Genomic DNA, 57,082 nt, shown 5'->3' on the forward strand with positions numbered 1-57,082 from the left:
CGAGCTTCGCAGTGGTGTCTGTGCCTCCCAGTCGGGCTGACATCCAGAAGATTACGTCGCCGCCAGAGGTGCCGTCAACTCGATGACACGTGACCGCGACCACACGACGACGCCGGCCCGTCCCCCTGAGGGAGACGGGCCGGCGTCGGGCGGGGCGGGGTCTGCGGGGTGGGGCTAGTGGGCGACCCGGACCACGGCGAGCGTCTTCTTGCCGCGGCGCAGCACGGCGAACCGGCCGTCGAGCAGCTCGTCCGCGGTCAGGACCGCGTCCTCCCCCGCGACCTTGACGTTGTTGACGTAGGCGCCCCCCTCGGCGACCGCACGACGGGCGGCGGCCTTGGAGGCCACCAACCCGCTGGCGACCATGAGGTCGACGATCGAGTCACCGATGCTGGCGTCCGCCGACGGCAGCTCAGCCACAGCTGCCTCGACCGTCTCCGGGTCGAGGTCCGTCAGCTCACCCCGCCCGAACAGCGCCGAGCTGGCCGCGATCGCCTGGGCGGTCGCGCGCTCCCCGTGCACCATCGTCGTGACGTCGCCGGCCAGCACCTTCTGCGCCAACCGGTCCTGGGGACGCTCAGCCATCGCCTGCTCGATCTCGGCGATCTCCTCCCGGGTACGGAAGGTGAAGGTCTTGAGCCAGCCGATGACGTCGGCGTCGGCCGCGTTGATCCAGTACTGGTAGAAGGCGTACGGGCTCATCATGTCCGGGGCCAACCACACCGCGCCGCCCTCGGTCTTGCCGAACTTCGTGCCGTCCGCCTTGGTGATGAGCGGGGTGGTCAAGGCGTGCACCGCGACCTTGTCCGACTTGCGGATGAGCTCGACCCCGGCCAGCAGGTTGCCCCACTGATCGTTCCCCCCGGTCTGCAGGGTGCAGCCGTGGCGGCGGTTGAGCTCGAGGAAGTCCATGCCCTGCAGGATCTGGTAGCTGAACTCGGTGAAGGACAGCCCTTCGTCGCTGGCCAGCCTGCGGGCCACGGTGTCCTTGGCGAGCATGGTCCCCAGGCGGAAGTGCTTGCCGATGTCCCGCAGGAAGTCGATGGCCGACAGCTCCCCGGTCCAGTCGAGGTTGTTGACGATGCGCGCGGCGTTGGCGCCCTCGAAGGACAGGAACGGCGAGATCTGCGCCTGCAGCCGCTCGACCCACTCCGCCACGGTGTCCTTGGAGTTGAGCACCCGCTCCCCCGACATCCGCGGGTCGCCGATCAGGCCCGTCGCCCCACCGACCAGCGCGATGGGGCGGTGCCCGGCGAGCTGGAGGTGACGCAGCAGGATGAGCTGGACGAGGTGGCCGTGGTGCAGGCTCGGCGCGGTCGGGTCGAAGCCGCAGTAATACGTGATCGGACCGCTCTCCAGAGCCTCACGCAAAGCCTCGACGTCGGTGGTCTGAGCGACCAGTCCGCGCCAGGTGAGTTCATCAAGAACGTTGCTCACTACTGCTCCTTCGGTTCGCGCGCCACGAACGACGCACCCCTAGTCTGCCGTGTCATGGACGTCAGCGAGAACGTGGGCCGGATCGTGAGCGCGGTAGCGGCGCCCGTCGGTAGGCCGAGACCGCCGGGTCGTCGGTGATCCACAGCCGCCACGGGAAGAGCATGCCGTCGCCGCCCGCGCCGGCCACACCCACCCGCGGGCCGCGGCTGACCGCGTCGTCAGGCACCGGTCCTGCGGTGGCTCGCTCGGTCCCCTGCGCACGGGGCAGCTCGATCGTCACCGTGGAGTCCGGGCTGAGCAGGTCCATCCCGTAGTCGGCCATGGTGACCCCGAGGGCGACCGTCAGCCGCGCCGGACCGCGCGCGAGGTCCACGGCCCGGGTCACCGACCCGGCGGCCGCCCGGCGGCCCCAGGCCACCGGTTCCCCGGCCACCACCTCTGCGGCGCGCAGCAGGACCGCCGACGCCTCCCCGTCCGCGCCGCAGACGACGTTCATGCACGTGTGCAGGCCGAGGTGGCGGTAGGTGTACAGGTGCCCGGCCTCACCGAACATCACCGCGTTGCGGCTCGTGCGGCCGCGGTAGGCGTGCGAGCCGGGATCCTGCTCCCCCTGGTACGCCTCGACCTCGGTGATGCGCACCGTCACGTCTCCCTCCGGGGCGCGGCGGGTGACCAGAGCGCCGAGGAGGTCCCGGGCGACCTCGAGGCCGGGCCGGGCGAACCACGCGCGGTCCGGGGTCCACCCGGGCGCATCGGCGGGGGCGGTAGGGGCACCAGCAGCCGCGGCGGCAGCAGTCTCAGACCCGGACACGATCAGTTCACCAGGCGGCCGACGCCGTCGATGCGCAGGTGCGCACGCTCACGGGTGCGGTGGGCCGCGTAGAGCTCGCGCTCGGTCGCCATCCACCGGGTCCACTGCTCGGCGGCGTCGGCTCCGTCACGCTCCAGGCCGCGGGCGAGCCGGACGTCGTCGTCGGCCTCGACCCAGATGATGACGGGGGCGAAGTCGTCGACCGAGAGCGCCGCGGAGTGGCAGCCCTCGACGATCAGCACGTCAGCGAGGGGCACTGTGTGCCGTTCGGCGTAGGTGCCCAGCGGCCAGTCGTAGCGCTGGTAGCGGCCGGGGACCCCGTGCGCGAGGGGGTCGAGCACCCAGTCGCGCAGCAGCGCAGCCCCCTGCTCCATGCCCGTCCACCCGGGGTAGAGGTCGTCCATGTGGACCACCTGGCAGTTGAGGGACCACGCGAGCTGGGCGGCCAGCGTCGTCTTGCCCGAGCCGGCCGGGCCGTCGACGCAGACCAGGCGGCAGCCGCCCAGGCCGGCCGGGGCGGCCTCGATCGCGGAGACGAGCTCGGTCAGGACGGGGTCGGAGACGGTCATGGGCACACTCCGTTCAGGGCGGGAGGGGTCGTGCTGGACGGGACGACGAAGGGGCCGGTCATGATGACTTCAGCCATGACCGCCCCCTCCGTCGTCTCGTGCGTGGTCGGCCTAGCCGTTGACCCAGAAGCGATACTCGGCCACCTGGACCTTGGCCTCCTCGAGCTGCTCAGCCACCCGCTCGGGGGCGGTGCCGCCCACCGCGTTGCGGGAGGCCAGCGAACCGTCGACCGTGAGGACCTCGCGGACCCCGGGGGTGAGGTGCTCGGAGATGGCGAGGAGGTCGGCGTCGGACAGGTCCCACAGCTCGATGCCGCGGTCCTCGCAGACCTTGACGCAGGCGCCTGCCACCTCGTGGGCGACCCGGAACGGGACGCCCTGGCGGACCAGCCACTCAGCGATGTCGGTGGCCAGCGAGAAGCCCTGCGGGGCGAGCTCGGCCATCCGCTCGGTGTTGAACGTCATCGTGGAGACCATGCCGGCGAAGGCCGGCAGCAGGACGGTGAGCGTGTCCACCTGGTCGAAGACCGGCTCCTTGTCCTCCTGCAGGTCGCGGTTGTACGCGAGCGGCAGGCCCTTGAGCGTGGCCAGCAGGCCGGTGAGGTCGCCGATGAGCCGCCCGGCCTTGCCGCGCGCGAGCTCGGCGATGTCCGGGTTCTTCTTCTGCGGCATGATCGAGGAGCCCGTGGAGAAGGCGTCGTCCAGGCGGACGAAGCCGAACTCCTTGGTGTTCCAGATGATGATCTCTTCGGCGAAGCGCGACAGGTCGATCCCGAGCATCGCCGAGACGAAGGCGAACTCGGCCACCGAGTCACGGCTGGCCGTGCCGTCGATCGAGTTCTCCACCGCACGGTCGAAGCCGAGCTCGGCTGCGACGGCCTCGGGGTCGAGACCCAGGGAGGACCCGGCCAGGGCACCGGAGCCGTAGGGCGAGCGCGCCGCCCGCATGTCCCAGTCGATGTAGCGGTCGACGTCGCGCAGCAGCGGCCACACGTGAGCAAGCAGGTGGTGGGCGAGCAGGACCGGCTGCGCGTGCTGCAGGTGCGTCCGTCCAGGCATAGCCGCCCCAGGGTGCGCCTCCGCCTGGGCGATGAGCGCGTCCGCGACGTCCAGCACCAGTCCGGCGATGACCTTGGCCTCGTCGCGCAGGTACATCCGCACGAGCGTGGCGATCTGGTCGTTGCGCGAGCGCCCGGCCCGCAGCTTGCCGCCGACCTCGGGCCCAGCCCGCTCGATGAGGCCGCGCTCGAGGGCGGTGTGCACGTCCTCGTCGGCGAGCAACGGCAGGAACGCACCGGTCCGCACGTCCTCGGAGAGCGCGTCGAGCCCGGCGAGCATCTGCGCCAGCTCGTCGTCGGTCAGCAGACCGGCGGTGTGCAGCACCCGGGCATGGGCTCGGGAGCCGGTGATGTCCTGCTGGGCCAGGCGCCAGTCGAAGTGCGTCGACTGCGACAGCGCCTGGAGCGCCTCGGACGGTCCGCCGGCGAACCGGCCACCCCACAGGCTCACAGGAGCCTGCGCACCGACAGCCGCCGAGCCGGACGTCGTGACGTCCGGCCCGGTCGGCTGCTCCCCCGCGGGGGTCGTGGCGTCAGACATCTCAGGCCTGGCTGGCCGGCAAGGTGGACCCGGACAGGTCCACGCCGTTGCCGAACTTCACGTCGCGGGCCGCGGAGAGCTTGGCGGTGAGGCCGAAGATCTCGATGAAGCCGCGGGCCTGGCTCTGGTCGAAAGTGTCGCCCTCGTCGTAGGTGGCGAGGTTGAAGTCGTAGAGGCTCGCCTCGGAGCGGCGACCGGTCACCGTCGCGCGGCCACCGTGCAGCACCATGCGGATCTCACCGGAGACGTAACGCTGGGTGTCGTCGATGAAGGTCTCGAGGGACTTCTTCAGCGGCGAGAACCACATGCCGTCGTAGACCAGCTCGGTCCAGCGCTGCTCGACCGTGCGCTTGAAGCGGGCCTGCTCGCGCTCGACCGTGACGTTCTCGAGCTCCTGGTGCGCGGCGATGAGGGCCATGGCGCCCGGCGCCTCGTAGATCTCGCGGGACTTGATGCCCACCAGACGGTCCTCGACGATGTCGATGCGGCCCACGCCCTGGGCACCGGCGCGACGGTTCATCTCCTGGATGGCCTGCAGCGGGGTGACCGGAACGCCGTCCAGGGCGACGGGGATGCCCTGGTCGAAGGTGATGATGACCTCGTCCGCGACGGGCGGGAACGTGGGGTCGTCGGTGTAGTTGTAGACGTCCTTGGTCGGTGCGTTCCAGATGTCCTCGAGGAACCCGGTCTCCACCGCGCGGCCCCACACGTTCTGGTCGATCGAGAAGGGGTTGTGCTTCGTCGTGGCGATCGGCAGGTTGTGCTTCTCGGCGTAGGCGATGGCCTTCTCACGCGTCAGCGCGAGGTCACGGACCGGTGCGAGGCACTTGAGGTCCGGGGCGAGGGAGGTGATGCCCACCTCGAAGCGGACCTGGTCGTTGCCCTTGCCGGTGCAGCCGTGCGCGACGGTCTGCGCGTCGAACTGGCGAGCGGCGCGCACGAGGTGCTTGACGATGATCGGGCGCGAGATGGCCGAGACGAGGGGGTACCGGTCGAGGTAGAGAGCGTTGGCGCGCAGCGCCGGCATGCAGTACTCCTCGGCGAACTCGTCGCGGGCGTCGGCCACATAGGCCTCCACCGCGCCGCAGTCGAGGGCGCGCTGACGGATGACCTCGAGGTCCTCACCACCCTGGCCGACGTCGACCGCCACGGCGATCACCTCGGCGCCGGTGCGCTCAGCGATCCATCCGATGGCAACAGAGGTGTCCAGGCCGCCGGAATAGGCGAGCACGACGCGTTCAGTCATTGCACTTCTCTTTCTCACGTGGTGAATAGGTCAAGTCTGTCATCCCCGGCGCGGCGGTCGTGACCGCCGGTCGTCGAGGACAGGTCTGGAAGGCCTGCAGACCCGTGGGTCACAGGTTGTCGCTCGCCAGGGCGACGAACCGGGCGGCGAGCTCGTCGCCGCCGTCGGCGTCCCGGGCGATCACCAGGACGGTGTCGTCACCGGCGATCGTGCCGAGCACCCCGGGCAGGACCGAGTGGTCGATCGCCGAGGCGAGGTACTGCGCGGCTCCCGGCGGCGTGCGCAGCACGACGAGGTTGGCCGAGCTCTCCGCCGAGACGAGCAGCTCGCCGCACAGCCGTGCCAGGCGCGCTGCCAGGTACTCCGCGTCCCGGGTGGCCTGCACGCTGCGGTCCCCGCCCTCACCGGGCACCGCGTAGACGAGCACCCCCGAGGCGGTGCGCACCTTCTCTGCGCGCAGCTCGATGAGGTCACGCGACAAGGTCGCCTGGGTCACGTGCAGACCGTCCCGGGCGAGGGCCCGGGCGAGCTCTGCCTGGGAGTGGATCTGCTCGCGGACCAGCAGCTGGACGATCCGGGCGTGCCGGGCCGCCTTGGTCGCCGGCACGCTCGCGGTCGGCCCGGCGCTGATGGTCACGGGTGCTCCAGCAACCAGGTCAGCAGCGCCTTCTGGGCGTGCAGGCGGTTCTCGGCCTCGTCCCACACGACCGACTGCGGGCCGTCGATCACCTCAGCGGTGATCTCCTTGCCGCGGTAGGCCGGCAGGCAGTGCAGCACGACGGCGTCGGGGGCGGCGTGGGTGAGCAGCTCCGAGTTCACCTGGAAGGGCCGGAAGGGCTCGGCGCGCTCAGCGGCGGTGTCCTCGTCCCCCATCGACACCCAGGTGTCGGTCGCGACGGCGTCGGCTCCCCGGACGGCCTCGGCTGCGTCTGCGGTCACCACGACCGATCCGCCGGTCTGGGCGGCGACGGCAGCCGCGTCGGCAAGGATCTGCGGGTCTGGCTGGTACCCGGCCGGGGTGCCGATGCGCACGTGCATGCCGGCGGTCGCCCCGCCCAGCAGGTACGAGTGCGACATGTTGTTGGCTCCGTCACCGACGTAGGCGAGGGTCTTGCCGCGCAGCGACTCGACCCCTCCCCAGTGCTTCGCGAGGGTCGTCAGGTCCGCAAGGATCTGGCACGGGTGGAAGTCGTCGGTGAGGGCGTTGACCACCGGGACCCCCCCGACCTGCGCCATCTCCTCGATGCGAGCCTGGGCATGGGTGCGCCAGACGATCATCGAGACCTGCCGGCCGAGCACCTTGGCTGTGTCGGAGATGGACTCCCGCGTACCGATCTGGGCGAGCTTGCCGTCCACGACGAGCGGGAAACCACCGAGCTCGGCGATGCCGGTGCTGAACGACACCTGCGTGCGCAGGGTGGGCTTGTCGAAGATGACGGCGACAGCCCGCGGGCCGGCCAGCGGGGTGCGCGCCTGTCGGTCGTCCTGGAAGGCGAGGGCAAGCTCGAGCACCTCGGACTGCTCGGCGGGCGTGAGGTCGTCGTCGCGCAGGAAGTGGCGGGTCATCTAGGCCTCCGGGGTGAGGTCGGCAGCGGTCGTGGGCAAGGCTGCGAGGAAGGCGACGAAGTCGTCGACCTGGTCGCGGGTGAGGATGAGCGGGGGCGCCAGCCGCAGGGCGGTCGGGGTCACCGGGTTGACGATGAAGCCGGCGTCCAGTGCTCGCGCCGCCACCACGGGGGCGACCGGAGCGCTGAGCTCGATCGCCACGAGGAGACCTTCACCGCGGGCGGCGGTCACCAGGGGGTGGCCGAGGGAGCCGACCTGCTCACGCAGGTAGCTGCCGACCTCCCGGACGTGGGCGAGCAGGCCGTCCCGCTCGATCACGCCGATGGTGGCCAGCGCGGCCGCGGCGGCCACCGGGTTCCCGCCGAAGGTCGTGCCGTGCTGGCCGCGGCCGAGCAGCGTCGCGGCACGGTCGCCGTAGGCGACGACCGCGCCGATCGGGAAGCCGCCGCCCAGGCCCTTGGCCAGGGTGACGACGTCGGGCACGACGGAGCCGCCCACCTGCGCGAGGTGGTGGGCCATCCAGGTGCCGGTGCGGCCCATGCCGGTCTGCACCTCGTCCAGGACGAGCAGGGCGCCGTGGGCACGGGTGAGCTCGCGGGCCCGGGCCAGGTAGCCGGCAGGCAACGGCCGCACACCGGCCTCACCCTGGATGGGCTCGATGAAGAAGGCGGCGATGTCGCTCGTCGCCGGGTCGCCGGAGAAGACGGCCTCCAGGGCGTCGAGGTCGCCGAAGGGCAGGAACTCCACGCCCCCGGGCAGCGGCTCGAAGGGTGCCCGGTAGGCGGCCTTGGAGGTCAGTGCCAGGGCGCCCATGGTGCGACCGTGGAAGCTGCCCTCCAGGGCCAGGATCCGCGGCCGGCCGGTACGACGAGCCATCTTGAAGGCAGCCTCGTTGGCTTCGGTGCCGGAGTTCGTGAAGAAGACCCGCGAGCCCTCGGGTGCCTGGGCGAGGTCGAGCAGACGCTCGGCCAGCGCGATCTGGGTGGGGGTGCCGAAGAAGTTCGACACGTGCCCGAGCGTGCCCAGCTGGGCGCTGATCGCCGCGGTGAGCGTGGGGTGGGCGTGGCCGAGGGCGTTGACCGCGATGCCGGCGAGCAGGTCGAGGTATCGCGTGCCGTCCGCGTCCCAGACGTAGGCGCCCTCGCCGCGCACCAGCACGCGCTGCGGCGGGCCGAAGGTGTCCATGACGGCGCCGCTGTAGCGCTGGGTCCACTCGGCCGCGGAGCCCGCAGCCGGCTGCACGGCGGAGGAGTCGGCGGGGGCCACCGGCGCGCTGGCGGCGCTCGGGGCGGTCTGGTCGCTCACGCGGGAGCTCCGTTCTGGATGGTCGTGGCGGGGGTCTGGGTATCGTCGTCGGGCACGACCATGGTGCCGATGCCCTTGGTGGTGAAGACCTCCATGAGGATGGAGTGCGCGACCCGCCCGTCGATGACGTGCGCCTCGCGGACGCCGCCGAGCACGGCGCGCAGGCACGCCTCCATCTTGGGGACCATGCCCGACTCGAGGGAGGGCAGCAGTTCTGCGAGCGCGCCCGCGCCGATCTCGCTGGCGAGGGAGCTGCGGTCGGGCCACGAGGTGTACAGGCCCTCGACGTCGGTGAGCACGATGAGCTTGCGCGCACCGAGGGCGACGGCCAGGGCCGCGGCGGCGGTGTCCGCGTTGACGTTGAGCACCTGGGTGGGGTCCTCGATGTCAGGGGCGATGGTCGAGACCACGGGGATGCGGCCGGCGTCGAGCAGGTCCTGGACGGCGCTCGGGTCCACCTCGACGACGTCGCCGACCAGGCCGACGTCCACGGCCTGCCCGTCCACGGTCGCGTGACGGCGGCGGGCGCGGAGCAGGCCGCCGTCCTCACCGGAGAGCCCGACGGCGTAGGGGCCGTGGGCGTTGAGGAGGCCGACGAGCTCGCGGGAGACCTTGCCGGTGAGCACCATCCGCACGACCTCCATGGCCTCGGGGGTGGTCACCCGCAGCCCGCCGCGGAACTCGCTCGGGATACCCAGGCGGCCGAGCATCTCGGAGATCTGCGGGCCGCCGCCGTGCACGACGACGGGGTGCAGCCCCACCTGGCGCAGGAAGACCATGTCCTGGGCGAAGGCAGCCTTGAGGGAGTCGTCGATCATGGCGTTGCCGCCGTACTTGATGACGACGAGCGCGCCGTTGAACTCCTTGAGCCACGGCAGGGCCTCGAGGAGGACCTCGGCCTTCTGGGCGGGGGTGAGGTCGGCGCCGACGTCCATCTGGGAGAAGTCGAGAGCGGTGGGCGCCGTCATGAGGAGTACGCGCTGTTCTCGTGGACGTAGTCGTGCGTGAGGTCGTTGGTCCACACGGTCGCGGCGGCGTCCCCGGCGTGCAGGTCGATGAGCACCCGCACCTCGCGCTGGCCGGCGAGGTCGACGAGGGCGCGGTCCTCACCCACTCCCCCGGCGCGGCACACCTGGACGCCGTTGATCGAGACGTCGAGGAGGTCGGCGTCGAAGGCGGCGACGGAGACGGGGACCGTACCCACGGCCGAGAGGACCCGGCCCCAGTTGGGGTCGTTGCCGAAGACGGCTGCCTTGAAGAGGTTGGAGCGGGTGACCGCACGGGCCACCGCCACGGCCGCGGCCTCGGAGTCCGCTCCGACGACCTCGACGGCGATGTCGTGGCTGGCGCCCTCGGCGTCGGCCACGAGCTGGCGGGACAGCGACGCGCAGGCGGCGGTGAGCGCGGTGGTGAGCTCGTCAGCGGTGGCGGTCAGGCCGCTCGCACCGGAGGCGAGCAGGATGACGGTGTCGTTGGTGGACATGCAGCCGTCGGAGTCCACCCGGTCGAAGGTGAGCCGGGTGGCCTCGCGCAGGGCGGCGTCGGCGGTCGCGGAGTCGACGACGGCGTCCGTGGTCAGCACGCAGAGCATGGTGGCCAGGCCGGGGGCGAGCATGCCCGCGCCCTTGGCCATGCCGCCGACGGTCCACGTCGGGGCGCCGGGCTCGGCGGGCTCGAGGCCGCCGGTGATCGCCACGGTCTTGGGCACCGTGTCGGTGGTCATGATGGCAGCGGCGGCGAGGAAGCCGCCGTTGCCGGCGAGCTGGGCGACGGCGTCGTCCACCCCGGCGAGGAGCGTGTCCATGGGCAGGCGCTCACCGATGAGGCCGGTCGAGCAGACCAGGGTGTCCCCCGCCGAGCTCTCGAGCGCGGCGGCGAGGTGCTCGGCGGTGCGGTGGGTGTCGGCGAAGCCCTCGGGGCCGGTGCAGGCGTTGGCCCCGCCGGAGTTGAGCACCACGGAGGTGGCCCGGCCGTCGGCGACCACCTGGCGAGACCAGGCGACGGGGGCGGCGAAGACGCGGTTGGTGGTGAAGACCGCGGCGGCCACGTCGAGCGGGCCGTCGTTGACCACGACGGCGACATCGGGCTTGCCGGTGGACTTCAGGCCGGCGACGACCCCGGAGGCCCGGAATCCTTGGGCTGCGGTAACGCTCACGGCGCGACTCCTTGTGCGGTGAGGCCGAGGGTCTGCGGCAGACCGAGGGCGATGTTCATGGACTGGACGGCGCCGCCTGCGGTGCCTTTGACGAGGTTGTCGATCGCGGTGACGGTGACCACGCGCCCGGCGCGGCGGTCGATCGCCACCTGGACGAGGGCGGTGTTGGCGCCCGTGGTCATCGCGGTGGTGGGCCACTGGCCCTCGGGCATGAGCTCGACGAAGGGCTCGCCGACGTAGGCCTGCTCCCAGGCCTGGCGCAGCTGGGGCAGGGAGATGTCCTCGTGGCCGGGGGCCAGCCGCGCGGTCGCGGTGGCGAGGATGCCGCGGGACATCGGGACGAGCACCGGGGTGAAGGAGACGGTGACCTGTCCGGCCCCGGCGATCTGCAGGTTCTGCTCGATCTCGGGGATGTGGCGGTGGCTGCCGCCCACGGCGTAGGGCTGGGCCGAGCCGAGCGCCTCCGAGGCGAGCAGGTGGGTCTTGAGCGTCTTGCCCGCGCCGGAGTAGCCGACGGCGAGGACGGCGACGAGGTCCTGGGCGCTGAGCAGACCGGCCGCGACGCCCGGCTGCAGGCCGAGGGTGACGGCGGTGACGTTGCACCCGGGGACGGCGATGCGGCGGGCGCCGGCGAGCAGCTCGCGCTGCTTGGTCAGCTCGCCGTCGATGCCGTCGGCGCGCAGCAGCTCGGGGAGCCCGTAGGGCCAGGTCCCGGCGTGCGGGGTGCCGTAGTAGTCGGTCCAGGCCTGCGGGTCCACGAGGCGGTGGTCCGCGCCGAGGTCGATGACGAGGACGTCCGGGGGCAGCTGGGCGGCGATCTCGCCGGAGGCGCCGTGCGGCAGCGCGAGCACCACGACGTCGTGGCCGAGGAGGTTCTCCACGTCGGTGGGCGCCAGCACCCGGTCTGCGAGCGCACGGATGTGGGGCTGGTGCAGGCCCAGCTGGGTGCCTGCGTTGGAGTGAGCGGTGAGGGCACCGATCTCGATCTCGGGGTGGTCGGCGAGGATCCGCAGGGTCTCTCCACCTGCGTACCCGCTCGCGCCTGCAACTGCCACTGTGAAACTCATATGCATAACAATACACACCCATGCGAGTTGATACACACCCGCGCTAGGCTCGTTCCATGACCAGCGCTCTCCTGACCGTCCTCCCGGCACCTGACCGGGCAGTCCACGGCTCCACCAGCGGCTTTGTCCTCGTGCTCGCCGGAGGCGGCTACGCCTTCAGGGCCGAGCACGAGTTCCTCGACGTCACCGCATGGCTGGCAGCCCACGGCATCGCCTGCGGGTATCTCGACTACGCGGTCGCACCGGCGACCTACCCCCAGGCGCTGGGCCAGGTCCTGCGCGCGCTGGCCGAGCTGCGCGCCGGGGTGCACGGGCCGGTCGAGGGACCGATCGCGGTGCTGGGCTTCAGCGCCGGGGCCCACCTGGCCGGGACGGCCCTGACCGCGACCGAGGAGGAGATCGCGGTGGCCCTGGCGGGGTGGGACGGCGACGTCGCCGACCTCCCCGACGTCACCGCCGCCCGCCCCGACGCCGGCGTGCTGTGCTACCCGGTGGTCTCCATGACCGACCTGCCGCACCTCGGCTCGCGCCGGAACCTGCTGGGCGCCGACGCCGACGACGCCACCCTCGCCACCTCCCTCAGCGTCGAGCGTCGCGTCGGCGCGGACACGCCGCCGGTCTTCATGTGGCACACCGCCGACGACGACGTGGTCGGCGTCGAGCACAGCCTGCGGCTGGCCGGTGCGCTGGGCCAGGCCGGCGTGAGCTACGAGCTGCACGTGTACCCGAGCGGGCCGCACGGGCTGGGGCTTGCCCCGGACGCAGGGGCACCGGCGGAGTGGACGCAGGCGTGCCTGCGCTGGCTCGGCGAGCAGGGGATCGGCAAGGACATGATCGGCGAGGACGCGATCACGGCCGCCGTCCCGGCCGTGACCGGGTCGGCGGCCGGGTCGACGGCCGGAGCCAGGTCATGACCGCCTCCCCCGGGTCCCCGCCCGCAACCACCGCCGCGGTCCTGGCCACCCGGGCAGGGGGCCCCGAGGTGCTCGAGCTGCGCGAGATCCCCGTCCCCGTCCCGGGCGAGGGTGAGCTGCTCGTGCGCGTCGCGGCGGCCGGCGTGAACTTCATCGACACCTATCGACGTTCCGGGGTCTACCGCATCGACTACCCCAGCGTGCTGGGCAGCGAGGGCGCCGGCGTGGTGGTCGACGCCGGCCCCGGCACGGAGGGCTTCGCCGTCGGCGACCGGGTCGCCTGGTCGGACGCTCCGGGGTCCTACGCGGGATACGTCGTGGTGCCCGCGGAGCGCGCCCTGGCCGTCCCGGCGCAGATCGACCTGGAGGTGGCGGCCGCCCTGCCGCTGCAAGGACTGACCGCCCACTACCTGGCGACGTCGACGTACCCGATCCGTGACGGGGACCAGGTGCTGGTCCACGCCGGTGCGGGCGGCGTCGGCCTCCTGCTCACCCAGCTCGCGGTGGCTCGTGGGGCGCGCGTGGTGACCACGGTCTCCACCGAGGCCAAGGCGGAGCTCTCCCGCGCTGCGGGGGCGCACCACGTCATCAACTACCGCGAGCTGACCGACCTGAGCGCCGAGCTGCCTCCCCTGGTGCGCGCGGCGACGGAGGGCGGGGCGCACGTCGTCTACGACTCCGTCGGCAAGGACACCTTCGACGCCTCCCTGGCGAGCCTGCGACGGCGCGGCATGCTCGTGCTGTGCGGCGGGTCGTCGGGGCAGGTGCCGCCCTTCGACATCCAGCGGCTCAACTCGAGCGGGTCGCTCTACCTCACCCGTCCCACCCTCGGGGACTACACAGCCACCCGCGCCGAGCTGGTGGAGCGCGCCGACGAGCTGTTCGACGCCGTGCTGGCGGGCCGCCTGTCCGTCCGGGTCGGTGCCCGGTTCCCGCTGGCCGAGGCAGCAGCCGCGCACGCCGCGCTGGAAGGTCGACGCACCACAGGCAAGGTCCTGCTGCTGCCCTGAGCACCGGCTACCCTCGTGTCCATGCTGAACAACTCCTGGGCCGACGGCGGCTACGAGAACCAAGGTCCGGGCCCCAGCCGCGGGGTCCGGGTCGCCATCACGGTGGTCGCGATCCTCAGCGCCGTCGTCGGCGTCGCGTGGTTCGCCAAGGTGGGACTGGACCAGTCCAAGGCCGACTGCTACGCCAACGCCCCCGTCGGGGCGACGGTGGACGACGTGACGACGACCTTCCGCTGGCTGCCTCCGGGGTACGACTGCGCCTACGAGGTGCCGTAGCACCGGGCGACCGGTACTCACCTCCCCCGTCGTACCCACCGCTCGGTCGCTGACCTCCCACGCTCTGACCCGACGCCGATGGCCCGGATCCTCATGAGGATCCGGGCCATCGAGGTCTCGTGCACTCGCGGCGCAGCCGGGCGGCCGCTCAGCCGCTCAACCCTGCGCTCAACCCCGCAGCTCAGCCCCGCACCGGGCGTGCGCCTCGGCGACCGCGGCCTCGCGGACCGCCGCGGTGTCCTCCGCGGTCAGCGTCCGGTCGCTGGCGCGCAGGCGCAGGGAGAAGGCCAAGGACTTCTTGCCCGCCCCCACCTGCTCACCGGTGAACACGTCGAAGAGACGCAGCTCCTCGAGGAGCTCGCCCGCCCCGGCGCTGATGGCGTCGAAGACGTCCTGAGCCGGGACGTCGGCGTCGACGACGAGCGCGAGGTCCTCCTTGGCCAGCGGGAAGGTCGAGACGGGCTCACCCTGACGCGGCTCGGTGGGCGCTGCCGCGAGCAGCACGTCCAGGTCGATCTCGAAGGCGACCGCACGGGCCGGCAGGCCGGTCCGCTCGATGACCTTCGGGTGCAGCTCGCCCGCGTGCCCCACAGGCGTGCCGTCGGCGAGCGTGATCTTCGCGCAGCGGCCCGGGTGCCACGGAGCGTGGTCCGGGTCGCTCGAGACGACCACATCGACACCCAGCCGGTCGGCGACGAGCCGGACCGCTGAGATCGCGTCGGTCCAGTCCGCCAGACGCCCGGCGCCCCACCAGCCCGGCAGGTCACGGTGCCCGGCCAGCAGACCGGCGACGCGGCGCGGCTGGGCCGGGACACCGGCGTGCAGGGCGGCGAGCTCGGCGTCGCTGGGACGCACTGCACCCGGCAGCTGCGGCGCCGCAGGGCTGCCGGCAACGGGACGGGTCACCAGACCCATCTCGAAGATCGCCAGGTCGGTCGTGCCACGCGCGACGTTGCGCCGCGCGGTGTCCAGCAGCGTCACGAGGAGGTTCGTGCGCATGAGGTTCTTCTCCGCGGACAACGGGTTGAGCACCCGCAGCGCCGAGCGACGCGGGTCGCCCTGCTCGATGCCCAGCTCGTCGAGCTGCCCAGCCCCGATGAACGGGTAGCTGAGCGTCTCCACGAAACCTGCCTCGGCCAAGGATCGGGCCACCGACCGGCGGGCGAGCTGCCCTGCGGTCAGTCCCCCACCTGCCGGGGCGGTCGGCAGGATCGAGGGGATCTTGTCGTAGCCGACGAGTCGGGCGACCTCCTCGACGAGCTCGGCGGACCCGGTGAGGTCGGGGCGCCACGTCGGCGTGAGGACGCGGACCCGGGCCGGCCCGTCACCCTCGATCTCGGAGACCTCGCAGCCGATCTCGCGGAGCACGCCGATCACCTGGTCGGCGGTGTACGGCACGCCCACGAGCCGCTCGGGCTCGGACAGGGCGAAGGTGATGGGCTCACGCTCGGGAAGGTCGCTCAGGTCGCTGACCGCGGGGTCGGCCACGCCGCCGCCGAGCTCGACGAGCAGGTCCACCACGCGCTGGGCTGCCACCGCGGGCAGCAACGGGTCGACGCCGCGCTCGAAGCGCTTGGCTGCCTCGCTCGGCAGCTTGTGCCGGCGCGCGGAGCGGGCGATGGACACCTGGTCGAAGTGCGCCGCCTCGATGAGCACGTCGGTCGTGGACCCGGAGACCTCGGTCTCGGCGCCACCCATGATCCCGGCCAGGCCGAGCACGCGTGCCCCGGTCCCGCCGACGCTGTCGGTGATGAGCAGGTCCTCGGTGCTCAGCGCGCGGTCCACGCCGTCCAAGGTGGTCAGGTGCTCCCCCTCGTGTGCCCGGCGCACCACGATCGGGGCAGCCAGCGTCGCCAGGTCGTAGGCGTGCAGCGGCTGTCCCAGGTCGAGCATGACGTAGTTGGTCACGTCGACCGCCAACGAGATTGGCCGCATGCCGGCCTGGGTCAGGCGTCGTTGCATCCACGCCGGTGACGGGGCCGTGGCGTCCACGCCGCGCACGATGCGGGTGACGAAGCGGTCGCAGCCCACCTGGGCGTGGATCGGTGCGACGTCCTCGACGACCACCTCGAAGCCGTCGCTCGTGGGCTCAGGCAGCGGGCCCTGGGGCAGGCCCGGGTCGGTGAAGGCGGCACCGGTCGAGTGCGAGTACTCCCGTGCCACCCCACGCATGGAGAAGCAGTAGCCCCGGTCAGGGGTCACATTGATCTCCAGGACCTCTTCGCCGAGGCCGAGCATGGCGATCGCATCGGTGCCCGGCGTCGTGTCGTAGCCGTTCTCCTCGGTGTACCCGAAGCGGTCCAGGACGATGATGCCGTCGTGGTCCTCCCCCAGGCCCAGCTCGCGGGCCGAGCAGATCATGCCGTCGGAGATGTGCCCGTAGGTCTTGCGCGAGGCGATCGGGAAGGGACCGGGCAGCACCGCGCCGGGCAGCGCGGCGACGACGCGGTCACCGGCGACGAAGTTGTGCGCACCGCAGATGATGCCGCGCGGGACGGTCGGGCGCCCCTCGTCGTCGAGGGCGTTGTGCACCCCGACGTCGACCTGGCACCAGTTGATGACCTTGCCGTTCTTCTGCTCTTCCTTGACCAGGGAGACGACCTGCCCGACGACGAGCGGCCCGGTGACGGCGGCGCCGTGCACGCCCTCCTCCTCGAGCCCGACCCGCACGAGGTCCGCGGCGAGCTGCTCCGCGGTCAGGTCAGCGGGCAGCTCGACGTGCTCGCCGAGCCAGGACAGTGAGATGTACGGCATCAGATACCCATTCCGAAGTGCTGGGAGAAGCGGACGTCGCCCTCCACCATGTCGTGCATGTCCGCGATCCCGTGGCGGAGCATGAGCGTGCGCTCGATGCCCATGCCGAAGGCGAAGCCGGAGTAGACCTCCGGGTCGATGCCGGCCGCGAGCAGCACGTTGGGGTTGACCATGCCGCAGCCGCCCCACTCGATCCACCCCGCTCCGCCCTTCTTCTGCGGGAACCACAGGTCCATCTCGGCGCTCGGCTCGGTGAACGGGAAGAAGGACGGGCGCAGACGGGTCTTGGCGTCCGGACCGAACATCGCCTTGGCGAAGTGGTCCAGGGTGCCCAGCAGGTGCGCCATGGTCAGCCCCTTGTCGACCGCGAGCCCTTCGACCTGGTGGAACACCGGGGTGTGGGTCGCGTCGAGCTCGTCGGTGCGGAACACCTTGCCCGGGCAGGCGATGTAGATGGGGAGGTCGCGCTCGAGCAGGGTGCGCGCCTGGACCGGGGAGGTGTGGGTGCGCAGCACGAGGTGCGCGGGCTCGGGAGCCTGTGCGGCGTCCGGGTCCGCCGGACCCTCGACGAAGAAGGTGTCCTGCATCTGGCGCGCGGGGTGGTCGGGACCGAAGTTCAGCGCGTCGAAGTTGAACCACTCCGCCTCGACCTCTGGCCCCTCTGCGATCTCCCAGCCCATGGAGACGAAGAAGTCCGCGACGTGCTCCTGGAGCACCTCGAGAGGGTGACGCGCACCGGACGGGCGCCGATCGACGGGCAGCGTGACGTCCACGGCCTCCTCGACGAGCACCCGGGCGTCCCGCTCAGCCTCGAGGACGACCTGACGAGCGGCCAGCGCCTTCCCGATCGCGGCACGGACGGGCCCGAGGACCTTGCCGGCCGTGGCCTTGTCAGCCGGGGCGAGCTTGCCGATCTCCCGGTTGGCCAGCGCCAGCGGGCTGCGGTCACCGGTCTGGGCGATCCGCACGGCCTTGAGCTCATCGAGGTCGTGCGCCTGCGCGATGGCGGCCAGCGCGACCTCGAGCGCGCGCGCTGCGGCGTCGGCGTCGATCGGGGAGAAGGACTCGGGTGCGGGGGTGACAGCCTCGGTGGAGGCAGCAGACTCGTCGGAGTGTGCCGGTTCTGGGGTGGACATGCATGCCTTCCAAGCGTTGACGAACGGCCCAAGGGACCGGTGAGGCGATTCTAGTCGGCCTCGACGCGGCGTCGGCGTCGCTGGAGCGCAGTGCGCACGGCGTAGACCAGCACGATGATCGCGGCGACCCCGACCGCGGAGACCAGCTGGCGGCTGGCGACGTCGTCGAAGAGCATGAGGACCGCGATCCCGGCGAGCAGCGCCAGGGTGAACCAGGTGAGGAAGGGGTAGGCCCACATCCGCAGGGACAGCGTGCCGTCGGCCTCCAGCCGCGGGCGCAGCCGCAGCTCGGAGACGGCGATGATCGCCCACACCAGGAGCAGCGTGGCCCCCACCGCGTTGAGGAGGATCCCCAGGATCTGGTCCGGCAGCCAGGCGTTGAGCCCCACCGAGACCAGGCCGAAGCCGACCGAGGTCCACACCGCCCGGCTGGGCACGCCGTTGGCGGAGACGCGGGTGAAGAACGGTGACCCGTCACCGCGCTCGGACAGCGAGAACACCATGCGCGACGTCGCGTAGATGTTGGCGTTGAAGGCCGAGAGCAGCGCGATCACCACGACCGCTTCCATGACCGTCACCGCGCCGGGGATCCCGGCGATGGCCAAGACCGCCACGAAGGGACCGGCCACCAGCTCGGCGGAGTCCCACGGGAGGATGAGCACCATGACCATGACGGAGCCGATGTAGAAGAAGAGGATGCGCCAGACCGTGCTGGCGGCCGCCTTGGCGATGCTGCGAGCCGGGTCGTCAGACTCCGCGGCCGCGATCGTGACGATCTCGATCCCACCGAAGGCGAAGACCACCGCCAGCAGCCCCGCCGCGATCCCGGCGATGCCGTTGGGCGCGAAGCCCCCGTTGCTGAGCATCGCGGTGAAGCCGACCTCCTGGTCCACCGTGATCACCCCGGTGAGCACGAGCACGCCGACGACGAGGAAGGCGAGGATGGCTGCGACCTTGATGGCCGCGAACCAGAACTCGAACTCCCCGAACCGGGCGACGACGGAGAGGTTGACCACCGCGAACACGGCGACGAAGACCAGGGCGACCACCCATTGCGGGACGCCGGGCACCCATCCATGGACGATGCGCGAGGCGCCGGTGATCTCCACCCCCAGCACCATGATGAGCATGAACCAGTAGAGCCACCCGGTGGTGAAGCCGGCCCACCGTCCGATCGCGAGGTCGGCGTAGCGGGAGAAGGCACCGCTGGACGGGACGGCCGAGGCCATCTCCGCGAGCATCCGCATGAGCAGGATGACGAGCAGGCCGGCGATCGCGTAGGACACCAGCACCGCGGGCCCGGCCGCGTTGATCCCGACGCCGGTGCCCAGGAACAGCCCGGCCCCGATGGCCGAGCCCAGGCCCATCATGGTCAGGTGGCGCACCTTGAGGCCGTGCGAGAGGTTCTTCGAGGCAGGTTCAGCCACCTCGCCCACGGGTGAGCTAGCGCTGGGCACGAGAGCTCGCGTACAGGCAGACGGTGGCAGCGGTCGCCAGGTTGAGCGACTCTGCCTTGCCGCGGATGGGGACCCGCACGACGGCGTCGGCGAGCCTGCGCTCCTCCTCGCGCAGCCCCCACGCCTCGTTCCCGAAGATCCAGGCGGAGGGACGAGCCAGGTCCGGCACGCCCGGGGCGGCCGTGCCTGCGACGTCGAGCAGGTCGTCGAGGTCGAGGCTGCCCACGCCGTCCGCGGCCAGGGTCGTCAGAGAGTGACGGCTCAGCGCGGCGACGATCTCGGTCAGCGGCAGGCCGGTGACGACCGGGAGGTGGAACAAGGACCCGGCCGTGGAACGCACCACCTTGGGGCTGTGGATGTCCACGCTCTCCGAGGTCAGCACGACGAGGTCGGCGCCGGCGGCGTCGGCCGCACGGATCACCGCCCCGGCGTTGCCAGGGTCGCGCACGTTCGACAGCACCGCGACGAGGCGCGGTCCAGCGGCGAGCAAGGCCTCGAGCTCGCCGGCTGCGGCCTCCGGAGAGGACGGCCCGGGCAGGTCGAGCACCGCCAGCACGCCCTGGGCGTCCGGGCTCATCGCCGTGAGCACCTCCTGGGAGGCCACGTGCGTGAACATCCCGGCCAGCTCGGCCTCCACGACGATCTCGGTGTACCGGTCGTAGGACTCGCGCGTGAAGTAGATGTCGCGGATCGCCGAGGGGGCGAATCGCACCGCCTCACGGACCCCTTGGGGTCCTTCGACGAGGTACCGTCCCGCCCGGGAACGAGCAGAACGCCCAGCCAACGACCGAACCATCTTCACCCGCTCACTGCGGATGTTGGTCAGTTCAGTCATTGTCTGGGCGTTCCGTGATTCTCTCGTGTGAGGTGGTGCGCCGCTGGGGCGCTCCAGTCACGCTGAGGGTCAGGCCGCAACCTTGGGCGCGTTGACGTCCGCGGGGAGCGCAGCCTTGGCGAGCTTGACGAGCGCGTTGAACGCGGCGACGTCGGAGACGGCGAGCTCGGCCAGGATACGACGGTCAACCTGGATCTCAGCGGCCTTGAGGCCCTGGATGAAACGGTTGTACGTCATGCCCTCGGCGCGGGCAGCGGCGTTGATGCGCTGGATCCACAGGCGACGGAAGTCACCCTTGCGCTTCTTGCGGTCCCGGTAGGCGTAGACGAGGGAGTGAGTGACCTGCTCCTTCGCCTTACGGTAGAGGCGCGAGCGCTGGCCGCGGTAACCCTTGGCGCGCTCGAGTGTTGTACGACGCTTCTTCTGGGCGTTTACCGCCCGCTTCACGCGTGCCACGTGATGCTCCTTGCAGTTCGGGGCTGGAAAAGGAATCCGTCGGCGAGCAGATGCTCGCCGTCAGCAGATCACTTACCGAGCAGCTTCTTGATCTTGCGGACGTCGGCGGCGCTGACAACGAGGTCAGCAGACAGGCGGCGCTTGCGACGGCTCGACTTGTGCTCGAGCAGGTGGCGCTTGTTGGCCTGCTCGCGCATGACCTTTCCACTACCGGTGATGCGGAACCGCTTCTTCGCGCCGGAGTGCGTCTTGTTCTTCGGCATGGCTGCCGTTTCTCCTCGGGTCTGGTCAGGTGTCAGGATCGACACACGACGTCGGTCGGGTCAGAACCGGTGGGCTCCGACTCGGTTAGGTCTAGGACCTAGCCAGGTGGTCGTGGTGCTTACTCGCTCTTCTTCGGAGCGGGCTTCGCACTCGGCTTGGGCGCAGCAGCAGGCTTCGCCGCAGGCTTGGGCACAGCAACCGGCTTGGCAGCAACCGGCTTGGCTGCGGCAGGCTTGGCTGCGGGCTTGGGGGTCACGGGCTTGGGCGCGGCGGCCGGCTTCTTGGCGGGGGCCGCCGGAGCAGCCTCCTTCTCGACGCTCGGCGCTGCAGCAGCAGCATCGACAGGAGCGGCTTCAGCAGGCGCGGCCTCGGCGGGAGCAGCCTCAGCAGGTGCGGCCGCTGCCGGAGCAGCTGCCTCCGCTGCCTCGACCTGAGCCAGAGACTGCGCGGCGAGCTCCTCGAAGGACTCGGCGCCCTCGTCGTGCTCCTCCTCACGAGGTGCACGTGCCGGACGAGGAGTCTCAGACTCCTGCGCACGGCGGCGCTGCTCGTTCTTGGCCTCGGCCTTCTTCTTCGTCGGTCCGAGCACCATGATCATGTTGCGACCATCCTGCTTCGGCATGCTCTCGATGAAGCCCAGCTCCGAGACGTCGTCGGCCAGACGCTGCAGGAGGCGCACGCCCATCTCCGGGCGCGACTGCTCGCGGCCACGGAACATGATCATGACCTTGACCTTGTCGCCAGCGGCCAGGAAGCGCTCGACGTGGCCCTTCTTCGTGCCGTAGTCGTGCGGGTCGATCTTCAGGCGGAAGCGGATCTCCTTGAGGACCGTGTTCGCCTGGTTGCGGCGAGCCTCACGGGCCTTCATGTCCGACTCGTACTTGAACTTGCCGAAGTCCATGAGCTTGCAGACAGGAGGACGTGCGTCCGGGGCGACCTCGACGAGGTCCAGGTCAGCGTCCTGGGCAAGGCTCAGGGCGACCTCAATGCGTACGACGCCGACCTGTTCTCCACCTGGGCCGACGAGCCGGACCTCGGGAACACGGATCCGGTCGTTGATGCGAGGCTCGCTGATGTGATGCTCCTTGAAACTCGTCGGTAGCTCGTCAGGAATGAGAAAGGCCCCCAGTCCTGAGCGCAGGATGGAGGCCTCGAATCCGACGGTCACCGCGGCCTGGGCACGTCTGCACGTGCACCGCCGAGCAACACGGTTGCGAGACGCATCAGATGCGTCGCAACCCGGACCAGAACCCGGAATCGGTCGTCGGCCGTTGAGATCTCAGACATGCTCAGATCTCGGTCGAACTGTTGATACTCAGGTGGGAGAGACTCCACTTGCGCACCATCACCTTGTTCTCGCCCACCCAGAAGGGGGCGACCACCAGGAGATGGTCGGTCAACTGGAAATACTAGCACAGCACGGCCGCGGTCGAGCCAGGCAGGGAGCCTGGTAAGAAGCCAGACCTGCAGCGGGACCTGCGCGTGCCGCCAACCGCCGTCGGGCGTCGTGACCGGCGCGGCGCACGTCAATCTTGATCCATTCTGAAACTGGAATAGTTCCAGATTCTGTGCTTGGATGGCTGCATGACACCAACCGACCACGAAGAAGCGCTGCGCTCGCGCGGCCTGCGGGTCACTGCGACCCGGCTCGCCGTGCTCGGCGCGGTGGCCGATCACCCCCATGCGACGGTCGAGACCATCCTCGGAGACGTCCGCGCCCGCCTGGGCACGGCGTCGACACAGGCCGTCTACGACGTCCTCGCCGCCCTCACCCAGGCAGAGCTGTTGCACCGCATCGAACCGGCCGGGCACCCCGCCCGCTACGAACGACGCGTCGGCGACAACCACCACCACCTCGTGTGCCGCACCTGCGGCACGGTGACCGACGTGGACTGCTCGGTGGGCCACGCCCCGTGCCTGCGCCCCACCGACGACCACGGCTTCACGGTCGAGGAGGCGGAGGTCATCTACTGGGGCCTGTGCGCCAGCTGCCAGCAGCAGCCCGCGACGACCGCGGCGCACAGCCGGTGACACCAGACTTTCTCGACCTGATCCACCTGATCGCCTCATCCCCTGTAGAAGGAGTGCTTCGATGACCGAATTCACCACCACCCAGACCGGGACCCCGGTTCCCAGCGACGACCACTCGCTGACCTCCGGCCCGGACGGCGCGACCGCGCTGCACGACCGCTACCTCGTGGAGAAGCTCGCCCAGTTCAACCGTGAGCGCATCCCCGAGCGCATCGTGCACGCCAAGGGTGGCGGCGCCTTCGGCACCTTCGAGGTCACCGGCGACGTCTCGGCCTACACCCGCGCCGCCGTCTTCCAGCCCGGCGCCGTGACCGAGACCCTGCAGCGTTTCTCCTCCGTGGCCGGCGAGCAGGGCTCCCCCGACACCTGGCGCGACGTCCGCGGCTTCTCGGTGAAGTTCTACACGACCGAGGGCAACTACGACATCGTCGGGAACAACACCCCGGTGTTCTTCATCCGCGACGGCATCAAGTTCCCCGACTTCATCCACTCCCAGAAGCGCCTGCCCGGCTCCGGCCTGCGCGACGCCGACATGCAGTGGGACTTCTGGACCCTGTCCCCCGAGTCCGCCCACCAGGTGACCTACCTCATGGGTGACCGCGGTCTGCCGCGCTCCTGGCGCGAGATGCCGGGCTTCGGCTCGCACACCTACCAGTGGATCAACGCCGAGGGCGAGCGCTTCTGGGTGCAGTACCACTTCACCTCCAACCAGGGCAACGTCGAGATGACCGCTGACGTGGCCGAGCAGATCGCCGGCGCGGACGCCGACTACTACCGCCGGGACCTCTACGAGGCCATCGAGGAAGGCAACTTCCCCTCCTGGGACGTCTACGTCCAGGTCATGCCGTACGAAGAGGGCAAGACCTACCGATTCAACCCCTTCGACATCACGAAGGTGTGGCCGCACGCGGACTACCCGCTCATCAAGGTCGGCACGCACACGCTCAACCGCAACCCGCAGAACTTCTTCGCCGAGATCGAGCAGGCCGCGTTCTCCCCGGCCAACACCGTGCCGGGCATCGACCTGAGCCCGGACAAGATGCTCATGGCTCGCGTGTTCTCCTACCCTGACGCCCAGCGCTACCGCGTGGGCGCCAACTACAACCAGATCCCGGTGAACTCCCCGCACGCCGCTCCGGTGCACAACTACTCCCAGGACGGTGCTGGTCGGCACGCCTTCAACCCGCCGACCACCCCGGTCTACGCGCCGAACTCCTTCGGTGGCCCGGTGGCCGACGCCCAGCGCGCCGGCATGGGCAGCTGGGAGAGCGACGGCGAGCTCACCCGCGCCGCCGCGACCCTGCGCTCGGAGGACTCCGACTTCGGCCAGGCCGGCACCCTCTACCGCGAGGTCTTCGACGACGCGGCCAAGGCTCGCTTCCTGGAGACCCTCACCGGCCAGGGGAACTCGATCACCTCGCTCGCGATCCTCGAGCGCTTCTTCTGGTACTGGACCTGCGTCGACGAGAAGCTCGGTGCCGCCCTGCGCGAGCGCGTGGGAACGGTGGCCGAGTCGGAGGCCGCAGCCGCCGAGCCGGTCGGCGTCGGCGAGTGACGTTGGCGACATCCCGCTGACCCTGAGCTCGCGGACCGCCACGCGGTCGTGAGCCGAAGATCAGCAGCGCAGAAGGGCCAGGACCAGCCGGTCCTGGCCCTTCTGCGTGCTCAGAGCCTGTGCCGGCCACCTCACAAGGCGGTCCCCGCGGCGTCCGACGCCGCGAGCCGACCCGCGCCACGGGCCCCCAGGACCCGGCACGCCGGGCGCCGAGCCGCCCAGGATCGGCTCGCCGGGCGGCCAGCGTTCGCCACCGACCGACAAGATTTGTGACACTAGGGGCATGACCGCAGAGCACACGCACGAAACCACGACGTTCGAAGAACTCGCACCGCAGGCAACCCGCGACATCGCGGACGTCGCTGCGGTCGAGGTCATCACGACCGCCGCCGTCCACCTCATGAGCGCAGCGGCCATCAAGTGCGGGCTCGCGGAGGGCGACGACGCCGACGACCTCCTCGACCTCGACGAGGCACGCAAGCTCATCAACGCTCTCGCGGCGCTCGTCACGGCCTCCGCGCCGGACATCGGCAACCAGCACGCGCGGTCCCTGCGCGACGGTCTGCGGTCCCTCCAGCTCGCCTTCCGGGAAGCCTCGGTCTACCCCGACGCCCTGGGCGACGGGCCGGGCGAGAAGTACACCGGCGCCGTCAGTTGAGCGGCTCTGACGGTCTCGGTGCCCACTCGCAGGGCTCGGACCAGCCTCAGCAGGCCACCGGGCCGTCCCAGCCGTCCGGGTCCGGGATTCCGCCGACCTACCCGCCCGCGCAGCGGCCGAGCTTCGACACGCCTCTCTCGGCGCCGGTCTCCGCGCAGCCGGTCAGCGACGGCGCGCACCACGTCACCCCGGGCGCACACGCCCTCCCCCCGACCCGACGACGCGCAGCGCCCGTCGTCGCCGTCGTGCTGGCCGTGCTGCTCGTGGCGACCCTGGGCGCGGGAGCGTACCTGGCTGTGCTGTCCAACCAGTGGCACGAGCGCAGCGGTCAGTGGGAGAGCGAGTCCCGGATGCTCGGGGAGAAGGTCGCGAACCTGACGACCGACCTCAGCGGTATGACCGCCGAGCTCACCCTCACTCGCGAGCAGCTCACAACCGCCCAGACCCGGATCACCGAGCTGGCAGACGAGAAGGCTCAGGTCGGCGACGACCGCGAGAACCAGAAGATCCTCGCCTCGGACATCCAGGCAGTCGCCCAGGAAGCCCTCGACGTCTCCGCCTCCCTGGGGGACTGCATCTCGGCGCAGAACACCGCCCTGGGCTACCTCACCATGCCTGACACGGCGACGCCGGAGTCCTTGCAGGCCTCGGTCGACCTGGCGAACAGCGTGTGCGCAGCCGCGATCGCGGACTACAACTCCCTCCAGCAAGATCTCGCAGACCAGTGATGCCGCACAGCACGGCCGTCCTGGACGCCCCCCAGCGCCCGGTGCGGCGCACCGCCCGGCGCGGACTGCTCGCGGCGACCCTGCTGCTCTCGCTCACCGCCTGCTCCATGGTGCCGACCATGCCCGAGCCGATGCCGGACACGGTCATCCCCACCGAGGGGATCGGCACGGTGCCCGAGGACATCGGGAACCTCTCCCCCGACGGCTTCGACGCCGCCCAGCGGATGGCGGTGCGCATCCGCAACGTCAGCTGCGACGGCGTGGTGCGCGGGACCGGCTTCGCGATCGACTCTCGGACGCTGATCACCAACCGGCACGTGGTCGACGGCAACCGCAACCTTCAGCTGAGCACCTACGACGGTCGCGACGTGCGGGTGGAGACCTCCTCGAGCGCCGAGCTCGCCGACCTCGCGGTGGTGCGCACCGTGGAGGACCTCGACGCCTACCCCGAGCTCGCGACGACGGACCCCAAGCCCGGTGACGCGGTCACGGTCGTCGGCTACCCCAACGGCGGGGCGCTCACGGTCACCAAGGGCACGGTCATCCAGTACACCTCCGACCCGCTCAACGCGAACCTCGGCGAGGTGCTGCTCACCGACGCCAGCGTCGAGCCGGGCAGCTCAGGGTCGGCAGCCCTGGACGCGGACGGTCGGGTCATCGGGATCGTCTACGCCAAGAGCTCGGACGGCTTCAGCTATCTTGTGCCGGTGAGCACCCTGCAGTCGCTGCTCGCCGACGACTCGGGGTTCGTCGAGCAGCCGCAGCCGGTCTGCTGACCTAGGCGGCCACACCCGCGAGCCAGACGGCGCCCCGCCGGGAGCTCCGGGCCAGGACGTCCCCGCCGGGGTGTCCGGCTCGGACCAACGGGCATAGCCTGGATCGATGACAGACGACACGGATGCACCAGGACAACCGGTCACACCTCCACGCCGTGGCAGGCGACGCCGTGGGCCGCGTCTGATCACCGAGGCGGCGCGTGACAGCATCACCGTCTCGCGCGCCTTCGGGACGGCCTACGACGGCGAGGGCGCCCGTGTCGTCCCCGTCGCCCGGGTGATGGGCAGCACCGGCTCGGGGTCGGCGGGGCGCTACGGCGGTGGAGGCTTCGGGACCGCGGTCAAGCCGCTCGGCGTCGTCGTCATCGACGACTCAGGCACCCGCTGGCTGCCCACGATCGACGTGAACCGAGCGATCCTGGGCGGTCAGGTCGTGCTGACCGTGGCTGTGCTCACCGCCGGGTGGGTCGTGGGCCGGCGGCACACCACGGTGCACCGCCTCGGGCTGCCGGCGCTCCCGTCGCTGCCCGTCCTGCCCCACCTCCTGCACCACCGGAGCGGTGCGTCCTGAGCTCAGTCCGCGCGACCCACCCGCAGCTCGAGGGAGTCGACACGCTCGCTCACCAGCTCGCTCGCCCCGAGAGCCGCGTTGACCTCGGCGAGCACCTCGCTGAGCTGGGCTCGGGTGAGCCCGGCATCGATGCCCAGCACCACAGCGACCTCCGCGGTCCGCCCCGGCGCCGCTGACACCCGCGCGACCGACCGGACCGGGGACACCGCGTCGACGATCGCGCGCACGACCTCAGGGTCGACCACGCCGTCCGCGACGGCGGGGACCCACGTCACGCCCTGAGCGATCGCCCAGACGGCCGGGCGAGGCACGAGCACGCTCACCGGACCCCCGGGGTCCAGCACCAGCAGCGCCCATCCCTCGGCGACGGCCGAGAGAGCGGCACGCGCCGCGTCGGCGGGAACCGGACGCGCCTCGTGGCGCCAGGCGGCCATCGACGCCACGCTCGAGAAGACAGGCAGCGCGGTCCGTCCGTCCGGCGCAGCCAGGGCGACGACGCCGGCCGAGGCCTGCTTGTCGACCTGGTGCCCGTGCTCCCCCTGCTCGGCCACGTCGAGCTCGGCCAGCACGGGGATGAGGACACGGACCATGGCGAGCCGCGCCACGACGTCGGCCAGGGACGTCGTGCCGGCCTGGTACCCGGCGAGCAGGGCAGTGAGCTCGGGGTCGGCGGTGCCGTCGTCACCGGCGAAGGGCGACGCACCGGGCAGCGCGCGTCCCGGTGCAGCCGCGTCCGGCGCCTCCGCCTCGGACGAGGCCGCGGCCGCGGCCGCGGCCGCTGCACCTGCGGCTGCTGCGTCGTCTGCCTGCTCGCCCGCGGTCATGGCCGGCCGGCCACGTCCAGCGCCTGCGGCAGGGTGAAGGCCCCTGCGTAGAGCGCCTTGCCGACGATCGCTCCCTCGACACCGCTGGGCACGAGCTCACGCAGCGCGGCGAGGTCGGCGAGGCTGGAGATGCCGCCCGAGGCGACGACCGGCGCGTCGGTGCGCGCGGCGACGTCGCGCAGGAGATCGATGTTCGGGCCGCGCAGCGTCCCGTCCTTGGTCACGTCGGTCACCACGTAGCGCGAGCAGCCGGCCTCCTCGAGGCGTGCGAGCACCTCCCAGAGGTCTCCCCCGTCCTCGGTCCAGCCGCGAGCGGCGAGCGTGGTGCCACGCACGTCCAGGCCGACGGCGATCTTGTCGCCGTACTCGCTGATCACCCGAGCGGTCCACTCCGGGTTCTCCAGGGCTGCGGTCCCCAGGTTGACGCGGGCGCAGCCGGTGGCCAGCGCACGCTCGAGCGAGGCGTCGTCCCGGATGCCACCGGACAGCTCGACGAGCACATCGAGGCGGTCGACGACGTCGGCCAGCAGCTCGGCGTTGGAGCCTCGCCCGAAGGCGGCGTCCAGGTCGACCAGGTGGACCCACTCGGCGCCCCCCGACTGCCAGTCGAGGGCGGCGGTCAACGGGTCGCCGTAGGAGGTCTCAGATCCGGCTTCGCCCTGGACGAGGCGGACGGCCTGCCCATCGGCGACATCGACGGCAGGCAGAAGAACGAGGCGGTCAGACATGGCGAAGAGGATCCTCTCGGGGAACCGGTAGACGACGAAGGATGGCGGCCAGTGGATCTGGGCCAGGCCCCGACGGGCCAGGTGACGAACAGGTCAGAGCGTGGTGAGCCAGTTGCGCAGCAGCTGCGCGCCGGCGTCCCCGGACTTCTCAGGGTGGAACTGGGTGGCGGACAAAGGGCCGTTCTCGACAGCCGCGACGAAGCGCCCGCCGTGCTCGGACCACGTCACCAGCGGGCGCTTGAGCCGGTTGGACGAGGGCGCGTCCGCACCCAGCACGAAGTCGCGCGCTGCGTAGGAGTGGACGAAGTAGAACCGCTCGTCGGCGATGCCGTCGAAGAGCACCGTGCCCTCCGGCGCCTCGACCGTGTCCCAGCCCATGTGCGGGACGATGGGCGCCTCCAGGCGGTCCACCAGGCCGGGCCACTCGCCCAGGCCTTCGGTGTGCTGCCCGTGCTCGTCACCCGCCTCGAACATGACCTGCATCCCGACGCAGATGCCCAGGACCGGGCGGCCGCCGGCGAGCCGGCGACCGACGATCTGACCGCCGTTGACCGCGGCGAGGCCCTTCATGACGGCGGCGAAGGCGCCCACGCCGGGCACTACGAGGCCGTCCGCCTCGGACGCGGCCCGCGCGTCGGCGGTGAGCTCGACGCTCGCGCCGACCCGCTCGAGCGCACGCACCGCGGAGCGGACGTTGCCGAAGCCGTAGTCGAGAACGACGACACGCTTCATGTCACTTCTCCCCGCGCTGCTTGCGGGACTTGCCGGACAGTGCGCGCATGGCCTTCCAGCGCGACATCCCCGCGCTGGAGACGACGCCGGGCAGGTCGTGCACGGTCGTGGTGCCCAGCATCAGGTCCTCGAACTCGTGCGGTGCGCCGTCGAGCACGAGGGCTGCCGGCATGTCGCCCAGGCGCTGCCCGCCCTGCCACTGGCTCGCCTTGACCTGGCCGCCGGCTGCCTCGAAGAGGATCAGCGGCACCGACTTCACCAGCGCCGAGACGGCGCGAGCCAGCTCCGCGGGTGCATCGGCGGAGGTGTCGCGGCAGATCGCGTAGGCGCCGAGCGGGGACGGGACGGCGTCCACGACGAGCTTGTTCATGGCGCAGGCAGCAGCCAGCGCCTCGGCCGTGGCGACCTGGGTGAGGATGATCGCGATCCTGTGCTCGGGCGCCGCGTCGGCAGCCGGAGCGGACTGCGGCTGCGCAGGTGACGGCGTCGCAGCCGGCGGCGGCGTGGTCGCGGCGTCCTGGTCGCCCGCGAGCGAGCTGAGGTCGTCGGGAACGCTGAAGCCGTCGGGGAGTGCGTCGTCGGGCAGGTCAGCGGAGGTCATAGTGCTCCCTTGGTGGACGGGATGCCCTCGACGCGGGGGTCGGGGGCGACGGCGGCGCGCAGGGCCCGCGCGAGGGCCTTGAACTGCGCCTCGACGATGTGGTGCGGGTCGCGCCCGGACAGCACCCGCATGTGGATGCAGATGCCTGCGTGGTGGGCGATCGACTCGAGGACGTGACGGGTCAGCGACCCGGTGAAGTGCCCACCGATGAGGTGGTACTCCTGGCCGGCGGGCTCACCCGAGTGGACGAGGTACGGTCGCCCCGAGACGTCGACGACGGCCTGGGCCAACGCCTCGTCGAGGGGGACGAGGGCGTCGCCGAAGCGGCCGATGCCGGACTTGTCACCGAGGGCGATGCGCAGCGCCTCGCCGAAGGCGATCGCGGTGTCCTCGACGGTGTGGTGGGCGTCGATGTGGGTGTCGCCGGTGGCCTTGACGGTGAGGTCGATGAGGGAGTGCTTGCCCAGCGCGGTGAGCATGTGGTCGTAGAACGGCACGGTCGTGGAGATGTCCGTGCGGCCCGTCCCGTCGAGGTTGATCTCCACGAGGACGCTCGACTCGCTCGTCGTCCGCTCGATCCGTCCACGACGTCCAGCCTGCTCAGCGCTCACAGCCCTGCCACCTCCACCAGTGCGTCCTTGAACGCGTCCATGTCCTGCGGCGTACCGATCGATACGCGCAACCAACCCTCGGGGCCCGTCTCACGGATGAGCACGCCCCGGTCCAGCAGACCTTGCCACACGGCGTGGCGGTCGTCGAACGTGCCGAAGAGCACGAAGTTCGAGTCCGACTCCGCTGCCTGCAGCGGAGCACCCCGGTACGTCTGCGCCCGCAACCACTCCACGGTCGCGTCGCGCTCGGCTCGCAACGAATCTACCTGTGCGAGCAGCGTCGTCGCGTGCGCCAGGGCTCCGCGGGCCGTCGCCTGCGTCACAGCGGACAGGTGGTACGGCAGGCGCACCACGCGCAGCGCGTCGACGAAGGCCGTGGAGGCCGCGAGGTAGCCCACCCGGGCACCGGCCAGGGCGAAGGCCTTGGACATCGTGCGGCTCACCGCGAGGTTCGGGAAGCGGGCGAGCAGCTCCATCGCCGAGGGCACCCCGGTGCGGCGGAACTCGCCGTAGGCCTCGTCCACCACGACCACGGCGGGGGCGCCGTCGATGTCCAGCTCGAGCGCGGCCTCGCACACGGCGACGATGACCTCGGTGGTCAGCGCCGTGCCGGTGGGGTTGTTCGGGCTGGTGAGGATGATGATCGAGGGCTGGTGCTCCCGGATGGTGGCCACGGCGACGCCCGCGTCGAGGGTGAAGTCCGTCTCACGGCGTCCGGCCACCCACGTGGTGTGGGTGTCACGGGCGTACTCGGGGTACATCGAGTACGTCGGGGCGAAGGAGAGCGCCGTGCGCCCCGGACCACCGAAGGCCTGCATGATGTGCAGCATGACCTCGTTGGAGCCGTTGGCCGCCCAGATCTGCTCCTTGGCCACCCGCACGCCGGACTCGCGCGCGAGGTAGTCGGCCAGGTCCTGGCGCAGCGCGGGGAAGTCACGGTCGGGGTAGCGGTTGAGCCCGGCTGCGGCCTCGGTGACGAGCTCGGCGATCGTGGCGACCACCTCGGGCCCGGGGCCGTAGGGGTTCTCGTTGACGTTGAGCAGGTGCGGGACGTCGAGCTGGGGGGCGCCGTAGGGCACCTCCCCCGCCAGGTCAGGGCGGATCGGCAGGTTCACGGACTGAGGGGAGGCTGCGGAGATCACCACCCCAGTCTAGAGAACGGCGCCAACGGTTTTCGCGAGCGTCCATATCTGCGCCACCTGCGCCAGGGATGCGTGCGCCTCGTCCACAGGACACCGGCTGAGTCGTGACCGACGCTCCGGGGTCCTTAGGCTGGGGGCATGACCTCCTCCGGTGACTCTGACCCCGTGACGCGCCCCGCCGAGGACGCCGACGCCGCGAGCCCGGACGGCGCACGTCCCGACGCCGAGCCCACGCCGCGGTTCAAGCCCAAGGGTCCCAAGCGCTGGGGCGTCGAGCCGGACTGGTCGAAGCTGCCCAGCACACCACGCCGGCCTCCCATCGTCTCCGACGAGCCCGCCTGGGGGACGTCGTCGGTCGACGCCCGCAGCCTCGTCGGCCCGGCGGCGAGCGACGACGCACCAGGCTCGGCAGGCGACCGCGACCTCGCACCCGCGTGGCAGACGCCCGGCTTCGCCCCGCAGGCGAGCGACCCGGCCGAGGCGGAGCCCGCGCTTCCCGTCGACGAGGAGGAGGACGACGAGGACTTCGTCGAGGAGGAGGACGAGACGCCCGACGGCGCTGCGCTCTCATCGTCGCTCTCATCCTCCGCGCCCTCGCCTTCTGTCTCCTCACCATCCCCGCCGTCCCCGGAGCCCGCCCCGGAGCCTGCTCCGGCCGCGGCGGACGTCACCTCAGAACACCCAGCCGTCGTCGACCCGGCATCGACACACACAACCCCGCCGTCCGCGGCTCCGACCTCACCAGACAAGGCACCCGTGACCCCGACGCAGCCCGCCACCTCCTACGACGACGACCCGTACAAGGACGTCCCGTACTTCGACGAGCCGGTCTTCGACGAGCCCGCCTTCGACGAGCCCGGCGAGTACGCAGCACCGAGCCGGGCAGGACGGGGACGCACGGGACCCTCTTCCGCTCCCGCCGCCTCTGCCGCGCCCGTCGCGCCCGTGGCTCCCCCGGCGCCGGCTCGCCGGCTCGTGGACGCCTCGGAGGATCTTCGTCCCGAGGCCGAGGCCGCCCTGCGTCGCCTCGTCGGCCGCGACGACGTCGCCCTGCGGGACGACCAGTGGACCGCGATCGAGGCCCTCGTGCGCGACCACCGTCGGGCGCTCGTGGTCCAGCGCACCGGGTGGGGGAAGTCGGCCGTGTACTTCGTCTCGACCGCGCTGCTGCGCGCTCGTGGCGCGGGGCCGACGATCATCATCTCCCCGCTCCTGGCGCTCATGCGTGACCAGATCGCCGCGGCCGAGCGGGCCGGGATCCGGGCTGCCACGATCAACTCCGCCAACGTCACCGAATGGGACGAGATCCACGCGCAGATCACCGCAGGAACCATCGACGTCCTTCTATGTTCCCCGGAACGCCTGAACAACCCGGGCTTCCGCGACGAGGTGCTGCCGCGCCTGGCGGCCGACGCCGGCCTGGTGGTCATCGACGAGGCTCACTGCGTCTCGGACTGGGGTCACGACTTCCGCCCGGACTACCGCCGCATCCGCACCCTCCTCCAGGACCTGCCCGCCGGCATCCCGGTCCTCGCCACCACCGCGACCGCGAACTCCCGGGTCACCCAGGACGTCGCCGAGCAGCTCGAGGTCACCGGGGCGGACGCCCACGGCTCGTCGGTGCTCGTGCTGCGTGGCGGCCTGGACCGGGAGTCCCTGCACCTGAGCGTGCTCCGCCTCAAGGACCAGCCCACCCGGGTGGCGTGGCTCATGGAGATGCTGCGCTCGACGCAGGGATCGGGAATCGTCTATTGCCTGACCGTCTCGGTCGCCGAGCAGATCGCCTCCCAGCTCAAGGACGCGGGCATCCCGGTGGCTGCCTACACCGGGCGCACCGACCCCGCCGAGCGGGAGTCCCTGGAGGCCGACCTCAAGGCCAACCGCGTCAAGGCGCTCATCGCGACCTCTGCCCTGGGGATGGGCTTCGACAAGCCTGACCTTGCCTTCGTCGTCCACGTCGGCGCCCCCAGCTCCCCCATCGCCTACTACCAGCAGGTCGGGCGCGCCGGACGTGGTGTCGACTCTGCCCTCGTGGTGCTCCTGCCCGGGGAGGAAGACCGGCGGATCTGGGAGTACTTCGGCTCCCTGGCCTTCCCGCGCGAGGACCAGGTCCGCGCCACCCTCGACGCGCTGTCCCGCGGCGGGACGCAGTCCGCCCAGCTCCTGGAGACCCAGGTCGACCTGACCCGTTCACGCCTGGAGATGATGCTCAAGGTGCTCGACGTCGACGGGGCGGTCAAGCGCGTCAAGGGCGGCTGGGAGGCGACAGGGCAGGGCTGGTCCTACGACGGCGACCGCTACGCACGCGTCGAGCAGGCCCGCCTCGCCGAGCAGGCCACCATGGTCGACTACGTCACGACCGACGGGTGCCGGATGGCCTTCCTGCGCGCCACCCTCGACGACCCCGAGCTCGAGCCGGGCATGCAATGCGGGCGGTGCGACAACTGCGGGGGTGTGACCCTCCCGGCAGCGCCGACCGCCGAGCACGTGGCCCAGGCGCGCACCGCGATGGACACCCCGGGCGTGGTCATCGAGCCACGCAAGATGTGGCCCTCGGGCATGGCGTCGCTCGGGATGGAGGTCAAGGGCAAGATCGCCCCCGAGCGTCAGCTCGCACCCGGCCGCGCGATCGCCCGCCTCGACGGTCTCGGCTGGTCCCAGCCGCTGCGTGAGCTCTTCGCCCCGTCCACCCCGGACGGCGAGACACCGGTCGCGCTGCGCCGCGCCGCGGTCCAGGTGCTCGAGTCCTGGCCGGCCGGGAAGGCCGTGGACGGCGTCGTCGTGGTGCGCTCGGCGACCCGGCCGATGCTCGCCCAGCACCTGGGCCGCGGGCTGGCGACCTATCTGAGCAAGCCCTTCGTGGGGACGATCGGGCCCCGCGCCGGGGCGGAGGCGCCTGGCCGCCACGACGTGAACTCCGCGATGCGTCTGGCCGGGGTCGCTGACCGACTGACCCTCGAGCTCTCCGACGCGGCCCTCGGCGGCCTCGCCGGCCGCTCGATCCTGCTCGTCGACGACTACACCGACTCCGGCTGGACCCTGACGGTGGCCGGCCAGCTCCTGCTCGACGCCGGCGCCCGGGAGGTCCTGCCGCTCACCCTGGCGCTGCAGTAGGACACGGTGCAGCTGGACACCCGCAGCAGGACGCGAGGCCGGCCGGCGGGCTCAGCGCAGGACGACCGGCTCCCGCGAGGTGAGCCACCACTCGGTCGCCTGCAGGGCGAGGGCGATCCCGGCGAGAGCGGTCACCATCCCGCGCGTGCCGGTGATCAGGGTGAAGGCGACGACGACCACGTTCGCCACCAGAGCGGAGGCGACGAGAAGGCTGGAGGCCATCGCCGCCCGCGGTGACCGGCGGATGCGCAACACGATGCCGACCGCCCCCGCGACGAGCACCGCGCCGAGGGCCATGATCGCGAGCAGCTCCGCAGGTGGGAACGACAGGTCCACCGCCCCGTCCTCGTCGGTGCTGGTGTAGACCATCAGCCCGATGACCACGAGGATCAGCAGGCTGCCTTCGCTGATCAGCATCACCGCCGCAAGGGTGCGGACAACCGCTCTACCTGTCATGGCGCGACTGTAGCGGACAGCGGCAGTGAACAGTGGCGCCGATGCGCCGCACACCGCACCTTCTGGTCAGAGCGTCGCGATTACACGGACCTCGGCGGCACTGACCAGCAGGCGGAGCGGACCTAGAACCGCACCTGGACGGCTTCGCCGTGGGCGGGGAGGTCCTCGGCGTTGGCGAAGGCGACGATCTTGGAGGAGATCTCCTGAAGCGCCTCGGCGGAGTACTCGATGACCTGCACAGCCTTGATGAAGCTGTGCACACCCAGACCGCTGGCGAAGTGCGCGCACCCACCGGTGGGGAGCACGTGGTTGGAGCCGGCCATGTAGTCGCCCAGCGCCACCGGGGAGTACGGGCCGACGAAGATCGCGCCCGCGTTGGTGATCTGCAGCGCGACGTCGGCTGCGTCAGCCGTCTGGATCTCCAGGTGCTCGGCGCCGTAGGCGTTGACCACCTCGACGCCGTGGGCGATGGAGTCCACGATGACGATCGCGGACTGCGGCCCGCTGAGCGCCTGGCCGACCCGCGCGGAGTGCCGGGTCACCTCGGTGCGGTCCACGAGCCGGGCCTCGACCGCACCGGCAAGCTCGACCGAGTCGGTGACGAGCACCGACGCCGCGGCCGGGTCGTGCTCGGCCTGGCTGATGAGGTCTGCTGCGACATGGTCGGGGTTGGCGCCGCCGTCGGCCAGCACGGCGATCTCGGTGGTGCCGGCCTCGGCGTCGATGCCCACCACTCCGCGCACGAGGCGCTTGGCGGCCGCGACGTAGACGTTCCCCGGCCCGGTGACGACGTTGACCGGCTCGCAGAGGGTGTCGCCGTCCTGCGGCTCGCTGCCTCGTGCACCGTAGGCGAACATGGCGATCGCCTGGGCGCCGCCCACCGCGTAGACCTCGTCCACCCCGAGCAGCGCGCACGCCGCGAGGATGGTCGGGTGCGGCAGACCGTCGTTGTCCGCCTGCGGGGGCGAGGCCACCGCGAGGGAGCGCACGCCGGCCTCCTGGGCGGCGACGACGTTCATGATCACCGAGGACGGGTAGACCGCGAGGCCGCCGGGGACGTAGAGACCCACGCGCCCGACCGGGATCCAGCGCTGACGCACCTGGGCCCCGGGGGCGAGGTCGACGACGAAGTCGTGGGGCAGCTGGGCGGCGTGCACGGCGCGCACCCGGGTGATCGACTCCTCGATGGCCGCGCGCACGGCGGGGTCGAGGGTGAGCAGCGCCTTCTCGAAGGCCTCGGTGGGGACCCGGAGGTTGACCGGACGGACGCCGTCGAACCTCTCGGCGAGGTCGCGGAGCTCGGCCGCACCATGAGCGCGGACCCCCGCGATGATCGGCGCCACGCGCTCGGCGGCGTCTTCGACGCGCACCTCGGCGCGAGGCAGCGCCTCGATGAGCTCACGGGCTGTCAGGGAGCGACCACGCAGGTCCAGTCGATTGATCACAGTCCTAGTCTAGGCGTGCCAGGCCGTGCGGTCTCCGGGATTCTGCGGAGATCGCGCGCAGGAGCGCTCCGGTTTCGCGAGACAATGGGTCCATGGACCACGTAGAGATCTCTGACGACATCATCCGGCTCGGGCAGTTCCTCAAGCTCGCGAACCTCGCCGAGTCCGGCGCGCAGGCACGCGAGCTCATCGCCGACGGCGAGGTGTCGGTCAACGGCGAGGTGGACACCCGCCGCGGTCGTCAGCTGCACAAGGGCGACGTGGTCGTCGTGGACTCCCCCGCAGGCTCGGCAACGGCCACCGTCGCCTGACCGAGCATCACCGATGCATCACCGAGGAATCAACCCGGCGAGACCCCGCGGATCCCAGCGGATCCCTGCCGGGACCGGCCCCGTTCAGCGGGACATGTACCCCGAGCTCATGACCTTGTCCGGGGTCATGACGAGGACGACGCGGCTGGGGTTCTCCGACGGTTCCCGGTAGCGGCGGGCGTAGCGACGCACCGCCTCGGCGATCTCCTCCGGCTCGCGGGAGACGGTGATCGGCCCTTCCAGGGTGATCCACCGCCCGCCGTCGACCTGGCAGACGGCGGCCCGCGGGGGCGTCCCGTCCGCGGTGAGCCGCTCGGCGTTCTTGCGCTTGACCGAGCCGTCGTTGGTGGTGATCCGCACGACCCCGGCCTCGGGGTCCCAGGTGAAGCCCACCGGCACCACGTGCGGTGACCCGTCGGCGCGCAGCGTCGTCAAGGTCGCCAGATGGCGCTCGGTCACGAAGACCTGCTGCTCGGGCGTGAGGTGGATGGGTCGCCGGTCGGTCAGTCGCTCATGGATCACACCCGCGAGTCTATGGCAGGCGTCAGAACCCGAAGGTGACGACCGGGTCGAGGGTGCGTGCCCGCAGCGCATCCAGCACGTGCAGCTCATGCGGGACGACCGGCGCCGGCAGCGCGTCGTCGTCGAACCAGGCGAGGGCCGCGGCCTTGTCCGCCTCCTGGAGGGCTGGCTCGCCCACCCAGCTGCGGCACTCGAAGAAGAAGTCCACCCGCTCCTCGATCGGGCCGCCGCCGGGGTGCGTGCGGTGCATGACGGTGACCGGGACGAGATCGGCGACCTCCACGCGGACCCCGAGCTCCTCGCGCGCCTCACGGGCAGCCGCGGCGAGCACGGACTCCCCCTGCTCGACGTGCCCGGCCGCGCCGCAGGCCCAGTGCCCGTCCATGTACCCGGTGTTCTGGCGCAGCTGCATGAGCAGCTGCTCGACGCCCTCGTGGGTCCGCCGGAAGATCACGTAGGCGGCGGGGACCACCTGGAAACGGTCGCTCACGAGGGCAGGCAGCTCTGGCCGAGCAGGGCCTTGAGGTCGCCGTACAGGGACGGGCTGCGCTGCACCCGCAGCGCGTCCTCGACCCGCATGACCTTGGTCCGCCCCGGGCTGGTCAGGCTCAGGTGCACCGGGGTGCTGCCGGGGTGGGTGCGTAGGATCTCTCGCAGCCGCTCGACCACGTGCTGGGTGCACCGTGACTCCGCCAGGGTCACCACGACCGGTGAGTCGCTCCCGGTGGAGATGTCCGGCAGCGACACCTCCATGGCCTGCAGCTGCATGGTGTCGTCGCGGCGCCGGACCCGTCCACGGAGCACGACGACCTGGTCCTCTGCGAGGATCGTGGAGTACGCCAGGTACGTCTCGCCGAAGAACATCACCTCGACGCCGCCGTCGAGGTCCTCGATGGTCACCGCGGCCCACGGGTTGCCCTGCTTGGACATCTTGCGCTGCAGGGACGTGATGAGACCGGCGATGACGACGGTCGAGCCGTCGGCTCGGCCCTCGTCCGTGAGCAGGGTCGCGATGGAGACCTCCGCGGACTGGGCCAGCACGTGCTCGAGCCCGGAGAGCGGATGGTCGGAGACGTAGAGGCCGAGCATGTCCCGCTCGAAGGCGAGCAGCTGCTTCTTGTCCCAGTCCGGCAGGTCAGGGATGTCCACGCTGAACGACATCCCGTCGTCCTCCTCGTCGCCGAAGCCGGCGAAGAGGTCGAACTGCCCCTCGGCCTCCTTGCGCTTGACGCCGATGACAGAGTCCACGGCCTGCTCGTGCACCACCTGCAGGGCACGCCGCGTGTGACCGAGGGAGTCGAAGGCGCCGGCCTTGATGAGGGACTCGATGGTGCGCTTGTTGCACACCACGGCGGGGACCTTGTCGAGGAAGTCGGTGAAGCCGGTGTACTCGCCCTTGGCCTCGCGGGAAGCGACGATCGCGTCGACGACGTTCGCACCGACGTTGCGCACGGCGGTCAGACCGAAGCGGATGTCCGCGCCGACGGCGGTGAAGTTCGCCGAGGAGGAGTTGACGTCCGGGGGCAGCACGGTGATGCCCATGCGCCGGCACTCGTTGAGGTAGAGGGCCGACTTGTCCTTGTCGTCGCGCACGCTGGTGAGCAGCGCGGCCATGTACTCCACCGGGTAGTTCGCCTTGAGGTAGGCCGTCCAGTAGGAGACGACGCCGTAGGCGGCCGAGTGAGCCTTGTTGAAGGCGTAGTCGGAGAAGGGCAGCAGGATGTCCCACAGCGCCTTGACCGCGGCCATGGAGAAGCCGCGCTCGATCATGCCGGCGGAGAAGCCCTCGAACTGCTTGTCCAGCTCAGACTTCTTCTTCTTGCCCATCGCGCGGCGCAGGATGTCTGCCTGGCCGAGGGAGAACCCGGCGACCGTCTGGGCGATGGACATGACCTGCTCCTGATACACGATCAGGCCGTGGGTCGTGCCGAGGGTCTCCGCGAGGGGCTCGGCGAGCTCGGGGTGGATCGGGACGATCTCCTGGAGACCGTTCTTGCGCAGGGCGTAGTTGGTGTGCGAGTTGGCACCCATCGGTCCCGGACGGTAGAGCGCGCCGACGGCGGAGATGTCCTCGAAGTTGTCCGGGCGCATGAGCTTGAGCAGGGTCCGCATGCCGCCGCCGTCGAGCTGGAACACGCCCAGGGTGTCTCCGCGCCCGAGCAACGCGTAGGTGTTCGGGTCGTCCAGGGTGAGCGTCTCCAGCTCGACCGGGTCCTTGCCGTTCATGACGATGTTCTCGAGGGCGTCGTCGAGGATCGTGAGGTTGCGCAACCCCAGGAAGTCCATCTTGATGAGCCCGAGCTCTTCGCACTTGGGGTAGTCGAACTGGGTGATCACCGCTCCGTCCTGGGGACGGCGCATGATCGGGATGATGTCGATGAGCGGGTCGGAGGACATGATGACGCCGGCGGCGTGCACGCCCCACTGGCGCTTCAGCCCTTCGATGCCCTTGGCCAGCTCGACGACGCGCTGGGCCTCCGGGTCCGCCGCGTGAACCTGACGGAACTCCTCGGCCTCGTTGTAGCGCTTGTCGCTCGGGTCGAAGATCCCGGACAGGGAGATGTCCTTGCCCATGATCGCCGGCGGCATCGCCTTGGTGAGCTTCTCGCCCATCGCGTACGGCAGACCGAGGAGGCGGCTGGAGTCCTTGAGGGCCTGCTTGGCCTTGATGGTGCCGTAGGTGACGATCTGCGCGACGCGGTCCTCGCCGTACTTCTCGGTGACGTACCGGATGACCTCACCGCGACGACGCTCGTCGAAGTCGATGTCGAAGTCAGGCATGGAGACGCGGTCAGGGTTGAGGAAGCGCTCGAAGATCAGCCCGTGCTGGAGCGGGTCGAGGTCGGTGATCCGCATGGCGTAGGCAGCCATGGACCCCGCACCGGAGCCACGGCCCGGACCGACGCGGATGCCGTTGTCCTTGGACCAGTTGATGAAGTCGGCGACGACGAGGAAGTACCCCGGGAAGCCCATCTGGACGATGACCTTGGTCTCGAAGTCGGCGCGCTGGCGGACCGCGTCGGGGATCCCCGCCGGGTAGCGGTAGCGCAGGCCGGCCTCGACCTCCTTGATGAACCAGGAGGTCTCGTCCTCCCCCGGAGGGCAGGGGAAGTTCGGCATGTAGTTGGCCGAGGTGTCGAAGGACACGTTGCACTGCTCAGCGATGAGCAGGGTGTTGTCGCAGGCCTCGGGCAGCTCTTTCCACACCCGGCGCATCTCGGCCGCGGACTTGACGTAGTAGCCGTCACCGTCGAACTTGAACCGGTCCGGGTCGGCGAGGGTCGAGCCTGAGTTGATGCACAGCAGCGCCTCCTGGGAGTGGCTGTCCTCCTGCTTGACGTAGTGCAGGTCGTTCGTCGCCACGATCGGGGCACCGATGTCCTGGGACAGGCGCAGCAGGTCCTTGAAGACCCGGGTCTCGATGTCGAGCCCGTGGTCCATGAGCTCGACGTAGAAGTTCTCCTTGCCGAAGATGTCCTGTAGCTCGCCGGCGGCCTTGACGGCCTCGTCGTAGTGCCCCAGCCGCAGCCGCGTCTGGACCTCGCCGGAGGGACAGCCGGTCGAGGCGATCATGCCCTTGCCGTAGGTCTGCAGCAGCTCGCGGTCCATCCGGGGCCACTTGCCCATCTGGCCCTCGAGGGAGGCGAGGGAGCTCATCCGGAACAGGTTGTGCAGGCCCTCGTTGTCCTTGGCCCACATGGTCAGGTGCGTGTAGGCACCACGGGCGGAGACGTCGTCGGAGGCCTGGCTGGCGTCACCCCAGCGCACCCGGGTGTTGTCCTTGCGAGAGGTGCCGGGGGTGACGTAGGCCTCGACGCCGATGATCGGCTTCACCCCGGCCGCGGTGCCCTGCTTCCAGAAGTCGTAGGCACCGAAGAGGTACCCGTGGTCCGTCGTCGCGATGGCCTTCTGCCCGAGCCTGCTGGTCTCGGCGAAGAGGTCCCCCAGCCGGGCCGCGCCGTCGAGCATGGAGTACTCGGTGTGGACGTGGAGGTGGACGAAGTCCTCGGAGACCGAGGTCGAAGCAGACGACATGGCACGAGTCTAGATCGGCTCAGGGACAGACTCGCCGCACGGCCCCCACCGAGGGCCGTGGGCCTCGTCTCACCCGCTCTAGCGGTAGGTGGAACGCACCGTCTCGAGGGCGTCGGCGAGGTCCTGGGGGTACTCGCTCGTCACTTCGAGCCACTCCCCCGTGGACGGGTGGGTGAAGCCCAGGCGCTTGGCGTGCAGCCACTGGCGGTTGAGCTTGACCCGCGCGGCGAGGGTGGGGTCCGCGCCGTAGGTCACGTCGCCCACGCAGGGGTGGCGCAGCGCCGCGAAGTGCACGCGGATCTGGTGGGTGCGCCCGGTCTCCAGGTGCACCTCGACCAGGGAGGCCGCCGAGAGCATCTCGAGGACCTCGTAGTGGGTCACCGAAGGCTTGCCGTCGGCGACGACGGCGAACTTGTAGTCCGCGCTGGGGTGACGCCCGATCGGGGCGTCGATGGTCCCCGTGGTGGGTTCGGGGTGGCCCTGGACGAGGGCGTGGTAGACCTTCTCGACCGTGCGCTCCTTGAAGGCGCGCTTGAGGACGGAGTAGGCGTGCTCGCTCTTGGCGACCACCATGAGCCCGGAGGTCCCCACGTCGAGGCGGTGCACGATGCCCTGGCGCTCGGCAGCGCCCGACGTGGCGATCGTGTAGCCGGCGGCGATGAGGGCGCCGACAACGGTGGGTCCGGTCCAGCCCACCGACGGGTGCGCTGCGACGCCCACAGGCTTGTCGATGACCACGACGTCGTCGTCGTCGTAGACGATCTTCATCCCCGGCACGGGCTCGGCGACGACGACCGGGCCGGCCTGCGAGGGCGCGTCGGGGAGGTCGACCTCGAGCCAGGCGTCGGCCGGCAGGCGGTCGGACTTGCCGGCGGGGCGGCCGTCGATGAGCACGCCGCCGTCTGCGGCGATCTGGGCGGCGACGGTCCGAGACAGCCCGAGCATGCGGGACAGCGCCGCATCGACGCGTTCGCCGACGAGGCCGTCCGGAACCGGGAGAGTGCGGACGGTGCCCATCAGGAGTCGCTCGATTCGGGGGTGGTGTCGGGGGTGTCTGTGGTGCCGGAGGTGCCGGTGGTGCCGGTCGTGGTGGTGCCGGTGGAGCTGTCCGCGGCGTTCGTGTCCGTGGTGGCGCTCGTGTCGTCGTCGCTCGCGCGCCGGCCGTCCGGACCGATGCCCACGAAGGCGAGGATCGCGATGAGGACAGCGGCGACGACGATCGCGATGTCGGCGACGTTCCCGATGAAGGGTCCGTAGTCGATGAAGTCGACGACGTGCCCGTTGGGGAAGCCCGGGGCCCGGAACAGGCGGTCCAGCAGGTTGCCGATCGCACCACCCAGCACGAGGCCCAGCGCGACCGCCCAGGCCGTCGAGGCGATCTTGCGGGCCATGAGGACGATGAAGACGACCACACCGACCGAGAGCAGCGTGAGCACCCAGGTCATGCCGCTCGCGATGGAGAGCGCGGCACCGGGGTTGTAGATGAGCCGGAGCTGGATGAGCTCGCCGATGAGCGGCTTGGGCGCCTCACCGACGACGAGGGCCGACTGGGCCCACACCTTCGTCAGCTGGTCGGCGACCAGCACGAGGGCGGCGAGCCCGAAGATGAACAGCAGCCGCTTGAACGGGCTCTGCGGGGACGCCGGCTCGGGCGTCGCGTCAGGCGTCGGTGCGGTGTCTTCGGTCACGGGTGTCTTCTCGGTCTCAGGCATCACGCGCAAGTGTCCCACGTGACGGTGTGCCGGGGCAGCCACGGCCACCCCGGCACACGCAGACGTGATGGACCGCTGGCGCGGAAGGGATCAACGACGCTCTTCGCGCTGCTTGCAGGTCACGCACAGGGTGGCTCGCGGGAAGGCCTGCAGACGGGCCTTGCCGATCGCCTGCCCGCAGGACTCGCAGGTGCCGTAGGTGCCCGCGCCGATGCGCGAGAGCGCTCGGCTGTTCTGGGCGAGGAGGTCACGGGTGTTGTTCACCAGCGTGAGCTCCTGCTCCCGCTCCAGGGCGGAGGAGCCGGAGTCTGCCTGGTCGTCGCCGGCCCCGTCCCCGGAGTTGCGCAGCAGCTCGGAGAGCTCCTGGTCGGCGACGGAGAGCTCGGCCTGGAGCCGGACGTTCTCGACGATCAGCTCGTCGGCCAGTCCCTCGATCTCCTTGGCGGACCACGGGCTCTCGCCCTCACGAACGGGGAACGTCTTGACGTCCTTGGCGAGGGTCGGGAACTGCTCCTTGGCGGGAGCGTTGCTGATTGCGTCACGGATCGACATCACGGCCTCTTTCTTCGAAGTTAGCCGAGGTTAGTCGCCGCAGCCGGCGCACGCAATCCACCACGCCGCATTGTGCGGAGAGGTGAATCGGGTGCACCGGCTGCGGGGAGGTGCTGCTGGTGACGCTGGTGCTGCTCACAGCCGCAAGAGCGGCTGCGTGAGGGATCAGATGCCCTGCTTGGCCTGGTCTGCGCCTGACGGCAACGCGCTCGCGCGGTTGTCGAGGTCGCCCAGCAGGTTCTGCAGGTAGCTCTTGAGACGGGTGCGGTAGTCGCGCTCGAAGATCCGCAGCTCGTCGATCTTGCGCTCGAGGAGCGAACGCTCCTGCTCGAGCTGGGTGAGCGTGCGCTGCGAGGTCTCTTCGGCCTCGCGCACGATCCGCGATCCCTCGGCCTTGGCCTCGGAGATCAGGCGGTCGCCCTCGTCCTGTCCGGCCCGGACGTGGTCGTCGTGGAGCTTCTGAGCCATCTGGATGATCCCGGTGGCCATCTCAGGCTCGCGCGGGGCCATCTGGGCCGCAGGGGCAGCCACAGGCGCAGGTGCGACGACGGGCTCCGGCTTGGGCTCCTCGACGGTCTTCTGGACCGATACTGCCTGCTCCGGAGCGGACTGCTGCTGCGCGTTGGCGCGGCTCAGCTCCGCCACCCGGCGCTCGGACGCCTCAAGCTTGGCCTTGAGATCGTCGTTCTCGGCATACAGCTCCCGAAGAGTGTTGAGGACCTCGTCCAGGAAGTCGTCAACCTCTACGACGTCGTACCCCTCCCGGAACTTGGTCGCCGGGAACTTCTTGGTCAGGACGTCATCTGCTGTGAGCAGTGCCACCATCGTTTTCACCTCGAATACTCGCGCTGGTCTGTTCGGTCAATCCACCGACCGCCAGAGGTCACGCTAGCGGACAATCGCGCCAACGCCTGCACCGGGAGGCGGTTCGGTGGGACATTCGGTCAGGGCTAGGTGCTCGCCTCCGACCATGAAGTACTCATCATGCAGCCATGACGTTGAAGAATCGGAGCAGGATGGACACTCCGACGAAGAGGATCAAGAATCCCACGTCGATGCGCAGCGACCCGAGCGTCAGCGGCGGGATGTACCGGCGCAGGAACTTCACGGGTGGGTCGGTGAGCGTGTAGAACAGCTCCGCCAGGATCAGGAGGATCCCCTTGGGACGGAAGTCCCGCGAGAACACCTGGACCCAGTCGAAGATCACCCGTCCGAAGAGGACGATGAGATACAGGAAGCACAGCAGTGCCAGAAGGCTCCAGATCACGTCTTAGCTCTGGTTGTAGAAGCCGGGGCGACCGGCTGACTTCTCGACGGTGTGGTCCTGTCCGGACACCTCGACGTGCTCGGGAGAGAGCAGGAAGACCTTGTTCGTGACCCGCTCGATGGCGCCGCGCAGGCCGAAGATGAGCCCGGCGGAGAAGTCCACCAGACGCTTCGCGTCGGCGTCGTCCATGTCGGAGAGGTTGATGATGACCGGGGTCCCGGCGCGGAAGGCCTCGCCGATGACGCGCGCGTCGTTGTAGGAGCGCGGGTGGACCGTGGTGATCCGGCGCAGCTCAGCCGGCGCAGCAGCGGCGACGGGTGCCTGGCGCGACACGGACCGGTTGATCGGGGTCACCTGTGCCTCGTACTCGGGAGTCACGTCGCGGCCCACCTCGTCGTAGTCGTCATACTCCTCGAACTGGTCCTCGATCTCCTCGCCTCGATCGTCTGCGAGGCCTAGGTACAGCATCGTCTTGCGTAGCGCTCCGGCCATCGCCATCTCTCCGTTCCGACTCGGTCCGTCGAGCGGGTTCCGGGGTCCCCGGATACTGACGGTGTCCCCACGCTAGCCCAGCGGGTGAAGCGCTACCGCGCGACACGCCCGCAGCGGACGAACATTCCACGCCGAGCCAGACGCGCTCACACCAGGGTCACGACACCGGCGAACCGGCCGGCCGGGGTCCCCGCGGCGCTCGATCGACGGTGGGAGAAGAACGTGTCATCGGTGCGTGTGCACCGGTGGACCCGCTGGACGCGGCGCACCCCTGCGGCCTCGAGCTGAACCTCGACCGCCCGAGGCAGGTCGAGCGCTGCAGTCCCCCAGGAGGTCTGCGACCGCGCGGCGGGCACGCGCGCCGCCACGCGCTCCTGCAGCTCGGCGGGCACCTCGTAGCACTCTCCGCAGACGGCGGGCCCCACGACGGCGCGCAGGTCCCCCAGGCGCGCGCCCGCGGCGAGCACCGCCTCGAGCACCGCCGGCACGACGCCGTGCTCGACGCCTGGGCGGCCGGCGTGCGCCACCGCGACCACGCGGGCGCGCGGGTCGGCGAGCAGGACCGGGACGCAGTCGGCGACATACACGCCGACAGGGACCCCTGGGGCGGCGGCGACCAGTGCATCCGCCTCCGGAGGGGGCGCACCGAGGCCCCGGGCCGTCACGGTCACCACGTCGGTGCCGTGCACCTGGGTCCCGAAGGTCACCTGCCCCCCAGCCACCTGGTCCACGAGGGCCCGGTTGGCGCGCACCGTGCCTGCGTCGTCGCCGACGCCGAGGCCCAGGTTGAGGGAGTCCCAGGGTGCGCCGGACCTCCCCCCGTGGCGGGTGGTGAAGAAAGCACGGATCCCGGGCCCGAGGTCAACCTCGAGCACCGGGATCACGGGTGTCACAGCGACCTACTTGAGGAAGTCCGGGACGTCGAGCTCGTCGACGCGACGGCGGGGAGTCTCCTCGTCGAAGATGCGCGGCACCTCGAGCTGTCCGGTGCGCAGGACCGCGTCCGGGTCCGTCGACAGGAACGCCGGCACCTGGCCGGTGTGCTGGTCGCTGCCCCAGGTGGGGGTCGCAGCTGCAGGCTGGGTGTATCCGCTGTACTGGACGGCAGGGTTGACCGGAGCGGAGTCCGCCTGGTCGAAGCCGGAGTCCAGCGGCACCACGGGACGGGCCAGGGCGTGCACGCCGGTCGTGGTGGGGACCGCGTTGTGCGTCGGCGCAGCCTGGGCAGAGGAGTGCCCCGCCGGCAGCCCGGCCGGAGCCTGTGCTGCCTGGACGGCCTGCGCGGGGGCTCCGGCGATCTCGCCCGGGCCGCGTGCGTCCTTGCGAGGGTGCGGGATCCCGCCGTCGAAGCCGGCGGCGATGACGGTGACGCGCACCTCGTCGCCGAGGGCGTCGTCGATGACCGTACCGAAGATGATGTTCGCCTCGGGGTGAGCGGCCTCGTGGACCAGGCGGGCTGCCTCGTTGATCTCGAAGAGTCCGAGGTCAGAACCACCCTGGATGCTCAGCAGCACTCCGTGCGCACCGTCGATGCTCGCCTCGAGCAGCGGCGAGGAGATCGCCAGCTCGGCGGCCTGGACGGCTCGGTCCTCACCGCGGGCGGAGCCGATACCCATGAGGGCGCTGCCCGCACCCTGCATGACCGACTTCACGTCGGCGAAGTCGAGGTTGATCAGACCCGGGGTGGTGATGAGGTCGGTGATGCCCTGGACACCGGAGAGCAGAACCTGGTCCGCGGAGTGGAAGGCGTCCAGCGCCGAGACGTTGCGGTCAGACATCGACAGCAGCCGGTCGTTGGGGATGATGATGAGGGTGTCGACCTCGTTGCGCAGCGCCTCGATGCCGGCGTCGGCCTGGGTCGAGCGGCGGCGTCCTTCGAAGGTGAACGGGCGGGTCACGACACCGACCGTCAGGGCGCCCAGGGACCGAGCGATCCGGGCGACGACGGGCGCGCCACCGGTTCCGGTGCCACCGCCCTCACCTGCGGTGACGAAGACCATGTCGGCCCCGCGCAGGACGTCCTCGATCTCCTCCTCGTGGTCCTCGGCGGCCTTCTTGCCCACCTCGGGGTCTGCCCCGGCCCCCAGGCCGCGGGTCAGCTCACGCCCGACGTCGAGCTTGACGTCGGCGTCCGACATCAGCAACGCCTGGGCGTCGGTGTTGATGGCGATGAACTCGACGCCCTTGAGGCCGACCTCGATCATTCGGTTGACGGCGTTCACACCACCGCCGCCGATACCGACCACCTTGATCACTGCTAGGTAGTTCTGCGGAGTTGTCACGTCCGTGCCTCTCGATCTGGGAACCCTAAACCTTCACCCTCAGGTAGAAGGTTATAGTTATGTCAAGTTGTGCTAAGCGTGACGTTAGGCGGGCTTGGCGTCGCTATCAACGACCTGCTCCGCGTGTCGGCCACATTCCTTGTCACGAATCTTCTCCCGGGTGCTCGGTCGCCACGATCTCTCGCCCCTCGAGCGTGCCCGTGAGAGCATCTCCCACCCCTCAGCGGGTGATCGGGAAGGTCGGTGCGGACACGTCGAAGACTGCCGCCGCGCGGCTCACCTCGGCCGTCCTCAGGGTCCGCAGGACCTGGGCCTTGAGCGCAGAGTCCTGCGAGCTCCCCCACTCGATGACTACCCCGTTGCGCAGCGTCAGCGTCACCGCGTCCTGGGTCTGCGCAGAGATCGACCCAACCTCGGCGCTGAGGTCCTCGGGCAAGGACTTCAGGACCGCCAGCGCCGCGTCCAGGGTCCGCTCGTCGTCCCCGGTCAGCGGGATGTTGATGACCGGCAGCTCGACCGGAGCCTCGGCGACGGTGGCGACGACGACGGCGTCCTGGTCCATCAGGGCCATCCCCGCCTCGACGGGGATCGCCGCGACGGGCTCACGGGCCACGATGTCCACCGCGAGACCCGAGGGCCACTGCCGCTGGATCGAGACGTCGCGGATGTTGGGCACCTGGAGGATCTCCTCACGCAGGTCGGAGATGTCGACCAGGGCGAGCGAGGTCCCCTCCTGCGCGGCGACCACCGAGACGACGGCGGCCATGTCCACCGTCGTGCCGGTTCCCTTGACCACGAGGTGGCTGGGGTCGAAGGACAGCATCTGGGAGGCGAACAAGGCCCACGCCACGGTGGCCACGACGATCGTGGCCGCTCCCCACGCGGCGATCTTCCGGATGAGCCGGTGGCGCCGCATGGCCTTCTGCTCGGCGTGACGGACGGACATGCCCGTCGAGATGACGGCCACCTTGGGCTCCGCGGTCCGGATCGTGGCGGTCGTGGGTGCGCCCGTACGCCCGGGGACGACCGCCTGTGAGGCACGGGTGTGGCCGGCGCGCGGTGGGACCGCCGGTGGCCCCTGAGCCGGGGCACCGGCCTGAGACGCACTGGCCTTGGGGGTCCTGCCGGTCGGCGTCGCGCCGGTCTGCTGTGTCCTGGCTGTCCGTGGTGTCCCGCCGGTCTTCGGTGCGGGCTGGGGACGACGCGGCGGGGCGGGGCGCTTGGCGGGCGGGGACGCCTCAGCGGCGCGTGCCGGCTCCGTGCGAGGCGGCTTGCGGGTCCCCTCCGTCCGCGGGGCGCCGTTCGCGCGCCGCGCGGGAGTCTCCGGCTCGTCTCGGGAGGAGGGGCGACGCGGAGCGGGGGGCGGCTTCACGCACCTGCTCCGCCCGCGCCGTCGGCCACCAGCTCACCGGCCGCCACCCGGGCGGCCAGCTCGTCGAGGATCACGGCGCCGAGCTCGGTGACGTCGCCGGCACCCACGGTGACGAGCAGGTCACCCGGACGCGCGCGCCGCGCGAGCGTCAGCGCCGCGGTCACCTTGTCCGCGACCACCTCGCCGCGGCCCGGGGTACGCATGCGGTCCACGATGGTGTGCGGCCCGACGGCCGGGTCGTGGTCCTCCCGCGCGGCGTACACGTCGCACACCAGCGCGAGGTCGGCGAGCTCGAAGGCGTCGGCGAACTCCTGGGCGAAGATGCGGGTGCGGGAGTACAGGTGCGGTTGGAAGACCACGAGGATCCGTCCACCCGCGGCCACACCGCGGGCTGCGCGGAGCATCGCCGCGACCTCGGTGGGGTGGTGGGCGTAGTCGTCGACGACCCGCACCCCGCCGATCTCGCCACGGCTCTCGAAACGGCGCCCCGTGCCCCGGAACGCCCCTACCCCACGGGCGGCGTCGGCCGGAGCGATGCCCAGCAGGACCGCGGTGAGCACAGCCGCGCTCGCGTTGAGAGCGTTGTGCTCACCGGCGACGGCGAGGGTGACCTCGAGGACCTCACCGTCGCGGGAGGCGGCCGTCCCGGGTGCCAGGGTCAGGGTGAAGGAGCACCCGTCCCGCCCGGTGAGCGGGTCGGTCCACACCTGGTAGCCGCTGATCACGGCGGACGGCTCGAGGCCCTGGGCGCCCGGCGACGTGCCGTAGGTGAGGGCCGCTCCCCCGGTGGTGGCGTGGGCCCGCGCGAGCTCGGCCGCACCCGGGTCGTCGGCGCAGGTCACGAGGAAGCCGCCGGGCACGATCTGCCCGGCGAAGGTCACGAAGGCCTCCTCGAAGGCCTCTCTGGACCCGTAGTGGTCGAGGTGGTCGGGTTCGACGTTGGTGACGACCGCGACGGTCGGTGCGTAGTTGAGGAAGGAACCGTCGGACTCGTCGGCCTCGGCCACGAGCACGTCGCCGGTCCCGGAGTGCCCGCCGGGCAGCGCACCGTCGTCGGTGAGGACCGACCCGCCGATCGCGAAGGACGGGTCCAGCCCGCAGGCCCGCAGCGTCACCGAGATCATGGCCGACGTCGTCGTCTTGCCGTGCGCGCCGGCCACCGCGACCGAGCGTGTGCCGTGCATGAGCAGCGCCAGGGCCTGGGACCGGTGCAGGACGCGGAGCCCGGCCGCCTGGGCAGCCTGGAGCTCGGGGTTCTCCGGACGTACCGCGCTGGACTGGACCACGGTGTCCGCGCCGGCCACGTGCGCGCCGTCGTGACCGATCCACACGTGGATCCCGGCGGTCTCGAGGGCGTCGGTGACGGCGCTGCGGCGTGCGTCGGAGCCCTGCACAGTGAGCCCGCGGGCGGCGAGCAGCTGGGCGACGACGGACATGCCCGCCCCGCCCACCCCGATGAGGTGGACGGTGCCCAGGTCGGTCAGCGTCAGCGGGTCGGTCTGCGCCGCGCTCATCGTGAGCCCGCCTGACCCGAGGCGGGATCGGCGGCAGCCGCGGCCTCGATGAGGGCGACGACCTTCGCGGCGGCGTCGGTGACCCCGGCGCCGCGGGCGGCCTCGCCCATGGCCGTCAGCGCGGAGGCGTCGGTGAGCAGGGGCAGCACCGTGGCACGGGCCCACTGGGGGGTGAAGTCGGCGTCGGCCACCAGGAGGCCTCCCCCGGCGTCGACCACCGGGGCGGCGTTGAGGCGCTGCTCCCCGTTGCCGACCGGCAGCGGGACGTAGACGGCCGGCAGCCCGAGGGCGGCCAGCTCGCAGACGGTCCCCGCTCCGGCACGGCACACGACGAGGTCGGCGACGGCGTAGGCGAGGTGCATCTCCCCGAGGTACTCGCGGACCTGGTAGTCGGCCCGCAGGTCCGCGGGCAGGGCATCGGCGACCGCCCGGACGGGGCCGTCCTTGCCGCGGCCGGTGAGGTGCAGCACCTGGACGCCCGAGCCGACGATCTCGGGGGCGATCGCCGCGACGGTCTCGTTGAGGCGCTGCGCCCCCAGCGACCCTCCGGTGACGAGCAGGACGGGGCGGGCCGGGTCCAGGCCGAGGGCCTGGGCAGCCTGTGTCCGCGAGGCCGCGGCGTCGCGCGCACGGTCGGCCACGAGGGCGGCGATCTCCCGACGCAGCGGCAGCCCGGTCACCTGCGCACCGCGGAGCTCGGTCGCGGGGAAGGTCACGGCGACCGCCTGCGCCCACCGGGCACCCAGACGGTTCGCCAGGCCCGCGCGGGTGTTCTGCTCGTGGATGACCACGGGCACCCCGCGCCGCCGGGCGGCGAGGTAGGCCGGCGTCGAGACGTACCCACCGAAGCCGACCACGACCTGAGCCCCGGACTCGTCGATGGCCGCGCCCGCGGCGCGCACAGCCGCGCGCAACCGGCCCGGCAGCCGGAACCAGTCGAGGGTCGGGCGCCGGGGCAGCGGGACGCGCGGCACGACGGCCAGCGGGTAGCCGCGCGCCGGCACGAGGTCGGCCTCGAGCCCCTCCCGGGTGCCCAGCACGGTGACCGAGGCCCCGGGCGAGGTCGCCCGGATCTCGTCCGCGACGGCGAGCAGCGGGTTGACGTGACCCGCGGTCCCGCCTCCGGCAAGAAGTACTGACTCAATCACGTGTTCCATCACCCATGTTCGTTGTTGCTGGACGGTCCGGTCGGGTGCGGGCGGCGCCGGGTCGCCGAGCTCACCACGGCGATCGACTTGCGCACCACGCTCGGGCGGGCTGCGAGGGCTTCCTTGGCCCCCGGCTCGTCCCGCGCGAAGGAGATGATGATCCCCAGGGCGAGCATCGTGGCGATGAGCGCGGAGCCGCCCGCGGAGATGAGCGGCAGCGGCACACCGATCACCGGGACCAGCCCGATGACCACACCGATGTTGATGAGCGCCTGCCCGATGATCCAGCAGGCCAGCGCCCCCGTGGTGATCTTCACCATGGGGTCGGGGTGGCGGCGGATGACCCGCACCATCCCCACACCCAGCAGCGCGAACAGCCCGAGGACGAGCAGCGTGCCGAGCAGACCCAGCTCTTCGCCGATCACCGAGAAGATGAAGTCGTTGTGCGCCTCAGGCAGGTAGGACCACTTCTCCGAGCCCGCACCCAGCCCGACTCCGGTGAGCCCGCCTGTCCCCAGCCCTTCCAGCCCACGCTTGACCTGGTAGCCGGTCCCGGCGGGGTCCGAGCCGGAGAAGAGCTCGAGGATGCGCTTGGAGCGGTTGCCGGTCGATGCCAGGACAGCGACCCCCGCCACGGTCCCGGCTCCCAGCATGGCGAAGACCCGCAGCGGCACCCCCGCGACGAACAGCGCCCCGGCCACGAGCAGGATGAGGATCATCGCGGTCCCCAGGTCGTTGCCGGCGAGCACGAGGAGGACGACGACGAGCGCCCCGGGCACGACGGCCGGCACGAGGGCGTGCTTCCACTCGTGCAGGTAGGCGAGCTTGTGGGCGAGCACCGCCCCCAGCCACACGGCCAGGGCCACCTTGGCCAGCTCCGAGGGCTGGATGGTGATCCCCCCGCCGAGGTAGACCCAGTTGGTGTTGCCCTTCTCCCCGCGAGCCATCGGGGTGAAGATGAGCATCTGCAGCCCGATCGCGAAGATCAGCGCGGGCCAGGCGATCCGCTTGTAGAACGCCGGGCGCAGGTGGATGGCCACGATCATGAACGGCATGCCCAGCATGGCGAACTTCGCCTGGTCGGCGAAGACCGCGTAGGGCGACCTGCCGCTGGCCAGGGCGTCGATCGACGAGCTGGACAGCACCATGACGAGCCCGAGCACGAGCAGCAGCACGGTCGCGCCGAGCAGCAGGTAGTAGCTGGTGACGGCACTGTTCCACTGGCCCAGCCATGCACCACGCAGGGTCTGGCGGGCGGGTGGAGCGGTCGGTGACGCTCCGGGTGGAGCGGCGGGCGGTGCTGCGTCGGGGTCGGCGACCTTCGCCGGACGGGTCGGGGAGGCCACCGTGACCACCTATCCCGCCGCCGAGGCGATTCTCACGGCCTCGTCGGTGAAGGCACGCCCGCGTTCGGCGTAGGAGGCGAACTGGTCCATCGAGGCGCAGGCGGGCGCGAGCAGGACCGTGTCGCCCGGTCGGGCGAGCTGGTAGGCCTGGTCGACGGCGCGCTGCATCACCGTCCCAGTGTCACCAGGATCCACCTCGACGACGGGGATGTCCCCCGCGTGTCGGGCCAACGCCTCGCTCAGCTCGTGGTGGTCCACGCCGATGAGCACGACGGCGCGCAGCCGGTCGCCGCGGTCCTCGACGAGGGCGTCGAAGGTTGCGCCCTTGGCCAGTCCACCGGCGATCCAGACGACGGATCCCGGGGCGAAGGAGGCCAACGACGCCGCTGCGGCGTGGGCGTTGGTGGCCTTGGAGTCGTCGACGAAGGAGACAGGACGGGGCTCGTCCTGAGCCGCGGCGTCGGGCGCCTCGGTGCCCGGCGACGCCGGCGCGAGGGCTGGCGCGACCGCGACGGTCTGGATCCGGTGCCCGCCGGGGGTGAAGGCGCGCAGGCCGTCCCGCACGGCGGCGGCGCTCACCCCGTGCCCCCGGGCCAGGGCCGCGGCGGCCAGGGCGTCTGCGACGACGTGCGCCGGCACGACGCCGTCCGGTCCGGCCAGGTGGGCGAGGTCGTCCAGGGAGCCGATCTCGGCTGCGAAGGTGTGCCGCTTGGGGTCGTTCGCGGGGGTGTGGAAGGCGCGGTCGACGAGGATCGAGTCGACCACACCGAGCTGCGCGCGTCCGGGCGCACCGAGGGTGAACCCGACCGCGCGGGCACCCTCCACCACGTCGGCTGCGACCACGAGGTCCTCGGTGAGCTGGTCCTGGGCGTTGTACACGCAGGCGACCTGGGCGTGGGAGTAGATGCGGCCCTTGTCGAGGGTGTAGTCCTCGAAGGACCCGTGCCAGTCGATGTGGTCGGGTGCGACGTTGAGCACCGCGGCCACCTCGGCGGACATCGACGTGGTGAAGTGCAGCTGGAAGCTGGACAGCTCGATCGCCAGGACGTCGAGCTCGGGGTCGACGACCGCCTCGATCAGCGGACGGCCGACGTTGCCCACCGCGGCGGCGCGCTGCCCGTCCGCGGTGAGGATCGCAGCGAGCATCTCCACGGTCGTGGTCTTGCCGTTCGTGCCGGTGAGGGCGAGCCACGGCGCGGGCTCACCGGTCGCCGTCACGGGGGTGCGCAGGTGCCAGGCGAGCTCGATCTCGCTCCACACCGGCACCCCGGCCGCCTGCGCGGCTACCAGCGCGGGGTGCGTGGGCCGCCAGCCCGGAGACACCACGACGACGTCCACCGCCGTCAGGTCGACGTCGGTGATGTCGCGGTGATCGGCGTCCGGGGCGTCCGCGTCCAGGGTGAGCACGGCGCCGGCACGGGTCTGAAGGACCCCGACGACCGCTCGGCCGGTGATCCCCAGGCCGGCCACGAGGACGGTCGCCCGAGCGAGGTCCACCATCAGCCGACGACCCATTCGGCGTAGAAGATCCCGAGGCCGAGCGCCACGAACAGCCCGGCGATGATCCAGAACCGGATGACGATCGTCACCTCACCCCAGCCGGAGAGCTCGAAGTGGTGGTGCAGCGGTGCCATCTTGAACACCCGCTTGCCGGTCATCTTGAAGAAGCCGATCTGGATGACGTCGGACAGAACGACGAGGACGAAGAGCCCGCCGAGGATGATCGCGAGCAGCTCCGTGCGGCTGAGGATCGACAGGCCGGCCAGGGCGCCGCCCAGAGCCAGCGACCCGGTGTCGCCCATGAAGATCTTCGCCGGGGAGGCGTTCCACCACAGGAAGCCGAAGAGCGCACCGGTGATCGCCGCGGCGACGACCGCGAGGTCGAGGGGGTCGCGCACCTCGTAGCACCGTGGTCCGACGGCCCACTGGCAGTTCTGGTTGAACTGCCAGATCGAGACGATGACGTACCCGCCGAAGACCATGAGCGAGGCACCGGTGGCCAGCCCGTCCAGGCCGTCGGTGAGGTTCACCGCGTTCGACCAGGCAGTGATGATGAGGTTGGCCCACAGCACGAACAGGATGAGCCCGAGGGCCACCCCGGCGAAGGCCAGGTCGATGTTCGTGTCCCGGATGAAGGAGATCTTCGTCGAGGCGGGCGTGCGGAAGTTGGCGTTGGGGAACTGCAGCGCCAGGACCGCGAAGCTGATCCCGACGATCCCCTGACCGATGATCTTCCACCGCGCTGACAGCCCGAGGCTGCGCTGCTTGGAGATCTTGATGTAGTCGTCGAGGAAGCCGACCAGGCCCAGACCCGTCATGAGGAAGATGACCAGGACCGACGAGGCCGACGGCAGCCTGCCGCTGACCACGCAGGACGCCGCCCACCCGACGAGGGTGGCGCCGATGATCACCACCCCGCCCATGGTGGGGGTGCCACGCTTGGTGAAGTGCGCCGTCGGGCCGTCCTGACGGATGAACTGCCCGTAGTTGCGCTTGACCAGGAACTTGATGAACAACGGGGTGCCGAGCAGGGCGACGAGGAGCGCCACCCCCGCGGAGACGAGGACAGCGATCATGAGGCGGTCACCGTCGCAGCCAGCTCGTCGCCCAGACGCCACAGACCGGCGCCGTTGGAGGCCTTGACGAGCACGACGTCACCCTCGCGCAGCTCAGCTGCCAGGAGCTCGGCGGCAGCGGCGACGTCGGGGACCTCGCGCACCTCCTCGCCCCAGGAGCCTTCCTGGATCGCTCCGTCGGCGAGGCCGGAGGCACCGTCACCGACGACGACGAGCAGCTTGATGTTGAGCCGGACCACGAGCAGGCCGAGCGCCTCGTGCGCGGCGCGAGAGTCCTTGCCCAGCTCGAGCATCTCCCCCAGCACGGCGATGGAACGGCGGTCGCGACCGGCCATGACGGCGAGGGCCTTGAGGGCCGCGCGCATCGAGTCCGGGTTCGCGTTGTAGGAGTCATCGATGATCGTCACGCCGTCAGGACGTTCGGTCACGGCCATCCGGTGCGGGCTGAGCGCCTGCGCACCCGTCAGGCGGGCAGCGACGTCGGCGAGCGGGAGCCCGAGCTCGACGGCGGCAGCCGCGGCGGCCAGCGCGTTGGTCAGGTGGTGCTCACCGAAGAGGTTGAGGGTGACGTGGTGCGCCTCCTCCCCCAGCGTCAGGTCCGCGGAGACCCGGCCGAGCCGGTCGTTGGAGACGTTGCGCGCCCGCAGCGTGGCGTCGCGCACGGTGCCGAAGGTGACGACCTTGCCGGGGGCGAGGGACCGCATGGCCACCACGCGCAGGTCGTCGGCGTTGAGGACGGCGACCCCGCCGGGGGCGAGCCCGGTGACGATCTCGGACTTCGCCCGGGCGACGGCCTCGATCCCGCCGAAGCCGCCGAGGTGGGCGTTGCCGACGGCCAGGACGATCGAGACGTCCGGCGGGGCGATGCCCGTGAGGTAGGTGAGGTCGCCCACTGCCGAGGCGCCCATCTCCAGCACGAGGTACCGCGTGCTGGGGCCGGCCTGCAGCACCGTGAGCGGGAGGCCGATCTCGTTGTTGAAGGACGCCTCGGGCATGATCGTCTCGCCCGCGGGGCTGAGCAGCTGCCCGAGGAGGTCCTTGGTGGTGGTCTTGCCGACCGATCCGGTCACCGCGACCACGCGCACGTCGCCGTGGGCGCGCAGCCGGCGCAGGTGCTCTGCGGC

General features: G+C 71.0%; 55 protein-coding genes (1 of these 55 cut by a window edge). 11 read left to right on the plus strand and 44 right to left on the minus strand.

From position 1 onward, the window contains the following. Positions 1-174: 174 nt before the first annotated feature. The 11 genes from tyrS to argC form a co-directional block, all read right to left on the minus strand. On the minus strand, positions 175-1,437 hold the full coding sequence (tyrS, locus tag SS2_RS09280; RefSeq protein WP_066463352.1) for a tyrosine--tRNA ligase: 1,263 nt from the start codon (positions 1,435-1,437) through the stop codon (positions 175-177). A 61-nt stretch (positions 1,438-1,498) separates the two neighbouring features. After that, entirely contained in the window at positions 1,499-2,248 is a 750-nt protein-coding gene (locus SS2_RS09285) for a DNA-3-methyladenine glycosylase (protein WP_066463356.1), read from the minus strand. 2 nt (positions 2,249-2,250) lie between these two features. Then, positions 2,251-2,817, minus strand: a complete 567-nt coding sequence (locus SS2_RS09290; RefSeq protein WP_066463357.1) for a uridine kinase family protein — start codon at positions 2,815-2,817, stop codon at positions 2,251-2,253. Positions 2,818-2,928: 111 nt separating this feature from the next. Further along, a complete protein-coding gene (gene argH, locus SS2_RS09295) occupies positions 2,929-4,416 on the minus strand; it encodes an argininosuccinate lyase (protein WP_083942080.1) in 1,488 nt (495 codons plus the stop codon). Position 4,417: 1 nt separating this feature from the next. After that, positions 4,418-5,662, minus strand: coding sequence for an argininosuccinate synthase (locus SS2_RS09300; RefSeq protein ID WP_066463358.1), 1,245 nt, complete (start codon positions 5,660-5,662; stop codon positions 4,418-4,420). 109 nt (positions 5,663-5,771) lie between these two features. Continuing rightward, positions 5,772-6,299: an arginine repressor gene (locus tag SS2_RS09305; protein ID WP_066463359.1), complete on the minus strand. Its 528-nt coding sequence runs from the start codon at positions 6,297-6,299 to the stop codon at positions 5,772-5,774. Then, positions 6,296-7,228, minus strand: a complete 933-nt coding sequence (argF, locus tag SS2_RS09310; protein WP_066463360.1) for an ornithine carbamoyltransferase — start codon at positions 7,226-7,228, stop codon at positions 6,296-6,298. The genes SS2_RS09305 and argF overlap by 4 nt, the downstream gene beginning before the upstream one ends. Beyond that, positions 7,229-8,494, minus strand: a complete 1,266-nt coding sequence (locus SS2_RS09315) for an acetylornithine transaminase (RefSeq protein WP_066463847.1) — start codon at positions 8,492-8,494, stop codon at positions 7,229-7,231. 35 nt (positions 8,495-8,529) lie between these two features. Continuing rightward, the gene (argB, locus tag SS2_RS09320) at positions 8,530-9,501 is read right to left on the minus strand and encodes an acetylglutamate kinase (protein ID WP_066463361.1); all 972 of its coding nucleotides are present in this window, start codon (positions 9,499-9,501) and stop codon (positions 8,530-8,532) included. Further along, a complete protein-coding gene (gene argJ, locus SS2_RS09325) occupies positions 9,498-10,688 on the minus strand; it encodes a bifunctional glutamate N-acetyltransferase/amino-acid acetyltransferase ArgJ (RefSeq protein WP_066463362.1) in 1,191 nt (396 codons plus the stop codon). The genes argB and argJ overlap by 4 nt, the downstream gene beginning before the upstream one ends. Further along, the gene (gene argC / locus SS2_RS09330) at positions 10,685-11,761 is read right to left on the minus strand and encodes an N-acetyl-gamma-glutamyl-phosphate reductase (protein ID WP_066463363.1); all 1,077 of its coding nucleotides are present in this window, start codon (positions 11,759-11,761) and stop codon (positions 10,685-10,687) included. The genes argJ and argC overlap by 4 nt, the downstream gene beginning before the upstream one ends. A gap of 50 nt (positions 11,762-11,811) precedes the next feature. Here argC and SS2_RS09335 point away from each other — a divergent pair, with 50 nt between their 5' ends. From SS2_RS09335 to SS2_RS09345, 3 genes are read left to right on the plus strand one after another with little or no spacing between them, the layout of a single operon-like run. Next, a complete protein-coding gene (locus SS2_RS09335; protein WP_083942084.1) occupies positions 11,812-12,669 on the plus strand; it encodes an alpha/beta hydrolase in 858 nt (285 codons plus the stop codon). Beyond that, positions 12,666-13,679, plus strand: coding sequence for a quinone oxidoreductase family protein (locus SS2_RS09340; protein ID WP_066463365.1), 1,014 nt, complete (start codon positions 12,666-12,668; stop codon positions 13,677-13,679). The genes SS2_RS09335 and SS2_RS09340 overlap by 4 nt, the downstream gene beginning before the upstream one ends. A 21-nt stretch (positions 13,680-13,700) precedes the next feature. After that, entirely contained in the window at positions 13,701-13,955 is a 255-nt protein-coding gene (locus SS2_RS09345; RefSeq protein WP_157607280.1) for a hypothetical protein, read from the plus strand. Positions 13,956-14,123: 168 nt separating this feature from the next. Here SS2_RS09345 and pheT read toward each other — a convergent pair whose 3' ends face one another. From pheT to infC, 7 genes are all read right to left on the minus strand, one after another. Beyond that, positions 14,124-16,709, minus strand: coding sequence for a phenylalanine--tRNA ligase subunit beta (gene pheT / locus SS2_RS09350; RefSeq protein WP_066463372.1), 2,586 nt, complete (start codon positions 16,707-16,709; stop codon positions 14,124-14,126). Then, positions 16,709-17,845, minus strand: a complete 1,137-nt coding sequence (pheS, locus tag SS2_RS09355) for a phenylalanine--tRNA ligase subunit alpha (protein WP_066463375.1) — start codon at positions 17,843-17,845, stop codon at positions 16,709-16,711. The genes pheT and pheS overlap by 1 nt, the downstream gene beginning before the upstream one ends. A 50-nt stretch (positions 17,846-17,895) precedes the next feature. Then, positions 17,896-19,302 carry an amino acid permease gene (locus SS2_RS09360; protein ID WP_245643483.1) on the minus strand — a complete coding sequence of 469 codons (1,407 nt, stop codon included), beginning with the start codon at positions 19,300-19,302 and terminating at the stop codon, positions 17,896-17,898. Then, positions 19,289-20,137, minus strand: a complete 849-nt coding sequence (locus SS2_RS09365; protein WP_066463377.1) for a TrmH family RNA methyltransferase — start codon at positions 20,135-20,137, stop codon at positions 19,289-19,291. The genes SS2_RS09360 and SS2_RS09365 overlap by 14 nt, the downstream gene beginning before the upstream one ends. A 69-nt stretch (positions 20,138-20,206) precedes the next feature. Then, positions 20,207-20,593 carry a 50S ribosomal protein L20 gene (rplT, locus tag SS2_RS09370; protein ID WP_066463379.1) on the minus strand — a complete coding sequence of 129 codons (387 nt, stop codon included), beginning with the start codon at positions 20,591-20,593 and terminating at the stop codon, positions 20,207-20,209. Between the two features lie 68 nt (positions 20,594-20,661). Beyond that, positions 20,662-20,856, minus strand: coding sequence for a 50S ribosomal protein L35 (gene rpmI / locus SS2_RS09375; protein WP_066463381.1), 195 nt, complete (start codon positions 20,854-20,856; stop codon positions 20,662-20,664). Positions 20,857-20,975: 119 nt separating this feature from the next. Continuing rightward, positions 20,976-22,025 (minus strand): translation initiation factor IF-3, encoded by a 1,050-nt coding sequence (infC, locus tag SS2_RS09380; protein ID WP_245643484.1) that lies wholly within the window; start codon positions 22,023-22,025, stop codon positions 20,976-20,978. A gap of 416 nt (positions 22,026-22,441) precedes the next feature. Here infC and SS2_RS09385 point away from each other — a divergent pair, with 416 nt between their 5' ends. From SS2_RS09385 to SS2_RS09410, 6 genes are all read left to right on the plus strand, one after another. Continuing rightward, positions 22,442-22,888, plus strand: coding sequence for a Fur family transcriptional regulator (locus tag SS2_RS09385; protein ID WP_066463382.1), 447 nt, complete (start codon positions 22,442-22,444; stop codon positions 22,886-22,888). Positions 22,889-22,949: 61 nt separating this feature from the next. Then, positions 22,950-24,443: a catalase gene (locus tag SS2_RS09390; RefSeq protein WP_066463384.1), complete on the plus strand. Its 1,494-nt coding sequence runs from the start codon at positions 22,950-22,952 to the stop codon at positions 24,441-24,443. 283 nt (positions 24,444-24,726) lie between these two features. Then, positions 24,727-25,101 carry a DUF1844 domain-containing protein gene (locus SS2_RS09395; protein WP_066463389.1) on the plus strand — a complete coding sequence of 125 codons (375 nt, stop codon included), beginning with the start codon at positions 24,727-24,729 and terminating at the stop codon, positions 25,099-25,101. Further along, positions 25,098-25,829 (plus strand): hypothetical protein, encoded by a 732-nt coding sequence (locus tag SS2_RS09400; RefSeq protein ID WP_066463391.1) that lies wholly within the window; start codon positions 25,098-25,100, stop codon positions 25,827-25,829. The genes SS2_RS09395 and SS2_RS09400 overlap by 4 nt, the downstream gene beginning before the upstream one ends. Then, a complete protein-coding gene (locus SS2_RS09405) occupies positions 25,829-26,605 on the plus strand; it encodes a S1C family serine protease (protein WP_066463393.1) in 777 nt (258 codons plus the stop codon). The genes SS2_RS09400 and SS2_RS09405 overlap by 1 nt, the downstream gene beginning before the upstream one ends. A gap of 106 nt (positions 26,606-26,711) precedes the next feature. After that, positions 26,712-27,176 (plus strand): hypothetical protein, encoded by a 465-nt coding sequence (locus tag SS2_RS09410; RefSeq protein WP_066463395.1) that lies wholly within the window; start codon positions 26,712-26,714, stop codon positions 27,174-27,176. A gap of 2 nt (positions 27,177-27,178) precedes the next feature. On the opposite strand, the gene SS2_RS09415 is transcribed toward SS2_RS09410, so the two are convergent. The 6 genes from SS2_RS09415 to SS2_RS09440 all read right to left on the minus strand — a co-directional run bounded on the left by SS2_RS09415 (position 27,179) and on the right by SS2_RS09440 (position 31,811). Then, on the minus strand, positions 27,179-28,000 hold the full coding sequence (locus SS2_RS09415; RefSeq protein WP_083942088.1) for an SseB family protein: 822 nt from the start codon (positions 27,998-28,000) through the stop codon (positions 27,179-27,181). Beyond that, positions 27,997-28,728 (minus strand): bifunctional 1-(5-phosphoribosyl)-5-((5-phosphoribosylamino)methylideneamino)imidazole-4-carboxamide isomerase/phosphoribosylanthranilate isomerase PriA, encoded by a 732-nt coding sequence (gene priA / locus SS2_RS09420; protein WP_066463396.1) that lies wholly within the window; start codon positions 28,726-28,728, stop codon positions 27,997-27,999. The genes SS2_RS09415 and priA overlap by 4 nt, the downstream gene beginning before the upstream one ends. A gap of 93 nt (positions 28,729-28,821) precedes the next feature. Next, positions 28,822-29,460, minus strand: coding sequence for an imidazole glycerol phosphate synthase subunit HisH (hisH, locus tag SS2_RS09425; RefSeq protein WP_066463398.1), 639 nt, complete (start codon positions 29,458-29,460; stop codon positions 28,822-28,824). Between the two features lies 1 nt (position 29,461). Then, complete coding sequence (locus SS2_RS09430; RefSeq protein WP_066463400.1) at positions 29,462-30,061, minus strand: hypothetical protein; 600 nt, start codon at positions 30,059-30,061, stop codon at positions 29,462-29,464. Then, positions 30,058-30,672, minus strand: coding sequence for an imidazoleglycerol-phosphate dehydratase HisB (hisB, locus tag SS2_RS09435; RefSeq protein ID WP_066463402.1), 615 nt, complete (start codon positions 30,670-30,672; stop codon positions 30,058-30,060). Before hisB ends, SS2_RS09430 begins: the two co-directional genes overlap by 4 nt. Next, positions 30,669-31,811, minus strand: a complete 1,143-nt coding sequence (locus tag SS2_RS09440) for a histidinol-phosphate transaminase (RefSeq protein WP_066463854.1) — start codon at positions 31,809-31,811, stop codon at positions 30,669-30,671. The genes hisB and SS2_RS09440 overlap by 4 nt, the downstream gene beginning before the upstream one ends. Before the next feature lie 948 nt (positions 31,812-32,759). Between SS2_RS09440 and SS2_RS09445 the strand changes: the two genes are divergently transcribed. Then, on the plus strand, positions 32,760-34,928 hold the full coding sequence (locus SS2_RS09445; protein ID WP_066463855.1) for a RecQ family ATP-dependent DNA helicase: 2,169 nt from the start codon (positions 32,760-32,762) through the stop codon (positions 34,926-34,928). A gap of 51 nt (positions 34,929-34,979) precedes the next feature. Here the strand turns inward: SS2_RS09445 and SS2_RS09450 are convergent, their stop codons facing one another. Then, entirely contained in the window at positions 34,980-35,384 is a 405-nt protein-coding gene (locus SS2_RS09450) for a hypothetical protein (RefSeq protein ID WP_157607281.1), read from the minus strand. 122 nt (positions 35,385-35,506) lie between these two features. Then, on the minus strand, positions 35,507-36,829 hold the full coding sequence (hisD, locus tag SS2_RS09455; RefSeq protein ID WP_066463406.1) for a histidinol dehydrogenase: 1,323 nt from the start codon (positions 36,827-36,829) through the stop codon (positions 35,507-35,509). A 92-nt stretch (positions 36,830-36,921) separates the two neighbouring features. On the opposite strand from hisD, the gene SS2_RS09460 reads away from it, so the two are divergent. Continuing rightward, entirely contained in the window at positions 36,922-37,140 is a 219-nt protein-coding gene (locus SS2_RS09460) for an RNA-binding S4 domain-containing protein (protein WP_066463408.1), read from the plus strand. Between the two features lie 84 nt (positions 37,141-37,224). On the opposite strand, the gene SS2_RS09465 is transcribed toward SS2_RS09460, so the two are convergent. The 18 genes from SS2_RS09465 to SS2_RS09550 all read right to left on the minus strand — a co-directional run. Further along, on the minus strand, positions 37,225-37,662 hold the full coding sequence (locus SS2_RS09465; protein ID WP_245643486.1) for a pyridoxamine 5'-phosphate oxidase family protein: 438 nt from the start codon (positions 37,660-37,662) through the stop codon (positions 37,225-37,227). Between the two features lie 22 nt (positions 37,663-37,684). Further along, a complete protein-coding gene (locus tag SS2_RS09470) occupies positions 37,685-38,152 on the minus strand; it encodes an NUDIX domain-containing protein (RefSeq protein WP_066463410.1) in 468 nt (155 codons plus the stop codon). After that, positions 38,149-41,697, minus strand: a complete 3,549-nt coding sequence (gene dnaE / locus SS2_RS09475; protein WP_066463412.1) for a DNA polymerase III subunit alpha — start codon at positions 41,695-41,697, stop codon at positions 38,149-38,151. Before dnaE ends, SS2_RS09470 begins: the two co-directional genes overlap by 4 nt. Before the next feature lie 78 nt (positions 41,698-41,775). Further along, positions 41,776-42,714 (minus strand): RluA family pseudouridine synthase, encoded by a 939-nt coding sequence (locus tag SS2_RS09480; protein ID WP_066463414.1) that lies wholly within the window; start codon positions 42,712-42,714, stop codon positions 41,776-41,778. After that, the gene (gene lspA, locus SS2_RS09485) at positions 42,714-43,409 is read right to left on the minus strand and encodes a signal peptidase II (RefSeq protein ID WP_083942092.1); all 696 of its coding nucleotides are present in this window, start codon (positions 43,407-43,409) and stop codon (positions 42,714-42,716) included. Before lspA ends, SS2_RS09480 begins: the two co-directional genes overlap by 1 nt. A gap of 90 nt (positions 43,410-43,499) precedes the next feature. Further along, positions 43,500-43,961: a TraR/DksA family transcriptional regulator gene (locus SS2_RS09490; RefSeq protein ID WP_066463416.1), complete on the minus strand. Its 462-nt coding sequence runs from the start codon at positions 43,959-43,961 to the stop codon at positions 43,500-43,502. Between the two features lie 165 nt (positions 43,962-44,126). Beyond that, positions 44,127-44,783 carry a DivIVA domain-containing protein gene (locus tag SS2_RS09495; RefSeq protein ID WP_174523199.1) on the minus strand — a complete coding sequence of 219 codons (657 nt, stop codon included), beginning with the start codon at positions 44,781-44,783 and terminating at the stop codon, positions 44,127-44,129. Positions 44,784-44,943: 160 nt separating this feature from the next. Continuing rightward, positions 44,944-45,228 (minus strand): YggT family protein, encoded by a 285-nt coding sequence (locus tag SS2_RS09500; RefSeq protein WP_066463422.1) that lies wholly within the window; start codon positions 45,226-45,228, stop codon positions 44,944-44,946. Between the two features lie 3 nt (positions 45,229-45,231). Beyond that, positions 45,232-45,720 carry a cell division protein SepF gene (locus SS2_RS09505; protein WP_066463857.1) on the minus strand — a complete coding sequence of 163 codons (489 nt, stop codon included), beginning with the start codon at positions 45,718-45,720 and terminating at the stop codon, positions 45,232-45,234. Between the two features lie 146 nt (positions 45,721-45,866). Then, positions 45,867-46,613: a peptidoglycan editing factor PgeF gene (pgeF, locus tag SS2_RS09510; RefSeq protein ID WP_066463424.1), complete on the minus strand. Its 747-nt coding sequence runs from the start codon at positions 46,611-46,613 to the stop codon at positions 45,867-45,869. 6 nt (positions 46,614-46,619) lie between these two features. Beyond that, entirely contained in the window at positions 46,620-48,002 is a 1,383-nt protein-coding gene (gene ftsZ / locus SS2_RS09515) for a cell division protein FtsZ (RefSeq protein WP_066463431.1), read from the minus strand. 220 nt (positions 48,003-48,222) lie between these two features. Next, positions 48,223-48,969, minus strand: coding sequence for a cell division protein FtsQ/DivIB (locus SS2_RS09520; RefSeq protein ID WP_066463433.1), 747 nt, complete (start codon positions 48,967-48,969; stop codon positions 48,223-48,225). A gap of 401 nt (positions 48,970-49,370) precedes the next feature. Then, complete coding sequence (gene murC, locus SS2_RS09525) at positions 49,371-50,888, minus strand: UDP-N-acetylmuramate--L-alanine ligase (protein ID WP_066463435.1); 1,518 nt, start codon at positions 50,886-50,888, stop codon at positions 49,371-49,373. Beyond that, complete coding sequence (gene murG / locus SS2_RS09530) at positions 50,885-52,045, minus strand: undecaprenyldiphospho-muramoylpentapeptide beta-N-acetylglucosaminyltransferase (protein WP_066463436.1); 1,161 nt, start codon at positions 52,043-52,045, stop codon at positions 50,885-50,887. Before murG ends, murC begins: the two co-directional genes overlap by 4 nt. Then, entirely contained in the window at positions 52,045-53,382 is a 1,338-nt protein-coding gene (locus tag SS2_RS09535) for an FtsW/RodA/SpoVE family cell cycle protein (RefSeq protein WP_083942124.1), read from the minus strand. Before SS2_RS09535 ends, murG begins: the two co-directional genes overlap by 1 nt. A 9-nt stretch (positions 53,383-53,391) precedes the next feature. Further along, entirely contained in the window at positions 53,392-54,897 is a 1,506-nt protein-coding gene (murD, locus tag SS2_RS09540; RefSeq protein ID WP_066463438.1) for a UDP-N-acetylmuramoyl-L-alanine--D-glutamate ligase, read from the minus strand. Then, positions 54,882-55,958 (minus strand): phospho-N-acetylmuramoyl-pentapeptide-transferase, encoded by a 1,077-nt coding sequence (gene mraY / locus SS2_RS09545; protein ID WP_066463440.1) that lies wholly within the window; start codon positions 55,956-55,958, stop codon positions 54,882-54,884. The genes murD and mraY overlap by 16 nt, the downstream gene beginning before the upstream one ends. Further along, positions 55,955-57,082, minus strand: partial view of a UDP-N-acetylmuramoyl-tripeptide--D-alanyl-D-alanine ligase gene (locus SS2_RS09550; protein ID WP_066463442.1) — the 3' portion only. 273 nt of this gene lie beyond the right edge of the window; the window shows 1,128 of its 1,401 coding nt (coding positions 274-1,401); its start codon lies beyond the right edge, outside the window; it ends in the stop codon at positions 55,955-55,957. Before SS2_RS09550 ends, mraY begins: the two co-directional genes overlap by 4 nt.

This window comes from Sanguibacter suarezii NBRC 16159 (genome assembly GCF_001552735.1).
GTDB lineage: Bacteria > Actinomycetota > Actinomycetes > Actinomycetales > Cellulomonadaceae > Sanguibacter > Sanguibacter suarezii.

Excerpts from the sequence above, each read along its gene's own strand:
- SS2_RS09290 (WP_066463357.1), bottom strand. The coding sequence starts at position 2,817 with ATGACCGTCTCCGACCCCGTCCTGACCGAGCTCGTCTCCGCGATCGAG.
- argH (WP_083942080.1), bottom strand. The coding sequence starts at position 4,416 with ATGTCTGACGCCACGACCCCCGCGGGGGAGCAGCCGACCGGGCCGGAC.
- SS2_RS09300 (WP_066463358.1), bottom strand. The coding sequence starts at position 5,662 with ATGACTGAACGCGTCGTGCTCGCCTATTCCGGCGGCCTGGACACCTCT.
- argF (WP_066463360.1), bottom strand. The coding sequence starts at position 7,228 with ATGACCCGCCACTTCCTGCGCGACGACGACCTCACGCCCGCCGAGCAG.
- argB (WP_066463361.1), bottom strand. The coding sequence starts at position 9,501 with ATGACGGCGCCCACCGCTCTCGACTTCTCCCAGATGGACGTCGGCGCC.
- argC (WP_066463363.1), bottom strand. The coding sequence starts at position 11,761 with ATGCATATGAGTTTCACAGTGGCAGTTGCAGGCGCGAGCGGGTACGCA.
- SS2_RS09335 (WP_083942084.1), top strand. The coding sequence starts at position 11,812 with ATGACCAGCGCTCTCCTGACCGTCCTCCCGGCACCTGACCGGGCAGTC.
- SS2_RS09340 (WP_066463365.1), top strand. The coding sequence starts at position 12,666 with ATGACCGCCTCCCCCGGGTCCCCGCCCGCAACCACCGCCGCGGTCCTG.
- SS2_RS09345 (WP_157607280.1), top strand. The coding sequence starts at position 13,701 with ATGCTGAACAACTCCTGGGCCGACGGCGGCTACGAGAACCAAGGTCCG.
- pheT (WP_066463372.1), bottom strand. The coding sequence starts at position 16,709 with ATGCCGTACATCTCACTGTCCTGGCTCGGCGAGCACGTCGAGCTGCCC.
- pheS (WP_066463375.1), bottom strand. The coding sequence starts at position 17,845 with ATGTCCACCCCAGAACCGGCACACTCCGACGAGTCTGCTGCCTCCACC.
- SS2_RS09365 (WP_066463377.1), bottom strand. The coding sequence starts at position 20,137 with ATGACTGAACTGACCAACATCCGCAGTGAGCGGGTGAAGATGGTTCGG.
- rpmI (WP_066463381.1), bottom strand. The coding sequence starts at position 20,856 with ATGCCGAAGAACAAGACGCACTCCGGCGCGAAGAAGCGGTTCCGCATC.
- SS2_RS09385 (WP_066463382.1), top strand. The coding sequence starts at position 22,442 with ATGACACCAACCGACCACGAAGAAGCGCTGCGCTCGCGCGGCCTGCGG.
- SS2_RS09390 (WP_066463384.1), top strand. The coding sequence starts at position 22,950 with ATGACCGAATTCACCACCACCCAGACCGGGACCCCGGTTCCCAGCGAC.
- SS2_RS09395 (WP_066463389.1), top strand. The coding sequence starts at position 24,727 with ATGACCGCAGAGCACACGCACGAAACCACGACGTTCGAAGAACTCGCA.
- SS2_RS09405 (WP_066463393.1), top strand. The coding sequence starts at position 25,829 with ATGCCGCACAGCACGGCCGTCCTGGACGCCCCCCAGCGCCCGGTGCGG.
- SS2_RS09410 (WP_066463395.1), top strand. The coding sequence starts at position 26,712 with ATGACAGACGACACGGATGCACCAGGACAACCGGTCACACCTCCACGC.
- SS2_RS09415 (WP_083942088.1), bottom strand. The coding sequence starts at position 28,000 with ATGACCGCGGGCGAGCAGGCAGACGACGCAGCAGCCGCAGGTGCAGCG.
- priA (WP_066463396.1), bottom strand. The coding sequence starts at position 28,728 with ATGTCTGACCGCCTCGTTCTTCTGCCTGCCGTCGATGTCGCCGATGGG.
- hisH (WP_066463398.1), bottom strand. The coding sequence starts at position 29,460 with ATGAAGCGTGTCGTCGTTCTCGACTACGGCTTCGGCAACGTCCGCTCC.
- SS2_RS09430 (WP_066463400.1), bottom strand. The coding sequence starts at position 30,061 with ATGACCTCCGCTGACCTGCCCGACGACGCACTCCCCGACGGCTTCAGC.
- SS2_RS09450 (WP_157607281.1), bottom strand. The coding sequence starts at position 35,384 with ATGACAGGTAGAGCGGTTGTCCGCACCCTTGCGGCGGTGATGCTGATC.
- SS2_RS09460 (WP_066463408.1), top strand. The coding sequence starts at position 36,922 with ATGGACCACGTAGAGATCTCTGACGACATCATCCGGCTCGGGCAGTTC.
- dnaE (WP_066463412.1), bottom strand. The coding sequence starts at position 41,697 with ATGTCGTCTGCTTCGACCTCGGTCTCCGAGGACTTCGTCCACCTCCAC.
- SS2_RS09480 (WP_066463414.1), bottom strand. The coding sequence starts at position 42,714 with ATGGGCACCGTCCGCACTCTCCCGGTTCCGGACGGCCTCGTCGGCGAA.
- lspA (WP_083942092.1), bottom strand. The coding sequence starts at position 43,409 with ATGCCTGAGACCGAGAAGACACCCGTGACCGAAGACACCGCACCGACG.
- SS2_RS09490 (WP_066463416.1), bottom strand. The coding sequence starts at position 43,961 with ATGTCGATCCGTGACGCAATCAGCAACGCTCCCGCCAAGGAGCAGTTC.
- SS2_RS09505 (WP_066463857.1), bottom strand. The coding sequence starts at position 45,720 with ATGGCCGGAGCGCTACGCAAGACGATGCTGTACCTAGGCCTCGCAGAC.
- murC (WP_066463435.1), bottom strand. The coding sequence starts at position 50,888 with ATGAGCGCGGCGCAGACCGACCCGCTGACGCTGACCGACCTGGGCACC.
- murG (WP_066463436.1), bottom strand. The coding sequence starts at position 52,045 with ATGGAACACGTGATTGAGTCAGTACTTCTTGCCGGAGGCGGGACCGCG.
- murD (WP_066463438.1), bottom strand. The coding sequence starts at position 54,897 with ATGGGTCGTCGGCTGATGGTGGACCTCGCTCGGGCGACCGTCCTCGTG.
- mraY (WP_066463440.1), bottom strand. The coding sequence starts at position 55,958 with ATGATCGCTGTCCTCGTCTCCGCGGGGGTGGCGCTCCTCGTCGCCCTG.